This window comes from Nitrosospira sp. NpAV (assembly GCF_000832065.1).
Classification (GTDB): domain Bacteria; phylum Pseudomonadota; class Gammaproteobacteria; order Burkholderiales; family Nitrosomonadaceae; genus Nitrosospira.
The window spans coordinates 345,760-391,395 of the sequence record NZ_JXQM01000003.1 but is presented as its reverse complement, the minus strand read 5'-3'; the positions used below and the strand labels follow the sequence as shown (position 1 = coordinate 391,395).

At 52.7% G+C, this 45,636-nt stretch carries 36 protein-coding genes and 1 riboswitch (1 of these 37 only partly in view); of the genes, 23 read left to right on the top strand and 13 right to left on the bottom strand.

The window, feature by feature from the left end:
• Positions 1–363: 363 nt before the first annotated feature.
• From SQ11_RS04165 to SQ11_RS04155, 3 genes are all read left to right on the top strand, one after another.
• A complete protein-coding gene (locus SQ11_RS04165; RefSeq protein ID WP_041512842.1) occupies positions 364–816 on the top strand; it encodes a rhodanese-like domain-containing protein in 453 nt (150 codons plus the stop codon).
• A 358-nt stretch (positions 817–1,174) separates the two neighbouring features.
• The gene (locus SQ11_RS04160) at positions 1,175–2,005 is read left to right on the top strand and encodes a PEP-CTERM sorting domain-containing protein (RefSeq protein WP_041512841.1); all 831 of its coding nucleotides are present in this window, start codon (positions 1,175–1,177) and stop codon (positions 2,003–2,005) included.
• Positions 2,006–2,014: 9 nt separating this feature from the next.
• Positions 2,015–2,599 (top strand): hypothetical protein, encoded by a 585-nt coding sequence (locus SQ11_RS04155; protein ID WP_041512840.1) that lies wholly within the window; start codon positions 2,015–2,017, stop codon positions 2,597–2,599.
• 274 nt (positions 2,600–2,873) lie between these two features.
• Here SQ11_RS04155 and SQ11_RS04150 read toward each other — a convergent pair whose 3' ends face one another.
• Together SQ11_RS04150 and thiC are read right to left on the bottom strand one after the other, a co-directional pair.
• Positions 2,874–3,698: an undecaprenyl-diphosphate phosphatase gene (locus tag SQ11_RS04150; RefSeq protein WP_041512839.1), complete on the bottom strand. Its 825-nt coding sequence runs from the start codon at positions 3,696–3,698 to the stop codon at positions 2,874–2,876.
• Between the two features lie 408 nt (positions 3,699–4,106).
• Complete coding sequence (gene thiC, locus SQ11_RS04145) at positions 4,107–6,014, bottom strand: phosphomethylpyrimidine synthase ThiC (protein WP_041512838.1); 1,908 nt, start codon at positions 6,012–6,014, stop codon at positions 4,107–4,109.
• A gap of 40 nt (positions 6,015–6,054) precedes the next feature.
• A riboswitch (TPP riboswitch) is annotated at positions 6,055–6,161 on the bottom strand.
• Positions 6,162–6,224: 63 nt separating this feature from the next.
• Between thiC and SQ11_RS04140 the strand changes: the two genes are divergently transcribed.
• The 4 genes from SQ11_RS04140 to hpnA all read left to right on the top strand — a co-directional run bounded on the left by SQ11_RS04140 (position 6,225) and on the right by hpnA (position 11,629).
• Positions 6,225–6,890 carry a protein-L-isoaspartate O-methyltransferase gene (locus SQ11_RS04140; RefSeq protein ID WP_041512909.1) on the top strand — a complete coding sequence of 222 codons (666 nt, stop codon included), beginning with the start codon at positions 6,225–6,227 and terminating at the stop codon, positions 6,888–6,890.
• Between the two features lie 109 nt (positions 6,891–6,999).
• Positions 7,000–8,418, top strand: a complete 1,419-nt coding sequence (locus tag SQ11_RS04135; RefSeq protein WP_052493981.1) for a TolC family outer membrane protein — start codon at positions 7,000–7,002, stop codon at positions 8,416–8,418.
• A 350-nt stretch (positions 8,419–8,768) separates the two neighbouring features.
• The gene (locus SQ11_RS04130) at positions 8,769–10,415 is read left to right on the top strand and encodes a DNA mismatch repair protein MutS (protein WP_041512907.1); all 1,647 of its coding nucleotides are present in this window, start codon (positions 8,769–8,771) and stop codon (positions 10,413–10,415) included.
• A 215-nt stretch (positions 10,416–10,630) separates the two neighbouring features.
• Entirely contained in the window at positions 10,631–11,629 is a 999-nt protein-coding gene (gene hpnA, locus SQ11_RS04125) for a hopanoid-associated sugar epimerase (RefSeq protein WP_232297881.1), read from the top strand.
• A gap of 108 nt (positions 11,630–11,737) precedes the next feature.
• Here the strand turns inward: hpnA and lysS are convergent, their stop codons facing one another.
• The 4 genes from lysS to SQ11_RS04105 form a co-directional block, all read right to left on the bottom strand.
• Positions 11,738–13,216, bottom strand: a complete 1,479-nt coding sequence (lysS, locus tag SQ11_RS04120; protein WP_041512906.1) for a lysine--tRNA ligase — start codon at positions 13,214–13,216, stop codon at positions 11,738–11,740.
• 103 nt (positions 13,217–13,319) lie between these two features.
• Positions 13,320–14,424, bottom strand: a protein-coding gene (gene prfB, locus SQ11_RS04115) for a peptide chain release factor 2 (RefSeq protein WP_156972402.1) whose coding sequence is annotated in 2 segments (ribosomal slippage) — positions 13,320–14,342 and positions 14,344–14,424 — 1,104 coding nt in all. Because the reading frame shifts where the segments join, the coding sequence is not laid out codon by codon here.
• Between the two features lie 336 nt (positions 14,425–14,760).
• Positions 14,761–15,624 (bottom strand): S-formylglutathione hydrolase, encoded by an 864-nt coding sequence (fghA, locus tag SQ11_RS04110; protein ID WP_198140788.1) that lies wholly within the window; start codon positions 15,622–15,624, stop codon positions 14,761–14,763.
• 102 nt (positions 15,625–15,726) lie between these two features.
• Entirely contained in the window at positions 15,727–16,845 is a 1,119-nt protein-coding gene (locus SQ11_RS04105) for an S-(hydroxymethyl)glutathione dehydrogenase/class III alcohol dehydrogenase (protein WP_368730363.1), read from the bottom strand.
• Positions 16,846–17,089: 244 nt separating this feature from the next.
• Here SQ11_RS04105 and SQ11_RS04100 point away from each other — a divergent pair, with 244 nt between their 5' ends.
• Complete coding sequence (locus tag SQ11_RS04100; RefSeq protein ID WP_041512835.1) at positions 17,090–17,599, top strand: hypothetical protein; 510 nt, start codon at positions 17,090–17,092, stop codon at positions 17,597–17,599.
• Between the two features lie 8 nt (positions 17,600–17,607).
• Here the strand turns inward: SQ11_RS04100 and SQ11_RS04095 are convergent, their stop codons facing one another.
• Positions 17,608–17,868 carry a hypothetical protein gene (locus SQ11_RS04095; RefSeq protein ID WP_041512834.1) on the bottom strand — a complete coding sequence of 87 codons (261 nt, stop codon included), beginning with the start codon at positions 17,866–17,868 and terminating at the stop codon, positions 17,608–17,610.
• A 165-nt stretch (positions 17,869–18,033) separates the two neighbouring features.
• Between SQ11_RS04095 and SQ11_RS04090 the strand changes: the two genes are divergently transcribed.
• The 8 genes from SQ11_RS04090 to SQ11_RS04055 all read left to right on the top strand — a co-directional run bounded on the left by SQ11_RS04090 (position 18,034) and on the right by SQ11_RS04055 (position 27,214).
• Positions 18,034–18,450 carry a gamma-butyrobetaine hydroxylase-like domain-containing protein gene (locus tag SQ11_RS04090; RefSeq protein WP_041512833.1) on the top strand — a complete coding sequence of 139 codons (417 nt, stop codon included), beginning with the start codon at positions 18,034–18,036 and terminating at the stop codon, positions 18,448–18,450.
• A 47-nt stretch (positions 18,451–18,497) separates the two neighbouring features.
• Complete coding sequence (ubiE, locus tag SQ11_RS04085) at positions 18,498–19,232, top strand: bifunctional demethylmenaquinone methyltransferase/2-methoxy-6-polyprenyl-1,4-benzoquinol methylase UbiE (protein WP_041512832.1); 735 nt, start codon at positions 18,498–18,500, stop codon at positions 19,230–19,232.
• Positions 19,233–19,503: 271 nt separating this feature from the next.
• Positions 19,504–20,424, top strand: coding sequence for a carbohydrate kinase (locus SQ11_RS04080; RefSeq protein WP_041512831.1), 921 nt, complete (start codon positions 19,504–19,506; stop codon positions 20,422–20,424).
• A gap of 145 nt (positions 20,425–20,569) precedes the next feature.
• The gene (locus SQ11_RS04075) at positions 20,570–22,738 is read left to right on the top strand and encodes an HAD-IIB family hydrolase (protein ID WP_052493980.1); all 2,169 of its coding nucleotides are present in this window, start codon (positions 20,570–20,572) and stop codon (positions 22,736–22,738) included.
• Positions 22,722–25,112, top strand: a complete 2,391-nt coding sequence (locus SQ11_RS04070) for a sucrose synthase (protein WP_198140787.1) — start codon at positions 22,722–22,724, stop codon at positions 25,110–25,112. The genes SQ11_RS04075 and SQ11_RS04070 overlap by 17 nt, the downstream gene beginning before the upstream one ends.
• A gap of 733 nt (positions 25,113–25,845) precedes the next feature.
• Positions 25,846–26,295: a hypothetical protein gene (locus SQ11_RS04065; protein WP_041512829.1), complete on the top strand. Its 450-nt coding sequence runs from the start codon at positions 25,846–25,848 to the stop codon at positions 26,293–26,295.
• A 63-nt stretch (positions 26,296–26,358) separates the two neighbouring features.
• Positions 26,359–26,748 (top strand): RidA family protein, encoded by a 390-nt coding sequence (locus SQ11_RS04060; RefSeq protein WP_041512828.1) that lies wholly within the window; start codon positions 26,359–26,361, stop codon positions 26,746–26,748.
• 76 nt (positions 26,749–26,824) lie between these two features.
• On the top strand, positions 26,825–27,214 hold the full coding sequence (locus SQ11_RS04055; protein WP_041512827.1) for a TIR domain-containing protein: 390 nt from the start codon (positions 26,825–26,827) through the stop codon (positions 27,212–27,214).
• A 119-nt stretch (positions 27,215–27,333) separates the two neighbouring features.
• On the opposite strand, the gene SQ11_RS04050 is transcribed toward SQ11_RS04055, so the two are convergent.
• From SQ11_RS04050 to SQ11_RS04025, 6 genes are all read right to left on the bottom strand, one after another.
• A complete protein-coding gene (locus SQ11_RS04050) occupies positions 27,334–28,584 on the bottom strand; it encodes a hypothetical protein (RefSeq protein ID WP_041512826.1) in 1,251 nt (416 codons plus the stop codon).
• A 250-nt stretch (positions 28,585–28,834) separates the two neighbouring features.
• Positions 28,835–29,389 carry a Slp family lipoprotein gene (locus tag SQ11_RS04045; RefSeq protein WP_041512825.1) on the bottom strand — a complete coding sequence of 185 codons (555 nt, stop codon included), beginning with the start codon at positions 29,387–29,389 and terminating at the stop codon, positions 28,835–28,837.
• Between the two features lie 347 nt (positions 29,390–29,736).
• The gene (locus SQ11_RS04040; RefSeq protein ID WP_041512824.1) at positions 29,737–30,600 is read right to left on the bottom strand and encodes an alpha/beta fold hydrolase; all 864 of its coding nucleotides are present in this window, start codon (positions 30,598–30,600) and stop codon (positions 29,737–29,739) included.
• Positions 30,601–30,731: 131 nt separating this feature from the next.
• Positions 30,732–31,373 carry a DUF3047 domain-containing protein gene (locus tag SQ11_RS04035; RefSeq protein WP_041512823.1) on the bottom strand — a complete coding sequence of 214 codons (642 nt, stop codon included), beginning with the start codon at positions 31,371–31,373 and terminating at the stop codon, positions 30,732–30,734.
• A 14-nt stretch (positions 31,374–31,387) separates the two neighbouring features.
• Positions 31,388–32,923, bottom strand: coding sequence for a hypothetical protein (locus tag SQ11_RS16310; protein WP_052493966.1), 1,536 nt, complete (start codon positions 32,921–32,923; stop codon positions 31,388–31,390).
• Positions 32,924–33,139: 216 nt separating this feature from the next.
• Positions 33,140–33,322, bottom strand: coding sequence for a hypothetical protein (locus SQ11_RS04025; RefSeq protein WP_041512822.1), 183 nt, complete (start codon positions 33,320–33,322; stop codon positions 33,140–33,142).
• Between the two features lie 142 nt (positions 33,323–33,464).
• Here SQ11_RS04025 and ovoA point away from each other — a divergent pair, with 142 nt between their 5' ends.
• The 7 genes from ovoA to cphA (SQ11_RS03990) form a co-directional block, all read left to right on the top strand.
• Positions 33,465–35,585, top strand: a complete 2,121-nt coding sequence (gene ovoA / locus SQ11_RS04020) for a 5-histidylcysteine sulfoxide synthase (protein WP_052493965.1) — start codon at positions 33,465–33,467, stop codon at positions 35,583–35,585.
• The gene (locus tag SQ11_RS04015; RefSeq protein WP_041512820.1) at positions 35,582–36,808 is read left to right on the top strand and encodes a MalY/PatB family protein; all 1,227 of its coding nucleotides are present in this window, start codon (positions 35,582–35,584) and stop codon (positions 36,806–36,808) included. The genes ovoA and SQ11_RS04015 overlap by 4 nt, the downstream gene beginning before the upstream one ends.
• A gap of 186 nt (positions 36,809–36,994) precedes the next feature.
• Positions 36,995–37,885: a DMT family transporter gene (locus SQ11_RS04010; protein ID WP_041512819.1), complete on the top strand. Its 891-nt coding sequence runs from the start codon at positions 36,995–36,997 to the stop codon at positions 37,883–37,885.
• A 278-nt stretch (positions 37,886–38,163) separates the two neighbouring features.
• Positions 38,164–40,512, top strand: a complete 2,349-nt coding sequence (locus tag SQ11_RS04005; protein ID WP_052493963.1) for an ABC transporter ATP-binding protein — start codon at positions 38,164–38,166, stop codon at positions 40,510–40,512.
• The gene (locus SQ11_RS04000; RefSeq protein WP_041512818.1) at positions 40,502–40,975 is read left to right on the top strand and encodes a DUF1854 domain-containing protein; all 474 of its coding nucleotides are present in this window, start codon (positions 40,502–40,504) and stop codon (positions 40,973–40,975) included. The genes SQ11_RS04005 and SQ11_RS04000 overlap by 11 nt, the downstream gene beginning before the upstream one ends.
• A 983-nt stretch (positions 40,976–41,958) precedes the next feature.
• Entirely contained in the window at positions 41,959–44,238 is a 2,280-nt protein-coding gene (gene cphA, locus SQ11_RS03995) for a cyanophycin synthetase (protein WP_041512817.1), read from the top strand.
• Positions 44,239–44,254: 16 nt separating this feature from the next.
• On the top strand, positions 44,255–45,636 hold the 5' portion of the coding sequence (gene cphA, locus SQ11_RS03990; protein WP_041512816.1) for a cyanophycin synthetase. 1,189 nt of this gene lie beyond the right edge of the window; 1,382 of the gene's 2,571 nt are visible here — the first part of the coding sequence; the start codon lies at positions 44,255–44,257; the stop codon falls past the right edge of the window.

Sequence of the window (45,636 nt, the reverse complement as noted above, 5' to 3'; positions counted from 1 at the left end):
GGCATGGGCCGGAAGCGTCACGTGCTGTTCCTTGCCGCGGGTATCGGTAAAACGCAGATCAACGAATTTGACTTCGTTGTCCTGGATCATTTTAAGAACATCCACTACCGCCATTTTTCTCTCCAAACCTGGAATTCAGTTATATGATAAAAATAAGTCATTACAGCGCAATCAAAAAAACAGGAATTATATCAGTACGAACGCCATCATTACTTCAAACGAGGCAAACATTATGCCAAAGGGTATTTTCAAATTATTAATGCACGCTACATGGAGAGTTTGTTGCGAAGTAGGTTTTTATTAAACACCTGTCGCAAAAAGGAATAACATTACATTTTTCAATCATTGCTATCTGAAGCTCATATGGAAACCATCGCCGCGATACTTGAAAGGGCGCAGCAGCGCGCCAGGGAAATGAATTTGCCATACGAAGGCGCATTGCTGCCCGCTGAAGCATTGACGCTGTTACAGGAAGCTCCCGGTGCCAGATTAGTGGATGTCCGTTCCCGGGCCGAATGGGATTGGGTAGGGAGAATTCCGGGCGCGATTGAAATTGAATGGCAGTCCTATCCAGGCATGCGAACCAATCCGGATTTCCTCAATTATCTCTCAAGCCAGGTAGATAAGGAATCGCTGGCGATGTTTATCTGCCGTAGTGGGGGGCGCTCGCATCAGGCCGCAGCGACCGCCACCGGCGAGGGTTACGCAAATTGCTACAATATTCTTGAAGGCTTCGAAGGCGACAAGGATGCGACAGGGCATCGTGGCACCAAAGGTGGCTGGAAGGCCGCAGGGTTACCCTGGGTGCAGGGTTAAGCCGGGAGTCCGCAACGAATAAAATCGGTAACACTTCCGTCTTTTACATCCAGCAGTCTGCTGGACTTTTAAATCTCGTCTTCGAAATCACCCGGAACCATTCTGCCCGCTTCATGTTCCCCTTTCTTTTAGGGTGGCATAAAAGCGGACAGATCACTTGTGCGCCCCCTACCGATCATTGGGATGATAGCTTGCTTGCTATTTAAAATTCCATGTCCTATAAAAAAGCGGTGGCATACATCGTTTCCTCAGTACCCACATACACCTAATTAGGTATCTGCTCAATAGAGGGATGGTAGCCTCGTGAGAGGCATCGCGGCACCGCCCTTGGGCTGCAACCAGACAAAGAGGAGTTGCCATGCTTCAGAAAAATCGCTGCGGACCTTGCGTCCGTATTGTGACCGTTGCCATTCTCAGTGTTTCATCAGCAGGGTTAGCCTTTGCCGACATTACCATAGTGCCGCCGCGCGGGACGGCTTACGACCTGACTGATCCCTTGGGAAACCTCCCTCCTGGCGCCAGCGGAAATGTGACATTGAATCCAGCAAACGTCACGCATCTGGCGCCGCCAGCAATGGGATCCACGATCTTTACCCGGTTCGCCGCCGAAGCACCGGCCCAATTTCCTGGTTGGACGGCCGTAGCCGGGGCTGCCTTAAATGGAACCCTGACTATCAATGAGTACGACGCTCGGGATTATGTGGCTGAACCGCGCGTTGGTTTTGACACGCCGCGTGGAGGTGCCGATATGCGGGCGACCTTTGCCCGTGCGGCTGCCGACCCTGCGATTGCAAATCTACGATTCATTAATTTGTTTACTGACAACACGGGGGCTGGCGGTGCTCTCGTGAGCCATATCGATCCATTCCCAAATGATGATCCTGCCGGGGCCAGACTACCTTGGTATTACACCGAGCTTGAGCACGCCGCGCATAGTACGGCTGCCAACATGACGTTCGAGGATAGCCCGAGCAGCAGAGTGGTATCCATTCCATTCCACCGCACGGTCTCTTTCGAGACTTACCTGGCAACCTTCGACGCCGCGAGACAGACAGCCATGATCCGTGATGGCTGGAGTTGGGGTTACACCGTGACAGCGGTCCCTGAACCGTCCCCCGCTCTCCTATTCGCGGTTGGCCTAAGCACGTTATTTTTCTTGTCTCGCCGCCGGTTCATGTGGGCCAACTGAACATCCGCCATGACCACCCCTCGGCGTCTTGCGGGCGCCTCTGCCGCGATGAGCTTTTTCTTGAGCAACGTGAGCGGGTACGACGGATTCATCAAGGCAGTGGGTGAATATTCTTACTCCTCCTCTCATAATCGCGTGCATAGCGTGAATACCGAAAATACGCAAACCGCGGTCGGCTGGGGAAACGAGATCGAGGGGTTGAGCGCATCGCTCGTGAGCGACAAAGCCGAGTTCCGCTATGGGGAACCGATTCTTGTACGCTTTCATATCAGGAATACCGGAAAGCGAACGAAAATCGTGGCGCACTCAGGTTTCTGGCCGGACCATAAGTTGGTCGTCGAGAATGCGATGCGAGCTGCGCTACCCCTGACAGCTTTAGGTCAGGAGACGCGCGCAGCATTCGGTAGCGACATCGAACGCCGAAAGAATTTCGACGTTGCATTAGCTCCTGGGGAGATCGATATACCCTACGGACCATTCGATCTCCGAGATTATTTCCAGATCGGCAACGCCACCACGCTTTATGTGCGATGTCTTTATGCTCTCGGGTCGACCGAAGTTTGGAGCAATGAACTGATACTACGTATACGCTAAGCGAGCTCGATCCATCCTTCGCCTTGCGCTTTTTCAGCGAAAGTCCTCGCGGAACGCTCTTCCAACGTGACAGGGGCGCTCGGCATGAAATTCTTCTGGCCTATCCACATACCATTAGCATGGGATTGCGGGGTTTTTCAACATCCTGTAAAGGAGTCGCCTGCAAAGTATCTGGCCGTTCCATATTTTGCCGCTTCCCCGGCCAATGGAACCATGATTCAGAATCTATCCGCGCTCACTTTTTGGGCTTCGATTTTTCAAGTCCGCCAGGCCGCTAAGCTGCTGACCATTTGACTACTCCGGAATAAGCCGTGAGAAGCACAATGATCCCAAATCCAATGCGATACCATGCAAATACGGTGAAGTCATGATGGCTGATAAAACGTAACAATCCCCGTACCGCCAATAAGGCGCTAATGAACGAGGCCACAAACCCCACTACGAATACGCCGATATCGTCGAACTGCAGTATGTCGCGATGTTTGTAGACATCATAGAAAGTGGCTGCGAACATGATGGGTATCGCCAGAAAAAAGGAGAACTCGGTAGCCGCCTTGCGTGACAAGCCAAAAAAAAGACCGCCAATAATGGTTGCGCCGGAGCGTGACGTGCCGGGTATCAGCGCGAGGCACTGCATCAATCCCACCTTCAAGGCATGCTTCCAATCCATGTTTTCCACCCGATCGACCTCTATCACATGCTTTCTGCGTTCGGCCCACAGAATCAAAATTCCCCCGATGATAAATGCCATTGCCACCGGCACCGGATGAAACAGATATTGCTTGATCGTTTTGATGAACAAAAGACCCAGAATCGCCGCGGGTAGGAATGCGATGAAAAGATTCAACACGAAGCGATTCGCATCCTCGCTGGAGCCGATATTCATCACCACGCCGCCAATCTTGATGCGGTATTCCCAGCATACCGCCAATATCGCGCCTAGCTGAATCACAATCGCGAATACTTTGCCCTTCTCATCATTGAAGTCGAGCAGATCACTGACCAGAATCAGGTGGCCGGTGGAGGATATCGGTAGGAATTCGGTCAAGCCCTCGACGACGCCGAGGATCAAAGCCTTGAAGAGCAGAAGCCAATCCATGCGGTGATTATCCGGGGAAAAGCATTTGACGCCGGATAATCACGCGTAAGCATAAGCAAGTCAGAGTGCTGCTAGACAATGGAAGTATCCGATGGAGTCTATCTATCACGATTTTTCTTTTCAAAGCTATCTCTCTTAAAAATCAAATATATGCACTGTGAGAAATTATCCTAAATCCAACAGTTGAACGGGAGTGGGGCGCATGGTTTCGGGGAGCAAAGGGCAAGGCGCAGCGACGCGGAATGATCATTCCATTCCAAGGAACTGCGAAGCAGCCCTGTGCCCGCAGAAACCATGCACTCCGTCTCGTGCCGACCCTACCAAAAGGATGAAGACCACCCGGCGCAGACCGCTTTTCATGGATCATAGCCTTAAACTGAAATGAGCGGTCAATTGCCGGATTTAGAATTATATCTTGTTATAGATTTCCGCCCCTTTTGTTACAAATTCGATGGCCTTCTCTTCCATGCCTTTTTCGAGCGCCTGGTTTTCACTGACTCCCTGAGTGGCCGCGTAATCCCGCACATCCTGGGTTATTTTCATCGAGCAGAAATGGGGTCCGCACATCGAACAGAAATGCGCAAGTTTGGCACCTTCCTGCGGCAGGGTTTCGTCGTGAAATTGTTTTGCTTTGTCAGGATCGAGGCCAAGATTGAATTGATCATTCCAACGAAACTCGAAACGAGCTTTGGACAATGCATTATCGCGAATCTGCGCACCGGGGTGTCCTTTTGCCAAGTCTGCCGCGTGAGCGGCAATTTTGTAAGTAATGATGCCGTCCTTGACATCGTCCTTGTCCGGCAGGCCAAGGTGTTCCTTGGGTGTGACGTAACATAGCATCGCCGTGCCATACCAGCCGATCATGGCGGCGCCGATCGCGGATGTAATGTGATCATAGCCTGGCGCGATGTCTGTGGTGAGCGGGCCCAATGTATAGAAAGGCGCCTCGGCACAATGCTTCAATTGCAAATCCATGTTTTCCTTGATGAGATGCATCGGTACGTGGCCAGGTCCCTCGATCATTACCTGCACGTCATGCTTCCACGCAACCTGGGTTAATTCACCGAGGGTTTCCAGTTCCGCAAACTGGGCCTCATCATTGGCATCGTAGATAGAACCTGGACGCAGACCATCCCCCAGAGAGAAACTGACGTCATAAGCCTTCATGATTTCGCAGATTTCCTCGAAGCGGGTATACAGAAAACTTTCCCGGTGATGTGCGAGACACCACTTTGCCATGATCGAGCCACCTCGTGAAACAATGCCGGTCAAGCGTTTTGCCGTCATTGGAACATAGGCAAGCCGCACACCCGCGTGGATGGTGAAGTAGTCTACGCCCTGTTCCGCCTGTTCGATCAAGGTGTCACGAAAAATTTCCCATGTAAGATCTTCCGCCTTGCCATTCACTTTTTCCAATGCCTGATAAATCGGGACTGTGCCAATGGGGACTGGGCTGTTACGGATGATCCATTCACGCGTTTCGTGGATATTCTTTCCGGTGGAAAGATCCATAACCGTGTCACCGCCCCAGCGAATAGCCCAGGTCATTTTCTCGACTTCCTCCTGGATGCTCGAGCCCAGCGCGGAGTTGCCGATATTCGCATTAATCTTCACCAGAAAATTGCGCCCGATGATCATCGGTTCGGATTCAGGATGGTTAATGTTGACAGGGATGATGGCGCGGCCCCGGGCCACTTCGTCACGTACGAATTCCGGTGTGATATGCTGGGGCAGGAGTGCGCCAAAATCATGTCCCGGATGCTGGCGTGTAAGCAGTTCCCGGCGCTGAGCAACAAGATGTTCGCAACGCTGATTTTCTCGTATGGCGACGTATTCCATTTCCGGCGTGATAATGCCGCGACGGGCATAGTGCATTTGTGTTACGTTCGCTCCTGTCCTGCCGCAACGCGGCTGGCGCTTCAGATCGAAGCGCATTTCCGCCAGCTGGGGATCGGCCAGACGTTGCCTGCCATAGGCGGAAGCGGGGCCGGAGAGAACTTCCGTGTCGTTACGTGCGTCTATCCATTTCTCGCGTAACGGCGGCAAGCCGGAACGGATATCTATTTTTGCCGCCGGATCGGTGTAGGGGCCGGAGGTATCATAGACATAAATCGGGGGATTCTCCTCCGTGCCCATATTGGCGGGCGTATCGGATTGACTGATTTCTCGCATCGGTACCTGAATATCCGGGCGGGACCCTTGCACATAAACTTTGCGGGATTGAGGCAAAGGCTTGACCGCTCCTTCATCGACATGGGCGGTCTTGCTTGAAAACGGAGAAGGGAATTGGGCGGGGTTTAAAACTGTTGCATTCATAGTACGCTCCTTTAAGTCTTCAGGTGCCATAAACGAGCGGGACGGCTAATCCCAGCTTCCCTACGGCGGCATTACCCGTATCAGGTGTTAAGGGACTCTCTCACCGGTTTACCGGATGATTCCGGAACCGGACCCCTAGCTGCTGCTGTGAAGCTAATGGAAATGTGGAATAATTGCAAGTCTGTGATGACAATTTATATAAGGTTGGACATGGATCTCGAACAAATCCGGTTTAATATGGTGGAACAGCAAATTCGTCCCTGGGATGTGCTGGATCAGGAAGTTCTTAAATTATTGTTTGAGTTGCGGCGTGAGGAATTTGTCCCCGCGGCATACCGTTCCCTTGCGTTTGTCGATATGGAGATCCCGCTGGGATACGGCGAAGTGATGCTTGCTCCCAAGCTCGAGGCGCGCATCTTGCAGGAGCTCCAGGTAAAAAAAACGGACAGGATTCTGGAAGTCGGCAGCGGCAGCGGCTACCTTTCCGCCCTGCTGGCAAAGAAAGGAGAATACGTCTACAGCGTGGAAATTGTGCCGGAACTGAAAGCCATGGCGGAGAAAAATCTTCAAGCCCATGAGATTGGCAACGTGACGGTGGAATTGGGTGATGCTGCCTGTGGCTGGTCCGAGCATGGGCCTTATGATGTCATCGTACTGACCGGCTCCACTCCGGTTTTACCGGAGGCATTTCAGCAAAGCCTCAAAACTGGCGGGCGGTTATTCGCAGTGGTAGGGGATGCACCGGTGATGCAGGCACTGCTCGTCACTTGTGTGGCGCAAGGAGAGAAAACAGGCGCGTACAACACGGTGGGTCTGTTCGAAACTTGCATTGCTCCGCTAAAAAACGCAAAGCAGCCGGCGAGATTCACATTTTGATCTTCCAGATCAACCCCGCGAATTGCGTGCTCGCCTGACAGACCTATTAGCCAGGTTCAATCGGATGATGCTTTTCTTCTCCCGGCAGAATAAGGCACTCTGGATCAAAGTGAAAATTTCGCAATATATTTATGCGTTATTGATTGCCGGCGCGGTTTTTCATACTCCGCTCCACGCCAGTGACCTGATGGAAATTTATCGTGAGGCGCTGGAGCAGGATGCGCAATATAGCGCCGCGCGTGCCGCGCACCTTGCAGCCCAGGAGAAATTGCCGCAGGGACGGGCAGGATTGCTCCCGACCATCACGCTCGCGGGTGTGCGCCGGAGGCAATATATCGATATCCAGAGTGTCGGCGGGGCGACTGTCCCCGGAGTCGTTAGGCCGTCCGAAGTTATCATCGACAATACCAGTGTAACGATCACGGCGACCCAGCCGCTTTATCGCAAGGAAAATTTTGTAATCTATGAACAATCCAAGATTCAGGTCGCGCAAGCGGATTCCCAGTTCATCATTGCAGCCCAGGATCTGATCCTGCGCGTGGCTCAGGCTTATTTCGACATTCAACTGGCGCTGATAAATGTGGAGGTGGCGGTAGCCCAGAAGAAAGCCATTGGAGAGCAGCTCGCACAGGCCAAGCGCAACTTCCAAGTCGGAACAGCGACCATCGTCGATACCCACGAAGCCCAGGCGCGGTTTGATTTGGCTCTCTCGCAGGAGATTGCCATGCTGAGCGATCTGGAATTTCGAAAACGCGCACTGCAACAGATTATCGGCCGCTTGCCTGACAATCTCGTACGTCCAACTGAGAATTCTTCCGATTTGCTCAACCTGAAGTATGGAAGCATGCAGGATTGGATCAATGTGGCCGAACAGAACAATCTTGCACTGAAAGTTCAGCAATCGGTGTATGAAATCGCAAAACAGGATGTGGAACGAGCCAAGGCGGGACACTATCCGACCCTTGACCTGGTCGCGCTATACAGTGACCAAAAAGGTGTTGGCGGAACAGTTACCGGCCGGCCAATTGACCTGACTTCAAAAGAAATCGGGGTTCAGCTCAGTTTCCCGATATTCCAGGGTTTTGCGGTGCAATCGCGTGTGCGCGAGGCTCTGGCTACTCAGGAAAAGGTATTCCAGGATCTGAACAACACCCGGCGCAACAGCGTACTTCAAGTGAGCCAGCAGTACCTTAATGTTACCAACGGCATTGCGCAGGTGAAAGCGTTACGCCAGGCGGTAACCTCCAGCCAAAGCCAGGTGGATTCCACCAAACTCGGGCAGGAAGTGGGTGTCAGAACAGAAGTGGATGTATTGAATGCGCAGCAATTGCACTATTCTGCGCTGCGAGATCTCGCCCAGGCGCGTTACAATTTTCTTATGTCCAAGTTGAGATTGGAGGCGGAAGCAGGTGAACTGGATGAGGAAGATTTGAGACAGATAAATGAGTCGTTGTCGATAAGAAGAAGTGCTATCGGTGTTTCCTCTTCCCACCAGCAAGATCCAAGTTCCGTGTCTCGTGTTCAATAATCCCCAATTCGGGGTTGACCGCTCATTTAATAGATTAGTATTATGATTAATAACAATATTCCGTATTATTTGACTTTCATCTTTTAGATGGGAATCAAATGGCGGGGATATTATTTACTAAGCATAATCTTATACTGATAAATGAGCAGACAGGCTGCCGGATTCAGGATAATTCCCCATTGCAATCCAAGTGTTGGATTTGGATGAACCCAGAGCAAAGAGTGCGGGATAAGGAGGGCAGTCCGAAGAATCCCATCCTCAATAGTGGATGACGCTGCGACCTTGTGGGAAGTTACTTGATCAATCTGATTTTGTCTACCAGATTTATTCAGAGATTCCTAAGACCTACCATGAACGATCCTGCCACCTCTGATCCCTGTTGGAATCAGTCGCCCATCCTTGCCAGCGGCGAGCGGCTGGCGGGCGTGCGGGACACGCGTCCAACAGATGCTGATAAAGGTGTTCTGGATGCAAAGACGTTTGACGCGATCGAAATCAATCAGTTATTCGATTCTTGCAATCACGCGGTTACGCATGTCGGGCAATCGGTACTTTACCGGTCGCTGGCGCGGCCGGCGACCGACTCTGTCCTGGCTCAAAAAAAGCAGGAAGCGTTGCGTGAGCTTGAGTCAAATTCCAGTTTGCGGGAAACGCTTCAGCAGTTCTTGAAAGGAGTAGCGCCGGGAGAGCGCTCGCTTTATCAATTACTCTACGGTACCTTTATGGGTGGTCTCGCTATCGATAATTCCAGAGGCGGCAAAGATGAGATGGAATTCAGCGGTTACGGTTACCATCAGTTTGTCGATGGTACCGGCTTTGTGGTCGATCTGGTTGAGGCGATGAATACGTTGCCACAGCCGCAGAGCCCATACCTGCGAGATTTGTTTACTGTCATTCGCGACTTCGGAGCCTCTCGTGTTTACTCCCTGATGCGTGGGCCGATTTATCCCAGGGAGGGAAAATTCATGACGCGGGAGGAGAAGCCGCGTTATTTACCCGTTCCCCGCTTTACCCCATCGATTATAAAGCTGCTGCCGATGCTGGTAATATTAGCAGTCCTTGGCGCAGCGCTTTATTTCTTCCAGGGTATGCTCGCCAGTTTCGGCATTGCTTATCTGGGATATGGAATTCTCGTGCTGGCAGTGCCGGTTCTGCCTATCCTCCTGATTGCCATTGCGGCATCCGATCGCGATTCCGTCATCTATCCATTGCGCAAGCTATTCAGGCAGAGTTCCGAATTGGCGCGCGCGCTGGATGCATTGGGTATGATTGACGAGATCTTATCCTTTTATCATTACTCGTTGGTTTTTGGCGGCAAGATGGTACTGCCGGAGATACTGGAATGCGACCGGCATTCTCTCAACGTTACGGAAGCGAGAAATCCGCTGCTTGCCGGAGCTAATCCAGATTATGTGCCGAACGATATACTGCTTGATGATACAGGACGGCTATTGGTTATCACGGGACCCAATAGCGGAGGTAAGACAGCCTATTGTAAAACCATCGTCCAGATTCAGCTATTGGGCCAGATCGGCTGTTACATCCCAGCGGCTACCGCACAGCTGGTACTCGTAGAGCATATTTTCTACCAGGTACCGGATCCGGGCCGATTGGATGAGGGGATGGGCCGCTTCGGCCATGAATTGAAGCGTACACGCGAGATATTCTTCAGTTCCACAGCGCGCAGTCTCGTCGTACTGGATGAGCTTTCGGAAGGAACAACGTTCGAGGAAAAGACGGAGCTTTCCGAATATGTCCTTGCAGGCTTTCATAAGCTTGGAGCAAGCACATTACTTGTTACCCACAATCACGAGCTATGCGAACGTTTGCAGAACAAAGGAATTGGCCGTTATCTGCAGGGTGAATTTTTGCCTCAAGGCCCGACTTATCGGTTGGTTTCAGGTGTGTCTCGGGTAAGCCATGCCGATCGTGTGGCTGCCGCGTTGGGTTTTAGCAGAGAAGATGTGGAGAAGCACCTTGCAACGCGCCACACTTGACCGGCGAGCAACGGTACCTATTCCGGGCCCAATCGTTCATATGCGCCGATTGTTCCGGTTTACCCTGTGTCATAACGTTGAGTGTTCGATACACGCCCTTATTAGCCAATTATAAAGCCGAATCAAGTGTGAGCAGTATGGAGGATCACAACAATACGAGTTCGAATCGCTTATAAGCGCTTTGTATCAACACAGGGCCTGAAGAAAGGTTGAGCATGATGAAATCATTGGTTACAGGCGCAAATGGATTTGTTGGTTCGGCGGTCGCGCGTTGTTTACTGGACGCTGGTCATGAAGTGCGGTGCCTGGTCAGACCAGGAAGTGACCGGAGAAATCTTCATAAATTGCCCGTTGAAATTTCCGAAGGTGATTTACGTTCCGCCCCATCATTGAAGCGCGCGGTCACTGGTTGCGATAGTTTGTTTCATGTTGCCGCAGATTACCGCCTATGGGTGCCGAATCCCGAAACCATGTATGACATCAATGTAAAAGGGACGGAGGCGCTGATACTCGCGGCAGCGGAAGCCGGTATCAAACGCATGATATACACCAGCAGCGTGGCAACGCTGGGAGTGCATCAGGATGGCACCTCCGCCACCGAAGACACGCCCTCCAGTCTTGGGTCGATGACCGGGCACTACAAGCGGTCAAAATTCATGGCGGAACAGGTTGTTCAACGGATTACCGATGAATATAAGCTGCCGCTGGTTATTGTCAATCCATCAACGCCGATAGGGCCGCGTGACATCAAACCCACGCCGACAGGACGTATCGTGGTTGACACCTTATGTGGGCGGATGCCGGCGTATGTAAATACCGGTTTGAACGTCGCTCATGCCGATGACATCGCATATGGCCATCTGCTGGCTCACGCGCATGGAAAACCCGGGGAGCGTTATATCCTGGGTGGTGAAAATATGACTTTACTGCAAATACTACAGGCAATCGATGAGATTGGAGGCAAGCAGACAAAACGATTCAATATTCCTGTCAAGTTGATTCTACCTGCTGCCTGGCTGATGGAAAAAATGGCAATGGTGACAAATGTTGAGCCGCGTGCGACGGTGGACAGTTTGCGCATGGCAAAAAAAATGATGTTTTACTCCAGCGAAAAGGCAGAACGGGTGTTGGGGTATCGTCATCGGCCCGCGGTGGAGGCGCTTGAAGATGCGATGAACTGGTTTCAGGATAATGGTTATTGCGACGAACCTTGAGAGCCTCCGACTCCGCTCCCCAGTTCCGCACCCCGCTTGACGGCCGGAGTGCCTTTATGCCGCTATGGTCCGAACCTCAGCGGGGTATGAAAGAATTTTGCTACGTTTTCAATCTTCCCGACGTAGTTGCGGGAACATAATCACATCTCGAATGCTCGGGCTATCGGTGAAAAGCATTACCAGACGGTCTATGCCGATGCCTTCACCTGCGGTGGGTGGCAGACCGTATTCCAACGCGCGGATATAATCGGCGTCGTAGTGCATGGCCTCGGAGTTGCCTGCTTCCTTGGCGCTCGCCTGTTCCCGGAAACGTGCCGCCTGGTCTTCCGGGTCGTTCAGTTCGGAAAAGCCGTTGGCTATTTCGCGTCCCGCGATATAAAGCTCGAATCGGTCGGTTATCGTGGGGTTGAGATCGTTGCGCCGGGCGAGGGGTGAGACCTCCGCCGGGTAATCAATGATAAAAATCGGCTCGAACAATAAATGCTCGGTGGTTTCGTCGAATAACGATAGCTGCAAGCCACCGATTCCGTCTTCCGGTTTGGGAGTGATGCCAAGTGTCTGCAACTTGTCGATCAGGAACGCCCGGTCATTGAGTTGACCATCGGTATATTCCGGTTGGAATTTCCGGATAGCCTGAACGATGCTGAGCCGCTCAAATGGCTGTGCAAGATCGATTTCCCGTTCCTGATAGGTTACCTTGGTAGTACCCAAGACTTTCGACGCGACCTCCCGCAGCATGGTTTCGGTGAAATTCATCAAGTAAGTGTGATCCTGGTACGCTTCATAGAATTCCAGCATAGTGAATTCCGGATTATGACGGGTAGATATTCCTTCGTTACGGAAATTGCGATTTATCTCAAATACTTTTTCCATTCCACCCACGACCAGGCGCTTCAAATACAGTTCGGGCGCGATGCGGAGATACAATTGCATATCCAGCGTATTGTGATAAGTGACAAATGGACGTGCTGTCGCGCCACCGGGGATGGGGTGCATCATCGGTGTCTCCACTTCCAGATAGCCATCCGCGACAAAGAATTCGCGAATGGCCTGGATGATCCTGGAGCGCGTAATAAACACCTTGCGAGTATTTTCGTTGGTAATCAGGTCGAGATAACGCTGGCGGTATTTCTGTTCCTGGTCGGTCAGTCCATGGAATTTCTCCGGCAGGGGGCGCAAGGACTTGGTCAGCAAGCGCAGATGGGTGACGCGCACCGAAAGTTCGCCAGTCCGGGTTTTGAAGAGCGTGCCCTGAGCACCCAGTATATCGCCGAGGTCGTAGTGTTTGAACGCTTCGTGTGCCTCCGCCCCGGTAACATCATTGGTGATGTAGAGCTGGATGCGTCCGCTCATGTCCTGGATAGTGGCGAAGCTTGCCTTGCCCATCACTCGCTTTAATACCATGCGCCCCGCAATGCTTACGAGTCTCGGTGCCGTTTCCAGCATCTCGTTGGAATGTTCGCCATATTGTTGATGAAGATCCGATGACAAATCACCGCGGCGAAAATCGTTGGGGAATGGATTTCCCGCCTTACGTAACGCAGTCAGCTTGGCATGTCGTTCTTCAGTGATCGACCCAGTGTCCATCAACACCGGCTCTGCCTCTTCACCCCTACTTTGATCATTTATTTGATCAAGTTCACCCAGTTTTTTTAGGTGGTCGGGTTCATTCTTATTTTTGCCCATATTCTTAAATTCCCTGTTTCAAACTGGCCTCGATGAAATCATCCAGGCCGCCGTCGAGTATTACCTGTGTATTGCCGCTTTCAACGCCGGTACGCAAATCCTTGATACGTGATTGATCCAGTACGTAGGACCGGATCTGGTGTCCCCAGCCGATATCGGTTTTGCTGTCTTCTATTGCCTGTTTCTCGTCATTGCGTTTGCGCAATTCCGCTTCGTACAGGCGGGACTTCAACATTGCCATCGCATCCGCGCGATTGCGGTGCTGGGAACGGCCGCTCTGGCATTGCACGACGATACCTGTGGGATTGTGGGTGATGCGAATAGCCGAGTCCGTTTTGTTGATGTGCTGGCCTCCCGCGCCGGATGCGCGAAAGGTATCGACGCGCAAGTCCGCCGGGTTGATTTCAATCTCGATGGTTTCATCCACTTCGGGATAGACAAATACACTGGCAAAAGACGTATGGCGCCGGTTGCCGGAATCGAACGGGGACTTCCGCACCAAGCGGTGTACGCCGGTCTCGGTGCGGAGATAGCCATAGGCATAATCACCTGATATTTTGATACTTGCGCTCTTGATGCCTGCAACCTCGCCAGGCGATTCTTCCATCACTTCCACGCTATACCCGCGGCGTTCGCAATAGCGCAGATACATGCGTTCCAACATTGCCGCCCAATCCTGTGCTTCAGTGCCGCCAGATCCGGCCTGGATATCCACGAAGCAGTTATTGGGGTCCATCGGATTGGAAAACATGCGGCGGAATTCCATTTCCGCCACCACCTTTTCCAACTGCACGACATCGGTGCCGATGCTCTGCAGCGTGGCATCGTCATCCTCCTCTCTCGCCATCTGGAACAAGTCCCGGGCATCATGCAGCTGCCGCCCGGCTGTCTCCAGGGTGATGACAATATCTTCCAGCATTTTTTTTTCGCGGCCTAATTCCTGGGCGCGTTTATTGTCATCCCAGATGGAAGGATCTTCCGTCAGCCGGGTGAGTTCATTCAGGCGTGTTTGCTTGGTATCGAAGTCAAAGATACCTCCGCAATTCTGCCGTCCGGTTGTCGAGATCGGCGAGTTGATAGAACATGGCATTCAGTTGTTCCGCTTCCATAGGAGAGAGCCGTTTTCAAAAGGATCAATTATACAGGAAGCGGGGAACTCATTTGCCGCCAAGCTTGAGTTGTAAAAGAGAGCGGCAGGTACCTGAAAGATTGAGAGGGCAAGTGTAACTGTCGGGTAGGCGTCTGGATATCGATGAAATTCTTCAATCAGCAGCTCACTGAATTTTTATAAGGAGCATTGGGACCAAACCCGAATATTTCATCATGTGTCGTTGTTCGTCTTTTATTTCATGTGGGAACTTTATTCAGTCTGGCGTATGAATAACCAGGCTTCCTTTCACAAAATTCCCTTGCAAAATAAAAATCTGTCCAATCATCACGCCAATTTATAAAACATCCGGCATAAGGGCTGCTGCATGAAAACGTAGGTGATTTTCAATGAATGTGCTGATAAAAAAATAACTGTGATCGTAACCTGCACGCATGGTGATTTGCGCAGGATAGTTGACTGATTTGCAGGCAGCGATAAGACGCTCTGTTTTCAGCTGCTCGGTCAGGAATTCATCCGCGTCTCCCTGGTCGACCATCATTGGGAGGTGTTCCGAGGCGCGAGAAGCTTCAATCAGCAATGATGCGTCATAATCCCGCCAGTTCTTTATGTCATGGCCCAGGTAGTGGCCGAAGGCTTTTTTGCCCCAAGGACTGGTGGTCGGATGAGCGATAGGCGAGAAGGCGGATATGGATTGATAGCGCCGGGGGTTACGTAGGGCAATGACCAGCGCGCCATGACCGCCCATGGAATGGCCGCAAATCGATCGCCGGTCATTTACGGGAAAATGTTGTTCAATCAGGAGCGGGAGTTCATCGACGACATAATCATACATCCGGTAATGGCGACTCCAGGGAGCCTGGGTGGCGTTCACATAGAAACCGGCCCCTAATCCCAGATCGTAGGCAGCATCTGGCGCGCTTGCAACGAAGTCTCCTCGCGGACTCGTGTCCGGAATAATCAGCGCCACGCCAAGTTCTGCCGCAATGCGTTGAGCACCGGCTTTGATGGTGAAATTTTCATCGGTACACGTCAATCCCGATAGCCAATAAATCGCTGGTACCTTTTCAATACTGCTTATTTCGGGCGGGAGAAAAATGGAAAAATTCATTTCACAGTTCAGCGATTCTGAACGGTGCCTGTAACGCCGCTGCGATCCATCGAATAAACGGTGGGATGAGAGAAGCCTCAATTCCGGCATATTCTGAATCCTCAATAGTTCAGCGGAAACTCCGGACAAGTCTCCCATTTTGTAACTGGGCGCGACGTGGCCGCAGGGTGAGCCAAGCGCTGGGCTGATGGCCTAGTTGTTGAAATGAATAACTGTCCGAATGGATTTTCCCTCGTGCATCAGATCAAACGCTTTATTGATATCGTCGAGCCCCATGGTGTGAGTAATGAAAGTGTCGAGCTCAAATTCTCCATCAAGATAGCGCTGCACATAGCCTGGGAGTTCAGTCCGGCCCTTCACGCCGCCAAATGCCGAGCCACGCCACACGCGTCCCGTTACCAGCTGAAATGGACGGGTACAGATTTCCTCGCCCGCACCGGCAACGCCGATTATCACCGATTCGCCCCAACCCTTATGGCAGCATTCCAGTGCGGAGCGCATGACTTTGACGTTACCGATACATTCGAAGGAGAAATCCACGCCGCCGCCAGTCATTTCGATAATTACCTCTTGAATTGGTTTGCCGTAATCCTTGGGATTCACCACATCGGTGGCGCCCAGTTGACGCGCTATCTCAAATTTTCCGGGATTGACGTCGATCGCGATAATGCGCCCGGCTTTAGCCATTGCCGCTCCTATTACTACGGCCAGACCAATACCGCCGAGCCCAAAAACCGCTATGGTATCCCCTTCCTTCACCTTCGCAGTCTTGGCAACGGCACCGAGGCCTGTCGTTACACCGCATCCGAGCAGGCAGACCTTTTCCAGGGGTGCTTTCTTGTTGATTTTTGCCAGCGAGATTTCAGGTATCACCGTGTATTCGGAGAAGGTTGACGTGCCCATGTAGTGATAAATGGGTTTTCCGTTCTTAAAAAAACGTGTGGTACCGTCGGGCATGAGTCCTTGGCCCTGGGTAGTACGTATCGCCTGACACAGATTAGTTTTGCCCGATCTGCAGAATTTGCATTCGCCGCATTCGGGGGTATAGAGTGGAATAACATGGTCACCTACTGCAACGCTGGTTACGCTTTCACCCAAAGCCTCAACGATGCCTCCACCCTCATGGCCGAGGATAGTGGGGAACTTGCCCTCCGGATCGTTCCCCGACAGGGTGAATGCGTCCGTATGACATACGCCGCTGGCCACGATACGTACCAGGACTTCGCCTTTTTGTGGCGGCATCAGATCTACTTCTTCTATACTTAACGGTTGTCCCGGACCCCAGGCGACTGCTGCACGTGTTTTGATCATTTCCACCATCTAATCGTTTCCCCGTCTCTTTTCCGACAATTATTATGACATCGCTGCATGAAATGAAGATCGAACATTCAACAATCGCATTGGTATGGATGGTTCATGCCACTATTTTATAGCACGTTGCGGTTCGCATGAACATTGCTTTTTCAGGTAAGCCGTCCTATGATGAAATCGAGGTTGGTTTGAATTTCCGCCCTCCCTGAGCGAATGATTATCTGACAACTTTTAGGAGATCATGATGCGACGAATCTATTTTCTTGTTCCCGATATCGCCATTACCAAACGTATCGTCGACGAGTTGCTGCTGGCACGAATCGACGAGCGGCATATTCATGTGGTCGCAAAGCGCGGCACAGAGCTTGAGGATCTGCCGGAAGCAAATCTCCTTCAGAGAACCGATTTCATTCCCGCCGTGGAGCGCGGACTCGCGCTCGGCGGGTCGGCTGGCGCACTCGCCGGCTTGGTCGCGCTAGCGCTTCCTCCCGCCTCTACAGTAATCGCAGGGGGCGTTCTGCTGGCGAGCGCCCTCGCGGGAGCAGGAGTGGGCGCATGGGCAGGCGGCTTGATAGGTGTAAGCACCGCCAGTTCGAGGATCAAGCAGTTCGAAGCAGCGATTGAGGCAGGTCAACTATTGGTGCTGGCTGACGTGCCAAAGAGCAGAGTCGAAGAGATTGAGGCCCGTATAAAAGCACATTTGCCCACGGTGGAGATCGAGGGAACAGAACCGATAATACCGGCGTTCCCCTGATCAGCAGATCAAGGTTGGATGGGCAGCTCTTGAAACTGCAGTATAAAGCGGCGATCGATCCAGTTTTCCCATCGTGCTGCCGCCAGGCAGCCGTAAGAAGCGATGGCATGTCCGTATGCGATGCCATTGAGATTAAGGCTGTGGGCATTGCGGCTGTTAGTCCTCGAGCATACGGCCTGACAGATAGGCGTGGGTTGCAACCCAGCGTCTTTGCCATGCGTATGGCAAAGACGCCCGACTTCGGCAATGTTTGATTCCATTTTCGCCATTTCGCAGCGCCTCATAGGCCGCTATGGATTTCTACTTCTCTCAACTCGCCTTGCCCTCACCTCGTGTCCTGATGAATCGGGTTCAAACAGTTTCTTTCTCGCATCGAGGTTTAAGTTTTGCCGGTGCTGGTTTATCATGCAAGGTTCGACTGGAGGAATACCACGATGGCGGGACTAAGCAAAGATACCCCTAATCCCACTGAAATAAAATTGCATCGAAAGTCCAGGTTACTGGAAATTTCTTTTGAAAGCGGTAAAACTTTCCAGATTCCCTGTGAATTTCTCCGGGTTTATTCGCCTTCCGCGGAAGTGCGCGGACATGGTCCCGGCCAGGAAGTCCTGCAGATAGGCAAGAAGAATGTAAATATCAATCATATCGAGCCGGTAGGCAATTACGCAATCCAGCTCACTTTTTCCGATGGTCACAATACCGGTCTTTATTCGTGGGATTTACTCTACGATTATGGTTTGCATCAGGATAGAATGTGGCAGAGGTATCTCGATCGGATGGAAGAGGCCGGTATGAGCCGCGAGCCGGTTGCGGGTTCACGAGCATCAAATCAGCCATCCGGGTCGAAATAACTTCATTTCCGCGATAAAACATCACGTACTTATAGAAACTGGACATCATGGCAAAAACTACCCATTTCGGCTTTACCGCCGTTCCTGAAACAGAGAAGGCCCGCAAGGTGGCGGGCGTATTTGATTCCGTGGCGGAGCGCTATAATCTGATGAACGATCTCATGTCGGCAGGCATGCACCGGTTGTGGAAACGTTTTGCGGTGGAAACAAGCGGTGTCAAGAAGGGTGACCGTGTACTCGACATTGCGGGCGGCACCGCTGACTTGAGTGCATTGTTTGTGGAACAGGTTGGCGGAGGGGGCGAGGTCTGGCTTACCGATATCAACAATGCCATGCTCACGATAGGCCGGGACCGGTTGCTGGATGAGGGCGCGGCTGTATCGGTGACGCAGTGCGATGCGGAGAAATTACCATTTCCAAACGACTATTTCGATTGCGTGAGCGTTGCTTTCGGTCTCAGAAACATGACTCATAAAGACGTCGCATTGAAGGAAATGCTGCGTGTATTACGCCCTGGCGGATGTGTCATTGTGCTTGAGTTTTCCAAGATATGGAAACCATTGCAACCGCTTTACGATATCTACTCATTCAAGGTGCTGCCGGCGATGGGAAAACTGGTTGCCAAAGACCAGGATAGCTATCGCTACCTCGCCGAATCTATCCGTGTACACCCCTCTCAGGAAGAATTGAAGCAATTGATGCGATACGCCGGTTTCGAGCGTGTTGAGTATTTCAATCTGGCTGCCAGTGCGGTTGCGCTCCACCGGGGCTATAAATTTTAGTCCGGTGTCAAGATACAAAATCTTCTGCTGAGCATTGATTTGACAACGCCCAGTAAGACTGCTTTTTCCCTCTTTATTTTTATCTGACGCTGTTCCCGCATTAGCGGAAAACCGAGTATCAGATTTTTCAATGCCTTTCCCCGGGGGGTTATGTGTGTCATCGCACATACGAGTCTGCTCGGAATATTTACTATCAATCACTCACCGGCTGCCTGACCTTAGGACCTGTGGCAGCTTTGTCAATTCCATTCCTTTTCGGGGGCTTCCACGGATGACTGCCGCCCGCCACGCTGTACTCTTGTTTGGCGAAATTTTGATAGACCGGTTTCCCGACCAGGAAGCCTTGGGTGGTGCGCCGTTCAATGTTGCCCGACATCTGCATGCTTTCGGCTGTATGTCGGTCCTGGTCACGCGGATAGGACAGGATGAGGCGGGCGCGCGCTTATTGCAGGCCATGGAAGCGGAGGGGCTGCCCATACATGGGGTGCAGCTCGATTCCAAGTATCCCACAGGTGTAGTCGAGGTAACGCTTACCGCTGACGGCCATCGGTTTGATATTCTTCCCGATCGTGCCTATGATCATATTCATCCCCGCTTGTCCCGGATGACCGCCTTGGCGGCAAACCCCGAACTGGTTTATTTCGGGACAATGGCCCAGCGTGCCGGTTCGCATCGAGCCTTGCGTCACATGTTGCGCGCGGCGGGTGGCCAACATTTTTTTGATGTTAATTTGCGTGATCCATGGATATCGACAGAGCGACTCGACTGGTCATTGCAGCATGCGGATTTTGTTAAAACCAATGACACTGAGCTTGAACGCGTAATCCAACTGCTCGACCTGGAGGCGGTATCCGCCGAAGCTCAGGCCAAAGTACTGATACAGCGATATCAGTTGCGCGGCTTGCTCGTAACATGCGGGGCGTCGGGTGCCTGGTGGCTGGATGATTCCGCCCAATTGACAAAGATGGCGACTGAACCCGTAGCGGATATTCTTGACACGGTGGGCGCCGGGGACGCCTTCTCCGCGGTCTTCATGCTTGGCCTGCTGCATCACTGGGCGGTGCCGGTTACCTTGCAAAGAGCAAATCATTTTGCCGGAGCTATATGCCGCATACGTGGCCCGATCCCGGAACAGAACGATTTTTATCAACCATTCCTCAATGAATGGTTTGAACCTCAATCCGGCAGCTAACCGTTTTTTGAGTTAATAATATGATTTACAAAGATTCTCTATGATATTTTGCATTCCGCTTTTGGGTTTGTCATTGTGCTTTGCTCCTGTACTCCAGAACCGCGCACTTCACCTCGTCCAATTACCGGATTTAGGTTGAATGCAGATGAATGAATTATATGTTTTGATGCTAAGCCTGCATGGACTGATTCGGGGGAATGATCTGGAACTGGGGTCCGATGCGGATACCGGTGGTCAAACGTTGTATGTAGTGGAGTTGGCGCGCTCGCTCGCGCGTCAACGACAGGTCGGCAAGGTGGATTTGTTAACCCGCCTGGTGGAAGATTCCACCGTGTCAGCGGATTACGCACATCCAGAAGAAGTGCTTGGCAAGAACGCACGGATTATTAGGCTTCGTTGCGGTCCCCGTCGCTATTTGCGCAAGGAAAGCCTTTGGCCCTATCTCGATCAACTGGTGGACCGGGCACTGCTTTTTCTGCGCGCACAGAGGCGCTTACCCGATGTTATCCATAGTCACTATGCGGATGCGGGATATGTCGGGATGCAACTTTCGCAGTTGTTGGGCATCCCACAGATTCATACTGGTCACTCGCTCGGGCGCAGCAAACAACAACGTCTGCTCGCGCAGGGCCGTAAACCCCATGCGCTGGAACGTCAGTTTAATTTTCAGAGGCGCATCGCCACCGAGGAAGCTATATTGCAGCACGCCAGTCTGATCATAACCAGCACACCTCAGGAAAGTGTCGAACAGTATGGCTTGTATACCAATTATCAAGCTGAGCGAGCAGTCGTGATTCCGCCCGGAACCGATATATCGCGGTTTGCACCGCCCGGTCGCCGGATACCGCCAGAACCGGAGGTTGCCGGACTTATGGACCGGTTCCTGGTACAGCCGCGCAAACCCCTGATATTGACGATTTGCCGTCCTGAAATGAGAAAAAATCTCGGTTTTCTGGTGGCTGCATTTGGCGGCTCATCCACATTGCGTGAACAGGCCAATCTGGCGATCGTGGCTGGCAACCGCGAAGACATCCGCGCGCTGGAGGCTGCTCAGACTGAGGTGATGACCAATTTATTGCTCGACATCGATCGATACGACCTGTGGGGAAAGGTGGCCTTGCCCAAGCAGCATAAGGCAACCGACATTCCCGGATTCTATCGGCTAGCGGCGCAGCGCCGCGGTGTGTTCGTCAATCCGGCACTCACCGAGCCATTCGGCCTTACCTTGATTGAAGCGGCCGCCAGCGGTCTTCCAATCGTCGTGACCGAAGATGGCGGACCGCGCGATATAGTGGCCCACTGCGAAAACGGGGTGTTGGTTAATCCATTGGATGTAAAAGCCATATCGAATGCCATTGAATACGTCTTGGCTGAGCCGCGCCGCTGGCGCCGCTGGGCGCGCAACGGTATTACAGGCGTAAAAAAACACTATACCTGGGATGCGCATGTCAAGAAATATCTGCATGTTTTGTCTCGCTTGTTGCACCATGAGCGCAAGCAAATCCGGCGCAACATGGCGATATACCGGAGATCGCAACGTCATCCGCTTCCGTTTATTTCGCAGATGTTAATCAGCGACATAGACAATACCCTGCTTGGGGACCGTGCCGCCTTGCGCCGTTTTCTTGCCATGTTGCGAGCCACGCCACCAAACCTGGGCTTTGGTATTGCCACCGGGCGTACACTGGAAAGCACATTGAGAATATTAAACGACTGGGGCGTGCCCTTGCCCGATGTGTTGATTACAGCGGTGGGCAGCGAGATCAACTATGGTCCTGAGCTTCGGCCCGATATCGGATGGCAAAATCTTATCAAATACTCGTGGCGGCGCGGGGCGGTGGAAGAAGCATTGCGCGAGGTGCCTGGACTCACCCTGCAATCATCGGAGAATCAGCGCGAATTCAAGCTTAGCTACAATGTCGATCCCGATACGCTGCCGGCAATTTCCAAAATTCGCGAATTGCTGCGTGCCCGGAATCTATCCGCGAATTTGATTTACTCCCGGCAGGCATATCTCGACATCTTGCCGCTGCGTGCTTCCAAAGGAAGAGCAATACGCTATCTTGCCTATAAATGGGGGTTGCCATTGCGCGCCTTTCTGGTAGCGGGGGATTCCGGCAATGACCATGAAATGCTGATCGGCGACACGCTCGGCGTGGTCGTTGCGAACCACAGTCCCGAGCTTGCGAGTTTGAAAGGGAATGAACAGATTTATTTCGCCCGCAGCCGATACGCGGATGGCATCGCTGAGGGTATGGCGCACTACGCATTTGGTATTCCTAATCTGGAGACTGCGAATGATACAAAAACTTGATACCTGGGCTACAGACCATCGCGATGAGTTACACGCACTTTTGCGTAAATGGTTCGAGCTGGAGCGTCCGCTTCTTTTGCGCTCTGATTTGCTGGAGGCTTTTGACCTGGTGCGAGATTCTCATCCCCAGCCTCTTGTCAATACCCCTCTGCATGAACTGGTCAAGTCGCTGCAGGAAGCGGTTTGCCGGCCTCCCTTGGCCTATCTGGCGCTGCGCGAGGATGCGGGGCGCTGGTCTTACCTGCGAATTCACCAGCAACAACTGATACCGGAGGATATCAGTGTTTCCGATTATCTCGCTTTCAAGGAGTTGCTGGTGCGTCCGGACAGCGCACATGAACCGGTATTGGAGTTGGACTTTACTCCTTTTAACCGCAATTTTCCGAGACTTAAGGAAATCCGGTCGATTGGGCAGGGCGTAATGTTTCTCAACAGGCAATTGGCTGGCACCCTGTTTACTCAATCCGGCATAGGAACAGCCGAATTGCTGCATTTCTTGACGATGCACTCCATGGATGGCCAGCAACTGATGCTCCATGGCAATTTTGCCGACGTGGCCGCATTGCGCACTGGTTTACGTCGCGCGCTTGGCCTGCTCGATAGCTACACTGAGGATGCTCCCTGGCAGGCGATTGCGGAACCACTGAGTGGATTGGGTTTTGCTCCCGGATGGGGTAATTGTGTCATGCGGGTAAGCGAGACGATGAGCTTGTTGGTGGACATTCTTGAAGCAGCCTCCCCGCAGATACTTGAGAATTTTCTGGCGCGCATTCCCATGATCTCAAGATTATTGATTCTGTCACCGCATGGCTATTTCGGGCAGGACAACGTATTGGGATTGCCTGACACTGGCGGTCAGGTGGTGTATATCCTTGATCAGGTACGTGCGCTGGAACGAGAAATGAGCGAGCGCCTTATCCTGCAAGGAATAGAGGCACAACCAAAAATCCTGATATGCACACGCCTGATTCCCGAAGCGGGAGAGACATTGTGTAACCAGCCTTTGGAAAAAGTTCACGGTACCCGTGATTCCTGGATCGTGCGCGTACCTTTTCGAAAAACAAATGGCGAAATTGTCCGTCACTGGATATCGCGTTTTGAAATTTGGCCATACCTCGAGAATTTTGCCCATGACGTTGAACGGGAAGCGCTGGCACAGTTAAGCGGACGCCCCGATCTGGTGATAGGCAATTACTCGGATGGCAATCTGGTAGCGTCGCTGATTTCCAAACGAACCGGCGTAACGCAATGCAATATTGCGCATGCGCTGGAACAGAGCAAATACCTTCATTCTGCTTTGCACTGGCGCGAGAATGAAGACCAGTACCATTTCAATTGCCAGTACACGGCGGATCTCATCGCGATGAATAGCGCTGACTTCATCATTACCAGCACCTATCAGGAAATCGCCGGCACCCCGCACACGGTTGGCCAATATGAGACCTACCAGAATTACACCATGCCTGACTTATATCGGGTCATAAACGGAATAGATCTTTTCGATCCGAAGTTCAATATTGTTTCACCGGGGGCCGATGCCGAGGTGTACTTCTCGTATCTTGACCGTGAGCGCCGGCTGCAATCCCTGTTGCCTGACATTGAACGGCTTTTGTACGAGCTTGATCCCGGCGTACCGTGGCGCGGCCATTTCAATGACCCAGCCAAACCTTTGATATTCACGATGGCGCGGCTTGATCTGGTCAAGAATCTGACGTCGCTTGCAGCATGGTTTGCGCAATGCCCACGGCTATCCGATGCCGCTAATCTATTGATAATTGGTGGACATATTGATCCGGCCGCTTCCGCTGATAGCGAAGAACGTGCAGAAATCGAACATATGCATGCCCTCATGAACGAATATAAGCTGGAAGGACGGATGCGCTGGCTCGGTACCCGCCTGGAAAAGAATCTCGCTGGCGAACTGTATCGTCATGTGGCCGACATGCGTGGTATTTTTGTACAGCCAGCCCGATTTGAGGCATTTGGTTTGACCATTATCGAGGCGATGGCCTCTGGTCTTCCGGTATTTGCCACTTGCTATGGCGGGCCGCGAGAGATCATTCAGCACGGCGTTTCAGGCTACCATTTTGATCCCAATGATGGTTTAGCGGCGGCTACCGCCATGGCGGATTTCTTTGCACGCTCTGCGGGCGATCCAGATTACTGGAATAAGGTTTCAGAAATGGCTCTAAAACGGGTCGAATCACGTTATACATGGCGTCTTTATGCAGAGCGTATGATGACTTTGTCACGTATTTACGGCTTCTGGAAGTTTGTCAGCAACTTGGAGCGTGAAGAAACCGTGCGCTATCTCAATATGTTCTACCATTTGCAATTTCGTCCCATGGCACAGGCGCTGCTGCCTGATCAATGAGGAATCGATTTGCCAGCGGCACCTTCCAGGAAATCCCACTCTGAAGTGTGGGCTTGGCGGCGAGTCTACGGTTAACCAGCATTCTGTGGAGCGTGCTGGTCGATTCATCGATTTCCCCCGCAGAGAAGACATGCCCTGAATCCTTTTTCTGCTCTGCGTTCAATCTCGTTAGCTGCCGATAAACCGCTTTTATAGCGTTCCAACGTTCAAGCCGGTTACCCCTCCGAGGCGTCGCCGGAATGAAACATCTGGTTTCAATGCTGGATACTACATCCTCCGGTCCAGCGGTTCATTTGGGTGCGGCTAAGCTTTTCAATACCAAGCCTTCTGAGAATCCCGCCATGGGAAGCTTGCCGAGCGCCATAACAGATAAACTTCGATACGCTCAGGTTGGTTACTCAACATTGCCAAGGTCGGATAGTTAGACTGTTTACGATTTGCTCGTACCGATTCTTTATTGATAGAATGAAAACTTTATGTCTCACAGTTACGTCTACCCGGCGCTCTGTATTTGGGGATGATATGAGCAATTCAGATGGAGGAAAATAAACCGTCAGATTGTTTAGTGGGCGCGTCTCCGGGTATTTTCTTGGCACTCGGCTGACATTTTACGAATTTGTTTTGTGAGGGACATCATCTTTCTTTTTACCCAATCCCGCCATATCCATAGCGGATATTGCCGATCGACGCTCTCGATTCGGTGACTGGAAAAAGATCAGTTAAGGAGTATTTGTTGAGCACGAGAATTATAAGTGTTGCAGTAGCCGCGTTCGTTTTCTCGTGGCCGGTTTTTGCCGCCTCGCAGCAGCTAAAGCCACAGCCACCGTCGCAGCAACCATCGGAATCACAACTGGATCTGCATGGCGATGGCTGGCAGCTTGTTCGTTCGCTTGAACTTGGAAGTTCAGGGAATTATATTCATTTCGTCCTGATCGATAGCAAACGGGATATGGATAAAGCGGTGTATGGCGCCGCACTTAGCAAGATATGCCGGTCTGCGACTGATTTCTGCAGAGTGAGATTCTGGAATGAGAAACGCCTTATTCCCGATGCGGTATCTTTTACCCCTGAACAATTTAAAGGGTTGAGGGCGGAATACGTATTCAACCGGGCAGGAGGTGTGCAGGAGATGCGATATGCCTGCACTGTTGTATCGGATAAAAACCAGTGTTTTTCTCATTGATCTTTTGCCGACTATCGCGTAGTTATTCGGTGTGAGTGGGATTCTAGTCAAAGGGGAAGTTTTATGCCGCGCCAGTTAATAAGTTCAGGTTCCACGTTTGAACAGGAAATTGGCTATTCAAGGGCTGTGGTGGATGGCGATTGGATTTTCGTCTCCGGTACGACCGGGTTCGATTATACCAAGATGACAATTTCAGATGATCTGGTGGAGCAAGCCGAGCAATGTTTTAAAAATATTCAGGCAGCCTTGAACGAAGCGGGATCCGATTTGCGAGATATTGTCCGGGTGACCTATGTATTGCCTGATGCGGCGGACTTCCCCAAGTGCTGGCCAACCATGCGCAAATATCTCGAAAAAGTTAGACCTGCGGCAATGATGATTTCAGCCGGTTTATCAGATCCTCGAATGCGTATCGAGATTCAGGTGACGGCCCGCCGGGGTTCCGGTGCTTGACGCAGCAGATTGATGAATAGTTGATAGTGATGTATTTTTTGATGTTGCTAATAAATTGATTTTGAGGGAGGAATGAATGGCTACAAAAACAAATAAAGTATTTGTCAGCTTCGCACTCAGGGATATCAAACTGCGCGATCAGCTTCTTGAGCAACTGAACAAAGAGGAAACAGGCTTCTCGTTCGTGGACATGCCTGTCAAGCAGTCGTGGGAGCCCGCCTGGAAAGAAGAGTGCCGGGACAAAGTTACCGGTTGTGATGGCGTGATCGCCCTTATCACGAAAAATGTAGTCAGGGCCGATGGTCAACTGTGGGAAATACGTTGTGCTTACGAAGGTAGAATGCCTGTGCTATTACTTCATGGTGATGCCGAGAAGCTGCCTTCCAAATTACCTGATCCCGTGGGGGACCGCGAGATCGATGCATGGAGCTGGCCTACCATTTCGGCCTTTCTCAATAGACTATAGCGCGACCCGGAAAAGAATATACCGCCGGGTCGATCATGAATTTCCAGACCGTTATAAGTGCGACTGGAAATTCGGGAACAAACCGTTGCGATAGACATCCTCATTGCGAGCAACAGGTGTCAGTGCAATACAAGCAGAGCTGCGACCCTCTGTTCGATCTTTCGCATCATTTCGCGGTAGGCCGGCGCATCGATCCCGCCGAACCGTCGCTTGAATTCGGCTTCGGCCATGAATTCAGGCAGATCAGACCAGACTGGCATCAAATCAGAGTCTTTCAGTCCTGACGCTACGCGACGTTGAAGTTGCTGTGCCGAGGATTCGCTCGCCACGGCTTTTTCACCAAATTTTGTGCCTGCCCGGTCAGCAGCAATGTCATTGAATGAAAACCCGCTCCCGGAGCGGGAGTCCTCGACCTCCTTGTATAAACCAACTACATCGGCTAATGCAGTATCGGCATAGGCGGCGATAGTGGCCGATACCATGAAATGCTTTGCGAAGTCGTCACGTTTATCGATCGTAACCGTGTGCCGCAGTGGGCGAGGCCAGCCAGCAGCTTCTGGAAGGATCTGTTCCAAAGAAATGCCGAGCACGTAAAACGTTGTAACTAAAATTAACGCGCGGTTTTCCGCCAAAGCATCTCCACTTACCGAACGTTCGCTGGCAAGACGCACCAGCGGCGGTAAAACTTCCGATAAGGATACTACCGGGCCGTATTGCTTGCTGTTTGCGGCCAGCAGCGATTGATAACGAAGCAGCCGCTCTCGCTCGTTGTTGTCGACGACCGCAGCCCGGACTTCATGAGGGAAATCTCCCTCCCAACGATAAATGATGTTCAATTCGTTGGGTGACATTTTAACCAACCGGAGCGTATCGAATCCGGCCCGATATTCCGGGCTGTACCGCAGCCAGCGCACAAGCTGTGGCATGAGCATGTCCGTAAGCGCGTCGGGTAGTGAGAGTTTCCCAATATTCACCGACTGGAGCTGTGGGAGCTCCGCTGTTTCAACCAGTGTTGCTTCAAGATTCAGATAGCCGTCAAGTGGATATCCGTTCAACGGAAGACTCAGACGGATAACGGCATTGCGGTCGGCAAGCGCTACCTGCGCACTGCCTTTTCCAAAACGGTTGGCTAGATAGTTCGCGGCGAGATCAGCATCCGCGGGGATCACTCTGGCCGATGCCAGCATTCCGGGTCGGACCCAATAACGATGCGCATCGATGATTTGTTTCGCACGCTCCACGTGTTCTGGGGTGAGAATAACCCGGCGGTCGACGAGGGGGTGGTCTTCAATGGCCAGAAACAATAGGGCCACCAGCGCGAGGGGAAGACCCAATGCCAAGGTAATTATAAAAAGCGCGAGTTTGCGCATGACTGTCTACCGTGATGTTCTTCGGGGCCGCGAGTGGCACAGATGACCCAAAATTGCCATGCCGGAGGCCGGACACAGTCGCTTACTTCAACTTTAGTTTCCAACCTGGGTCCGGTAGTGGGGCGGGGTGAAATGCGCGGTTCTTGCAGTATAGGGTAACGCACAACAATGCCGGAGGTTGCTCCATTCCAAGGAACCGCAACGCACCACTCGGAAAATAGTCGACCTGCAGGAGGTGGAACTCAATCTCTTACCAATACGGCCTATAGTACCCTCCCCAATATGGGCCGCCATAAAATCCGTATCCAAAATATGGATTAAAGCCATATCCCCCATACCCATATCCCGGATAACCATATCCATAGGATGGATAATTCTGGTAGACAGGCCACAAATAAATGGCCTTAGACACCAGTAACGGTAGCCGGACGGTTTTCTTGCCTATGGTACGTTCGATATCACCTTGCAACGTTCCCGCAACCGTTACTTCCTTGTCTTTCGCATAAACTGCGGGATCAAGAAACTCGGCACTTTTAATGACAAAGCGTCCCTCGCTGGGTTTGTTTAATTGCGGGCGGCCGTAATAATTGAGAGGATAGGACAATACTTGTATGAGGGTAAAATTCTGCTCATTTTCCACGTCGATAATGACTCCGCCCCACCGGACAGATGTATCTTTATAACTATTCAGGTTTTGGTTGGCTTGGCTATATGAGACGTCCCTTACGGGAACATCCTTGACTGCTGACGGTAGCCCGGCGCAAGCGCTCAGTAACAAACAGATTAATAATGAATACCGTCTCATGCTTTTCTCCTCAATGATGACAAGTGCCGAGCGCACATGCACCCGGGTTTAGTATCCTAACGAGCATGACCTGGAAGCAAAAATATTAACGAATGCATGCTTCATAAGACAGTTATAGCAGAAGATGATTCCGGCATCGGATAATAAAGCAGGGTATCAGTATGGTTATTTCAACCCTGATAATCCATTAGGGTGCGAAATAAAGGCGAAACAGGTTGCGAGATCGCTTTGCCGGTTGGAAGAAATCCGCAAGCTTGGTCCATGGAGCCCGGACAAGCGGTGAAATCGCAACTGACCGCCACCACTTGCGTGGGCTTGAAAAGCTGCCTTGATAAGATTATCCGGGTTCAACTTAGAAAACTTGCAAGTGCCTTGTTGACTTCCTCAGGGGCCTCGTTTTGGACCCAATGGCTCGAATCCCGAATTCTATGAACACGCAAGCGGGACGCTACCTGCTCGAGTCCTTCGAGCAGTTGGATTCCAAGCGCTGGATCAAGCTCTCCCCAGATCACCAGCGTTTCAGCATTGATGGGTGCCGAGCGCGCGATCTTGCGCATATTGGCTATCGTCAGATTTGCGCGGTAGTAATTGAGTGCCGCGGTGAGTGCACCCGGCTGTGAAAGCGCTTCGATATACGTCTCAATGTCCTTGTCGCTGAAAGACTCCTTTCGGGCCGGACGCAGCCTGAACATATCGCGTACTGCCTTGAAATTATTCGAGGAGAGTGCAAGTTCGGGTAGACGGGGTAACAAGAAAAAGAGCATGTACCAGCTCTTGATCATCTGACGCGGGTGCCGAACCTCTTGAAAATACAACTTGAGGTGTGGAGCATTGAGGATGACGAGCCTGTCCACAAGTTGAGGGTGTTTATCCGCGAACGTCCATGCGATGATACCGCCCCAGTCGTGTCCCACAATATGTGCGCGGGGATATCCGGTTGCACGGACGAGTGCGGCAACATCCGCTACTAAATGATCCAATTGGTAAGCATTTTGCTCGGGAGGTCTGTCCGACAGGTTGTATCCGCGCATGTCCGGCGCCAATACGGAGAAGCCAGCTGCTGCCAGCATGGGAATCTGCCGACGCCAGGAGCGCCAATTTTCCGGAAAACCATGGAGCAGGATGACCGGCGGTCCCACACCGGCCGTCACCACATGCAGGTCTATGCCATCTCCGGTGATGCGCTGATGACGAAGCTCTATTTCCTCCATATACCTCCTAGCACATTGCAATTCCCATCCAAGGCTGGAGAAAGATTATCCAAACCTTCCAATAGCCGCATGCAACCGGGGACGAAACAGAAGTAGATAAATCGGTTCCGTGATATCGATAATAGCATCTGTCATTTTGCGCTGAACCAGATATCACCATACCAAGCCGTTGCCTTGTTGCGGGTGTTGTCGGTGTCGGTCATGATCGCCACGGCATCGACGCGGCCGGGCTTTTCGCCAAAGAGGCGCTGGTAATCGGCCTGGACGTCGCGTTTCTCGCTAATCCATTGATTGAGCCGGGCAGGACCAGATTCTATTGCGATCATACGCGCATTTCCGGTAAAAGCATTAAGCCAGCGGCTGCCGATGGGCTGGCTGTTCGACCATACGTAGTTGATGGCGCGCGTGCGCCAAAATATCAGGCCACCCGAAAATACGACGTAGATGCGCGCCGGGTAATCGTCGCCAGCGCGGCTGCGCTCATCGGCTCCTGCCAATATGTTACCGGCTTGCCACATCCAGTTGAGGATAGGCGTCTTATCGAGATCGATACTTACCTCGCGATACAATCCCGAAGCGGCGGCTTCGCTGTCAGCGCGCAAGGCGGTTCGTCCGTCCTTATTCTGCAAGGTATAGCGGGTTTCGCCAGTAAATACTTTTGGTTGCCAGCCATTCAGGTCTCCGCGTGAAAAGCGGGCGATGTCAATACGGTCATCGGCTGCCCATGAAAGCGCCGGGAAACAAACCATCGCCCAACACAGCCACTTGTTCATGCATTTTCCCATGCTTATGGTGCCTTCTCGAAAAGCAACTCGATGAGGAAGGCATCATCGAAGTGCCGGCGTCCGACGAAAGCGGTGGAATGGTGTCCCCACTGACGCATCGCACCTGGCGACCGGATGCCCATCGGCCACAGGAGAAAGCGCTCGCTACGTTCTGTTCCGGCGATCAAACCATGAGTGCCGAACAGGCTGCGGTAGCCCTCATCGGTAGGCAGAGAACGCAGCACATCATATTCTTCCCATGCCAGCGGCTGCGCGCCTGGCAATAATGCGGAGGGTGATTTATCGAGATAAAGTCTCTGGATGAAGTGAGTATGGTGAGCGATGCGTAACACCACGGGCTGCCGTTCACGTGCTGCCGGGGCTACTTGCGGCAACATGGGAGGTTCGAAATAAAAATCGGGAAGATCGCTGCGCAGGCGTAGCTTATGGCTCGGAAAAAACTTATGGTAGCAGCCGCAATTATGAATGGCATCGTAAAGCCATGGCTCTCCATCCGGGCCCAAGGTCACCCGCCAATTGATACCGTCAAGTTTTCCCGCATAGATATCATTGCCCGGCCGGGCCGGAAACCAGACGATGTAATTAAGCTGCAGCAGTATCTGGCCGCCAAAACGGGTATACGAAACCTTGCGGTATAGTGTTGGACGGGTGACATCAACCACCGGTCCGTTTTTCCATTGCAACAACCCGATATGATCATTCTCATCAACCACATCCACTTCCCATAACGGAGCAAATGTGGCGAAAAGCCGGTCAAGATCAGGACCCGTTGGCAGAGGGATACCGAGCGGATCAAGTGAGCGGCGCAGAATTTCGCCCACTTGCCGAGCGTTGAGCGGATCGGGGGACGATATGGTGGATATAGGTAGCCAGCGCACCAATTTGCCGGCCACCGGCAGGGACGCCAACTCTGTAGAAAAGGTACCATGCGTTTCGTTGTGCCAGGCTGAGATGCCGATGGACACAAAAGGCGCGGTAAATGGGTAGAGGCCGAGCACCCGCCACCAGGTTACGTAGTCATCCTGAACGCGAACAACATTGCGTAACCGGGCGCGGCGCTGCGGCTGCGTGAGATCGGCGGTCACCAGACGTTCGCGGCAACTGTCGAGGTCGTGGAGCAAGGCATCCTTGCGATAGCCCGCTAATGGATCCGGTAGATTGCGGAATTCCAGCGTACGTGCCTTGGCGTCGAGTTCGGCCATATGCCCGATCCATGCCGGCCAGTGTCCGGATTCGATGAGCTCGTCACGCAACGAGACAAGCAGGCGGGTCGTGCGCAAATAAGGGAAACCTGGAACCGGGGATGAGTCATGGTCACGTATCTCCTTATTATCAATGATGTCATCCACTTCTTGATAAAGTGCCTCACAGGCAGCCAGGGATCCGGTGCCCGGTGCAACCGGTGGGGTTCTTACCGTGGCGCAACCGGCAAGAAGCAGCGTGAGCAATAGCAGGACAAATTCCGCCTTTGGCGTAATGCTGCCTTCATTAGGACGGCCGGCACCGCTGAAATTATCTACAGTTTTCTTTCTTTGCATATGACTGCTTACCTAATGGCGTATCGTTCACCCCATTGAGTCAAATACAGGGAATGGATGTTAATATCGATCAAATCCGGGTCGTCCTATCAGGCGGGTCTCCGGAACTTATCCGAACCCTAGTGGATCATCTGAATTAATTGTACTATCTGGTACGTTTTCCGTTTTGCTCTTCTTCGAACCTCGTTGTGCGCGCTCGACATGGATAAAACGGCCTTAGGTGATGATGATGGGAAGCGACAGCAAGAAATTATGGAACTCGCTCCCTTTATCACAATCGAACCTGACAAGTAACGCCGGCTCAATCACCACAATCTGGTCTAATACCCGCGTCAACCCGGGTTCCCGATGGCTATAATCCTCATCAGTCTGGTTGCCGATAATTTTGAGACAGCCCATTTTTGATCACCCAGGCGGGCGCGCGCTTTGGTTGCTTTGTTATCAGGGAAACCCCGGATCCGGGGTTGAGTATGGATTTGAATGCGCGAGAAGTTATAATGTGCCTCTAACGACCTTTCAAAAACTTGTAAATTAGTCCTCTATGCGTTCTATGCCAAAATTGATTTTCCAAAGAAGTCCCACGCTATCCGGTGAGGATGTTGCTGCAAAGCGTGAGGAAATACGGGCCTATTTTCATGCCACACTGGACCGCTACGAGCAGCTTTTCGAAACGCTGCATGGCGATGAAGCCTATTTCAAAAAACCGATATCGTTGCGGCACCCGCTAATTTTCTACCTGGGTCATACCGCAACCTTCTTCGCCAACAAATTGCTGCTTGCGGGATTGATTACGGAACGAATCAATCCCAAGCTGGAATCCATGTTCGCGGTCGGCGTCGACGAGATGAGCTGGGACGACCTGAATACCACTCATTACGACTGGCCGTCCGTTGAAGAGGTGCGAACCTACCGCAACGCCATTCGCAGCATGGTCGACCGGCTCATCAGCGAAACGCCGCTGACGCTGCCGATTGGTTGGGACAATCCCTGGTGGACTATTCTAATGGGTATCGAGCACGAGCGTATCCATCTGGAAACGTCTTCGGTACTCATCCGGCAGCATGCGCTTGAACACGTCAGACCCCACCCTGCATGGGAGCCTTGCCGCAAATCCGGCCGGGCGCCACAAAATCAATTAATCGACGTGCCGGCGGGCGTGGTTTCCCTGGGAAAAAGCAAGGCCGATCCCGTCTACGGGTGGGACAATGAATATGGCCGTCATAGTGCGGAAGTCGCGGCATTCCAGGCTGGCAAATACCTGGTGAGCAACCAGGAATTTCTGGCTTTTGTCGAGGCTAATGGTTATGGCATGGAGAGTTGTTGGGAAGAGGAGGGCCGTGCATGGCAACGTCATACCCAGGCGGGCTACCCCACTTTCTGGAGCAAACATGGTAGCGAGTGGCGGCTGCGCCTGATGACCGAAGAAATACCGATGCCATGGGATTGGCCGGTGGAAGTGAACTATCATGAGGCTAAAGCCTTCTGTAACTGGAAAGCTGCGACAACCGGCCAACCGTTCAGATTGCCGACAGAGGATGAGTGGTACCGGCTCTATGACGTAGCCGGGTTGTCGGAGATTCCACACGCCGAACCAGCGGCCGCCAATATTCATCTTGACCACTCCGCTTCCAGCCATCCCGTCAATGAGTTTCCTCAAGGGGAATTCTACGATGTGGCCGGTAACGTCTGGCAATGGACCGAAACGCCGATTTATCCGTTCGAGGGCTTCGATATCCATCCACATTACGACGATTTCACTACACCAACATTCGATGGACGGCATAATCTCATGAAGGGGGGCTCGTGGATTTCATGTGGCAACGAGTCGCTCAAGAGTGCCCGTTATGCTTTTCGCCGTCATTTTTTTCAGCATACCGGGTTTCGCTATGTGGTGGCCGACACTGCTGCTGTTCAGCATGATTCGCATTACGAAACGGATAAGCTGCTCTCGGAGTACGCCGAGTTTCATTATGGGGATGAATATTTTGAGGTTCCCAACTTCCCGAAGGCTCTGGCTGAACTCGCTATCGCAGCCATGGGCGATAAACCGGCGCATAAAGCGCTTGATCTTGGCTGTGCTTCGGGACGCGCCACTTTCGAACTGGCGCGGCATTTCGACGATGTCACCGGTATCGATTTCTCTGCCCGCTTTATCGGTCAGGGTGTCCAGCTTGCAGGCCAGGGCGTGCTGCGCTATACGCTGACGGATGAAGGTGATCTGGTTTTTTATAAGGAACGTACCCTGACGGGTCTTGGCCTGGATGCCGTCAAGCATAAAGTAAGGTTTTACCAGGGCGATGCCTGTAATCTCAAAAGCCTTTTCAGCGGTTATGACTTAATCCTCGCGGCTAATCTGATCGATCGTCTATACGATCCGGCCAAACTCCTCTCGACCATTCATACGCGGCTTAACCTGGGGGGGGTGTTGATGATCGCCTCGCCTTATACGTGGCTGGAGGAGCATACGAAAAAGGAAGCATGGATTGGTGGATTCAAGCGCGATGGAGAAAGCTTTGGTACCCTGGATGGCCTGAAAGAGATCCTGGGCAGCCATTTCAAGCTGATTAAAGGCCCGCAGGAAGTTCCATTTGTAATCCGTGAAACCCGGCGGAAATTTCAGCACACGCTTTCAGAAATGACTATGTGGGAGAGAATTGCTTGAGTGGCAATGATGCTCCCAGTCATGATTTCAACCGCGATATCAACCGCATCGGTACCGCCAGCCTCAAATATGATGGGCGGCAGAGTACGTTCGGCACAGCAGAAGTTATTCCGCTATGGGTAGCGGACATGGATTTTGCCGCACCTCCGGCGGTGACCCAGGCGCTTGCGAAACGCGCCGCGCATCCGGTATATGGCTATACCCTCTACCCGGACAGTCTGTATGACTCGCTGATCGACTGGTTGAAGCGCCGCCATGGCTGGGAGGTCAGGCGCGAATGGATCGTAATGTGTCCCGGTGTGGTTCCATCGCTGCATGCCGCTGTTATGGCTTTCGCTGAGCCAGGCGAGTCGGTCATTGTACAGCCCCCCGTGTATTTTCCTTTTTTCTCAGCCGTTACCGGCACCGGTAGACAACTGGCATATAATCCACTGCGTCTGGGAAACAACCGTTACACCATAGATCTAGCTCATCTGGAGCAGTGTGCGGCGGGAGCCCGCCTGCTATTGCTGTGTTCACCGCATAACCCGGTCGGCAGGGTGTGGAGTAAGCAGGAGCTGGAGGAAATTCTGCGAATAGCGAAGAAACACGATCTGGTGATATTCTCGGATGAGATCCACGCCGATCTGATCTACCCTGGAAATAGGCATCATGTACTTTCCGTGCTGGCGGAAGCATCGGCGGACAGCGTTAATATTGTAACCGCCGTCGCACCCAGCAAGACGTTCAATATTCCCGGGCTGAATCTTTCTGCGCTGATCGTGCCTGATCCGGAGTGTCGCAAAGCACTTATCCAGACATTCGACGCCATGCATGTCAGCGCATCCAATCCATTCAGTATTGTTGCGTTCGAGGCAGCCTACCGAGATGGCGAGGCATGGCTGGATGAATTGCTGATTTATCTCCGGCAAACGCGGGACTACGTAGCGGAGTATCTGGCTACCCATCTCCCGGACATTCAGCTTATTGAATCGGAGGGTACCTACCTGCTATGGCTTGATTGCCGTGCGCTCACTGCTCGATTGAGGATAAATGATGCACAACTCAGGCACTTCTTCGTGCATGAAGCCGGCGTGGGCATGAGTCCCGGCACACTGTTCGGGGAGGCAGGCAGCGGCTTTATGCGCATGAATATCGGCGCACCGCGCCATGTCATTCAAATGGCCCTCGAAAACATCAGGGAAGCGGAACATGGAACCAGGCAAGGGATGAGCCAAGCTTAAAAGTCATTCCTGCAAGCATATATTTATTGGCAGCCTGCCGCGACCGCTTTTATCTTATTCAAAAATGTTTCTTATTTATCATGTCAAAGGCATGTTGCGCCGGCATTTTATCGATCAGGATTCAGGTTCAATCTTGAAATCCCATTCCGGTCATGGTGTTTAAGTTTCCGATCCGTGCTGCCATACATGAATATAGCGATACGTTCCCATCAAGGTTGGGTTGCGGTTTTCGTTACCATATGTATCTGGACCGGCTTCATTCTGGTCACGCGTCATGGCGGCACGGGCACGCTGACCAGTTGGGATATCACGTTGCTGCGTTTTGGGGTGGGTGCGTTGATCGCGGTCTTTTTCCTGCCGCGAACGACACTGCCACCGCTCAAGGTGACCATGCTGTTCACCTTGTTTGGCGGCATTGGGTATGCGGTGGTCGTCTATGCCGCATTTCGCATGACCCCCGCTGCTCATGCCTCGGTATTGCTGCCCGGTGCATTGCCTTTCGAGACAGCTATCATTGCGTGGCTATGGCTTGGGCAGAAACCATTGGGGCGGCAACGCGCCGCGCTTGCCATCGTCTTCGCCGGCATCGTACTGACCGCCGCCGATTCATTCTCACGTGGCCCACAACTCACCGGTCCGCAAATTTTTGGCGATCTGCTTTTTCTTTGCGGCTCATCCTCGTGGGCGATATTTACTCTGCTGCTGAGCCGCTATCCAGTGCATCCTCTTGCCGCAACGGTAGCTACGACATTGGGCAGTGCCCTGATTTATCTGCCAGTCTGGTGGTTGTTTCTACCTAGTACGCTTGTCCTAGCGCCTCTCAGCGAGATTGCAACCCAAGCGATATATCAGGGTGTGCTGGTGGTTTTCGTTGCGATGCTGCTCTACACTTTCGCGGTGCGTCGTCTCGGTTCACAGACTGTGGCCCTGCTGATGGCTTTTGTGCCTGTCATATCGGCACTTGCCGCCGTGCCGCTTCTGGGCGAACCACTGTCCGTCCTCACACTGGCGGGGCTGGGTGCGGTAACAGCTGGCGCCGTGCTGGGAGCACGAACATCCCCATCAAGTAAGTACTGAGAACGTGAATGCAAAGTCACTGACATGCTCAGACAAGGCATAATCCTAATCCGTAGCGGCCTCACCCGGAAGGTGAGTCAAATAATACGAAATATGGTTATTAATCATAATACCGATCCACTAAATAAGCGATCGACTACCGGATTTAGGATAATGTGTCCGGTATCCAGTCGCATGAACGCAAGCTTCAGGGACTTGAGTCTCGGCCTTAATGCTGGCAGTGCAGCTGTTTATCGGTTTGCAAGCATGACTCTTGAGACGAGCAGTCCATTTAAATAATGACCAGCCCTTCGCCTTCCACTATTGATCCCGCCGTTTTGCCAAGCGTCTCACCGCTAAACCTGCCTTCCGTCTGGGTCGCGCAAGTCGAGCCGCAGCTTTCTGCCGAGGAAAAAATACTGGCCTGGCTGGAAACTGATCTTGATGCGCACTTGCATTTTGCTTCGGGCCTGGTGATCGTGACCACTCGGCGCCTATTGGCCAGTCCAGGGACGGATCAGAAGGGCGCTGCTTGGCGGAAGTGGACTTACCAGCCAGGATTGATGCTGATTCGTCACGATTATTCCGGCGTTGGCAGCCTTGAGCTCCTTGACGCGGATTCGCAACTTGCTCGTTGGCGTTATACCTTCGGCGCAGACATCGCGGCCGGGCGCCTGACCGAACATTTTGCAGAGCAACTGGCTTACCGGCTTAACGGAGAGCTGCCGCAGCCGTCCGTGCATGTTGTATGTCCCAAGTGCCAGAGGACGCTCGATGCGCCCTTATTGCCGGGGGAGGAAGCGTGTGCGGCGTGCAGGACAGAACTACTTAAGCCATCTTCGACCTGGACACTTTTTCGTCTGTGGCGTTTTGCCAGACCCTACAAGTGGCAATTGCTTTCGGGTTTTCTGCTGACGCTAGGCAGTACGGCAGCGGCGCTGGTACCACCCTACATGACCATGCCGCTGATGGATAATGTGCTGATTCCCTATCAGAATGGGAAACCGATCGATACGAGCCTTGTCACCTTTTATCTCACCGGTCTGCTCGGTGCCGCCATTCTGGCGTGGGGACTGGGCTGGGCGCGAACCTACATGCTGGCAAGGGTTTCCGAACGTATCGGCGCCGATCTGCGTACGGCCACCTACCAACACCTCCTCAAACTCTCGCATGCCTATTTCGGCGGAAAGCGCACTGGCGATCTGATGGCGCGCATCGGCTCGGAAACCGATCGCCTCAACGTTTTTCTGTCTTTGCACTTGCTGGATTTCGCTACCGATGTACTGATGATAGCCATGACGATCATCATCCTGATTTCGATCGATCCCTGGCTCGCGCTGGTCACCCTGCTGCCGCTGCCGATCATCGCCTGGCTGATCCATCTGGTACGCGATAGATTGCGCACCGGCTTCGAAAAGGTCGATCGCGTCTGGGCTGAGGTCACCAGCGTGCTTGCCGATACCATTCCCGGCATACGCGTGGTCAAGGCATTTGCCCAGGAGAAGCGCGAGGCAGGACGTTTCCGGGCTGCAAACGACCGGAATCTGGAGGTAAACGACCGGGTCAACAAGATCTGGTCATTGTTCACGCCCACCGTGACGCTGCTGACTGAAGTCGGGTTGCTTGTGGTATGGGTTTTCGGCATCTGGCAGGTATCGAAAGACCAAATTACGGTTGGCGTGCTCACCGCCTTTCTTGCCTATATCAGCCGCTTCTATCTGCGGTTGGACTCGATGAGCCGTATTGTCTCGTTTACGCAAAAAGCGGCGGCTGGTACCAAACGTATTTTTGAAATCCTCGATCATGTCTCCAGCGTTCCTGAGCCCGTACATCCCGTTCATCTGCCTGTCGTCAAAGGCCGTATCGAGTTATGCGGCGTCGGATTTCGTTATGGCACGCGCAGTGTGACACACGATATAAACATGACCATCGAGCCAGGTGAAATGATCGGCCTTGTGGGGCATAGCGGTTCGGGCAAGAGTACGCTTGTCAATCTGATCTGCCGATTCTACGATGTCACCGAAGGAGCGATTTTGCTGGATGGGGTAGACATTCGCTCGCTACCGGTCGTCGAATACCGCAAGCATATTGGCTTGGTGCTTCAGGAGCCCTTCCTGTTTTTTGGAACGATCGCCGAGAACATTGCTTACGGTAAACCGGATGCAAAGCGGGAGGAAGTTATTGCCGCGGCCCGTGCCGCCCATGCCCACGAGTTCATCTTGCGCCTGCCACACGGCTACGACTCTCTGGTCGGTGAGCGCGGACAGGCTCTCTCGGGAGGTGAACGGCAGCGCATATCCATTGCTCGCGCACTGCTTATCGATCCCCGCATTCTGATCCTCGACGAAGCGACTTCCTCTGTCGATACAACGACCGAAAAAGAAATTCAGAGAGCACTCGAGAATCTCGTGCGTGGACGAACGACTATCGCCATCGCCCACCGTCTTTCCACCTTGCGCGACGCCAACCGGCTGATTGTGCTCGACCGCGGCAGCGTCATCGAGACGGGCAATCATGCTCAACTGATGGCGCAGGAAGGCCATTATTACGGTCTCTATCAGGCGCAGGCACGCAACGTCGATACTGAGGACGATTTGCGCAGACCGGATGTTGATCGCAAAGCCGGGGATGGACGCGATGACCGATAAACCGAATTATCGGCTAAGCCGAAATACCTTCGGGCGGCTGGTATTTACCGGGATGGATGGCGAGGCGCATGAAGGGGTCGTTCCCGTGCGCGCGTTCCCGATCACTGCCCCGGATTATGGTATTGCGCTGATCGGCCAGCATGGTCATGAGCTGGCGTGGATTGATCAATTGAGCGATTTGCCCGATGGATTGCGTACGCTGGTCGAAGCCGATCTGGCCAGCCGCGAGTTCATTCCCGAAATCAGACGAATTCACGATGTTTCGAGTTTTGTCACGCCAAGTACTTGGCACGTGGAAACGGATCGCGGCAAAACATCCTTTGTCCTCAAAGGCGAGGAAGATATTCGCCGCCTCACTCCACCGGCCCTGCTGATTGCGGACAGTCATGGCATTCAGTTCCTGATCCGTGATCGGCTTGCGCTTGATTCTCATAGCCGCAAGATTCTGGACCGGTTTCTCTAGGGCCTGTTAACACTTATTTCGCACCCGCGTTTTTTGCGCACAACCCAAAGGGACGGGACGGATTTCATCCAGCCCTTCGTTACTCGCCGCTTACGGAGGCCTGCTCCGCCGCGCGGCTCCTGCCTCGTGCTGGATGAAATTCGTCACCGTCGCGGGTGCGAAATAAGTGTTAACAGGCCCTAGCCCGGATACTTCGCCGGATCGCGGAAGATGCCGCCACGCGCCCGCCGGCGCTCTCGACGGCTGGCGTACAAATCAGTTACTGTTCACCCATGGCATTATTCATGCCGCTTATGACAATTTTCTGCCGAGTCTGGTGAGATATCCGGGCTAGAACGGCCGCCTTCCCATTTCATTTTCATAACTGGCGATAATCGATGATAGTCAAATCGCCTGAAACGCCGCGGCGTGGTTCTTTTCCTCATGCCTGTTTGAGCAATTATCGCCCCTGTCGCCATCTGGAGACAGGCAATATTGGTTATGCTTCAACTGGTTGATAATAAGCTGAGCACTCATTGTCGATGAGTGACGACACTCTTAATCCGATCTGATAAAGCTATCTTAATTAATCTATTGTTCTATAAGATAAAAATGATCTGGCATGACATATGCTTATGTTGTTGTCGATTCCCAGCCTGATATCGAATACAAGCAATCCTTCCGCCTTTAAAATTATAAAAAATTACATCATCAGGAATATTCCCAATTTTTCGAGAGCGTTTGCACGGTAAATAGCGAAGCTTTGTTCGTGCATGATGAGCGGCAGAGCCGCATTAGCCAAAACAATAAAAATTCAGATGGGCACACCGGACAGGTTGAATATCAGCCCGCTCTAGCGTGGATGGGGGAATTCAATATGAATGACTATCCAAAACCTCTACAGGAATCCGTCCACATACTTCCAGAATTAATTTGATAAATCTGTAAACCATTTCATGCAAACCGCGTTTAACTCAGTTTCAATCCATTTCTTGCATAATTTTATGCCGGTCTGCCCGAATTCGAACACTGACTATGTCGGCAAAAAGGACATCAAATTTCTTGAGATAAGGCATCTTAACGGACCCAACATCTGGACCTGCCGTCCGGTACTCGAGGCAGTCGTCGACATTGGTGAACTCGAAGATTTTCCCTCCGATACCATTCCGGGATTTTATGAGCGCCTTTCTTCCTGGCTTCCTTCGCTGATCGAACACCGTTGTAGTTATGGAGAGCGGGGCGGTTTTCTGCGCCGGCTCAAGGAAGGTACCTGGCCAGGCCACATTCTCGAACACGTTACACTTGAACTGCAGAACCTAGCCGGCATGTCTGGCGGCTTCGGCAGAGCTCGTGAAACTTCTCAGCGCGGCGTCTACAAGGTAACCGTCAGTGCCTGGCATGAGGATATTGCGCGCAACGCCTTATTTGCGGCCCGTGAGCTGGTGCTGGCGGCGATGGAAACCCAGCCACCCCGCAACGAGCCTTACGATGTCAATGGTGTCATCGAGCGCCTGCGCGACATGGTCGATTCGCTGTGGCTGGGACCATCAACCGCGTGTATCGTCGAGGCCGCCACCCATCGCAACATTCCTTATATCCGCCTTCTTGCCAAGGGAAATCTGGTGCAACTCGGCTACGGGGCGCGCAGCCAGCGCATCTGGACAGCCGAAACCGATCGGACTCCGGCGATTGCGGAAAGCATCTCGCGTGACAAGGATCTGACGAAGTCATTACTCCGGTCCTGCGGAGTCCATGTTCCCGAAGGCCGCATTGTCAATAGTGCCGAAGATGCGTGGGAGGCTGCGCAGGATATCGGTGTGCCGGTCGTCATCAAACCCTGCGACGGGAATCATGGGCGCGGTGTTTTCATTGAGTTGACTACCCGTGAAGAGATCGTGCCGGCTTATCATGCGGCATTGGCACAAGGCAGTGGCGTTTTGGTTGAACGCTTTATTCCGGGCACCGAGCATCGTTTGCTGGTCGTTGGCGGCCGGCTCGTTGCTGCGAACCGGGGCGACTCGGTGTCGGTTACCGGTGACGGCAAATCTACCATCAGCGACTTGATCGGCCATCAGATCAATTCCGATCCGCGCCGCGGAGCAACTGAAGATCATCCGCTCAACCTGATCGGCATAGATGGCGTAACCATCATGGAGATTGCCCGCCAGGGTTTTACCATCAACTCGATACCCCCTGCCGGACTCGAAGTCCTCATTCAGCGGAATGGCAATCATGCTTTCGATGTCACTGACGAGGTGCATTCGAGCATTGCCGCTGCCGCTTCCCTCGCAGCTCGTATCGTCGGACTGGATATTGCCGGCATCGATCTCGTCGCCCAGGATATCTCGCGGCCACTTGCCGAACAGGGTGGCGCAATCGTCGAAGTCAATGCCGGCCCCAGCCTGCTGATGCACATTAAACCTGCTGTGGGCACTCCCCGCCCCGTGGGCAAAGCCATTGTCGATCATCTCTTTCCGGACAATAACCACGGCCGTATTCCGGTCGTGGGAGTGACCGGCAGCCATGGTAAAACCACCGTGGCACATCTTGTCGCGCGGTTGCTTGCCCTTACCGGCCAGCATACGGGGCTCGCTTGCGGCGACGGATTTTATCTCGGCCCAAGGCAGGTTTATAAGGGCAATCACGCCAATTGGAAGTCAGCCAACAATATTCTGATGAATCGCTCGATCGAAGCGGCGGTTTTTGAGAACAGCGGCGACAATATTCTGGTCGAGGGACTTGCTTACGATTGGTGTCAGGTCGGCGTCGTTACCAACGTTGACACAAGCCGGCATTATGGTCGCCACGATATCGAGACGCCGAAACAGGTCTTCGATGTTCTGCGTACCCAGGTGGATGTCGTGCTGCCGGCAGGCGCAGCGGTACTCAACGCCAGGGAGCCGATGCTCGTCGACATGGCCACGCTGTGTAATGGCGAGATTATTTACTTCAGTGTTGATCCTGAGCTGCCGGTCATCAATGCGCATCGCACGAGTGGTACCCAGAATGTGGAGGGCATACGGAGCAACCGGGCCGTGACCGTTCGTGAGGGAAACATTCTGCTTGTTACCGGCCCTAGTGAAATAACGCTGGCCAAACTCGCTGACGTGCCAGTCACGCGAGGAGGGCTTGCGACGCTGGAGGTCGAGAATGTTCTGGCGGCGGTGGGCGCTGCTTGGGCGCTCGGTATAGCGCCTGCTCTCATACGTAACGGAATTGAAAATTTCTCGGGTATTCAAGACAGAAAAAACCTTGCCCCAGAATCCATGCTTCCGAATGAATAAAACAGGAGAACGGTTAATGAAAGTATCGCGTATCCGCGCATTGCGCGGTCCCAATTTGTGGAGCCGCCATACGGCCATAGAAGCTATTGTTTCATGTAGCGATGCCGAGTGCCATCCTGTCGGAATACCGGATTTTCTGGACCGGCTGCGGGAACGGTTTCCACAAGTCGATCTGCTCCGGCCTGCCTATCATCATGGCGCTCTGACCATGGCGCACGCTTTTGAGCGCGTTATATTGGGCCTGCAAGTACAAGCCGGGTGTCTGGTAACCTTCGGTCACACCATGCAGACGCTGGAAACCGGGATTTATCAGGTCGTTGTTGAGTACAGCGAAGAAGCGGTGGGCAGACTTGCCACCGAGCTCTCAAAAACCTTGTGCCACGCTGCGGCCGAGGATACCGCCTTCGATCTGGCCGATGCGGTGCGCCGTCTGCGCGCCTTGAACGAAGAAATACGCCTTGGGCCGAGCACGGGTGCGATTGTCAGCGCTGCTGTCGCACGAGATATCCCTTTCCGCCGTCTGACTGATGGGAGCATGGTGCAATTTGGCTGGGGCAGTAAGCAGCGGCGTATACAGGCCGCTGAAACCGGCCTGACCGGGGCGGTGGCTGAATCGATCGCACAGGATAAGGAATTGACCCGAACGCTGCTGAGTGCCGCTGGCATTCCCGTGCCATCAGGCCGGCCGGTAGCGAATGCGGAGGACGCCTGGACTGCCGCTTGTGAGATCGGCGGGCCGGTGGTCGTCAAGCCCCAGGATGGTAATCAGGGGAAGGGTGTAGCCGTGAATCTCACCAGCCGGGAGCAGGTGGAAGCGGCTTATGCGATGGCGGTGGAGATCAGCGGTGAGGTGCTGGTGGAACGTTATATTCCAGGTCACGACTACCGTATGCTGGTCGTCGGCAATAAACTGATTGCGGCTGCGTGGCGCAACCCGCCCGAGGTTATCGGCGATGGCATGCGCAGCGTCAGAGAATTGGTGGAGCAGGTCAATAATGACCCGCGACGTGGCGAGGGCCACGCGAACTCGCTGACAAAAATTCATTTCGATGAAATTGCGCTGAGTCATCTGGCAACGCAGGGTTTGACCGCTGAATCCATCCCGCTTAAAGGGGCAAGTATTTTTCTCCGCAATAACGCCAATCTTTCCACTGGCGGAACGGCTACCGATGTGACCGATGATGTGCACCCCGCTCTTGCCGCGCGTGTGGAAGCTGCGTCGCAAATGATTGGTCTCGACATTTGCGGCATCGATGTTATCTGCGACAGTGTGTCGAACCCCCTGGAGGAACATGGCGCCATCATAGAAATTAATGCTGCTCCAGGTCTCCGCATGCATTTGCAGCCTTCATTCGGCAAGGGACGCGCGGTGGGGGAAGCAGTCATCGCCAATATGTT

What these genes read in the sequence shown, in the direction of transcription:
- SQ11_RS04000 (WP_041512818.1), top strand. Translation starts at nt 40,502, where the DNA reads ATGACCGATAAACCGAATTATCGGCTAAGCCGAAATACCTTCGGGCGG.
- SQ11_RS04070 (WP_198140787.1), top strand. Translation starts at nt 22,722, where the DNA reads ATGATACAAAAACTTGATACCTGGGCTACAGACCATCGCGATGAGTTA.
- SQ11_RS04045 (WP_041512825.1), bottom strand. Translation starts at nt 29,389, where the DNA reads ATGAGACGGTATTCATTATTAATCTGTTTGTTACTGAGCGCTTGCGCC.
- SQ11_RS04050 (WP_041512826.1), bottom strand. Translation starts at nt 28,584, where the DNA reads ATGCGCAAACTCGCGCTTTTTATAATTACCTTGGCATTGGGTCTTCCC.
- SQ11_RS04080 (WP_041512831.1), top strand. Translation starts at nt 19,504, where the DNA reads ATGACTGCCGCCCGCCACGCTGTACTCTTGTTTGGCGAAATTTTGATA.
- SQ11_RS04040 (WP_041512824.1), bottom strand. Translation starts at nt 30,600, where the DNA reads ATGGAGGAAATAGAGCTTCGTCATCAGCGCATCACCGGAGATGGCATA.
- SQ11_RS04025 (WP_041512822.1), bottom strand. Translation starts at nt 33,322, where the DNA reads ATGGGCTGTCTCAAAATTATCGGCAACCAGACTGATGAGGATTATAGC.
- SQ11_RS04010 (WP_041512819.1), top strand. Translation starts at nt 36,995, where the DNA reads ATGAATATAGCGATACGTTCCCATCAAGGTTGGGTTGCGGTTTTCGTT.
- ovoA (WP_052493965.1), top strand. Translation starts at nt 33,465, where the DNA reads ATGCGTTCTATGCCAAAATTGATTTTCCAAAGAAGTCCCACGCTATCC.
- ubiE (WP_041512832.1), top strand. Translation starts at nt 18,498, where the DNA reads ATGGCAAAAACTACCCATTTCGGCTTTACCGCCGTTCCTGAAACAGAG.
- SQ11_RS04165 (WP_041512842.1), top strand. Translation starts at nt 364, where the DNA reads ATGGAAACCATCGCCGCGATACTTGAAAGGGCGCAGCAGCGCGCCAGG.
- SQ11_RS04140 (WP_041512909.1), top strand. Translation starts at nt 6,225, where the DNA reads ATGGATCTCGAACAAATCCGGTTTAATATGGTGGAACAGCAAATTCGT.
- fghA (WP_198140788.1), bottom strand. Translation starts at nt 15,624, where the DNA reads ATGCCGGAATTGAGGCTTCTCTCATCCCACCGTTTATTCGATGGATCG.
- SQ11_RS04095 (WP_041512834.1), bottom strand. Translation starts at nt 17,868, where the DNA reads ATGGCGAAAATGGAATCAAACATTGCCGAAGTCGGGCGTCTTTGCCAT.
- SQ11_RS04150 (WP_041512839.1), bottom strand. Translation starts at nt 3,698, where the DNA reads ATGGATTGGCTTCTGCTCTTCAAGGCTTTGATCCTCGGCGTCGTCGAG.
- hpnA (WP_232297881.1), top strand. Translation starts at nt 10,631, where the DNA reads ATGATGAAATCATTGGTTACAGGCGCAAATGGATTTGTTGGTTCGGCG.
- SQ11_RS04060 (WP_041512828.1), top strand. Translation starts at nt 26,359, where the DNA reads ATGCCGCGCCAGTTAATAAGTTCAGGTTCCACGTTTGAACAGGAAATT.
- SQ11_RS04055 (WP_041512827.1), top strand. Translation starts at nt 26,825, where the DNA reads ATGGCTACAAAAACAAATAAAGTATTTGTCAGCTTCGCACTCAGGGAT.
- SQ11_RS04160 (WP_041512841.1), top strand. Translation starts at nt 1,175, where the DNA reads ATGCTTCAGAAAAATCGCTGCGGACCTTGCGTCCGTATTGTGACCGTT.
- thiC (WP_041512838.1), bottom strand. Translation starts at nt 6,014, where the DNA reads ATGAATGCAACAGTTTTAAACCCCGCCCAATTCCCTTCTCCGTTTTCA.
- SQ11_RS04005 (WP_052493963.1), top strand. Translation starts at nt 38,164, where the DNA reads ATGACCAGCCCTTCGCCTTCCACTATTGATCCCGCCGTTTTGCCAAGC.
- SQ11_RS04105 (WP_368730363.1), bottom strand. Translation starts at nt 16,845, where the DNA reads ATGATCAAAACACGTGCAGCAGTCGCCTGGGGTCCGGGACAACCGTTA.
- SQ11_RS04090 (WP_041512833.1), top strand. Translation starts at nt 18,034, where the DNA reads ATGGCGGGACTAAGCAAAGATACCCCTAATCCCACTGAAATAAAATTG.
- SQ11_RS04155 (WP_041512840.1), top strand. Translation starts at nt 2,015, where the DNA reads ATGACCACCCCTCGGCGTCTTGCGGGCGCCTCTGCCGCGATGAGCTTT.
- SQ11_RS04075 (WP_052493980.1), top strand. Translation starts at nt 20,570, where the DNA reads ATGAATGAATTATATGTTTTGATGCTAAGCCTGCATGGACTGATTCGG.
- lysS (WP_041512906.1), bottom strand. Translation starts at nt 13,216, where the DNA reads ATGGACACTGGGTCGATCACTGAAGAACGACATGCCAAGCTGACTGCG.
- SQ11_RS16310 (WP_052493966.1), bottom strand. Translation starts at nt 32,923, where the DNA reads ATGCAAAGAAAGAAAACTGTAGATAATTTCAGCGGTGCCGGCCGTCCT.
- SQ11_RS04035 (WP_041512823.1), bottom strand. Translation starts at nt 31,373, where the DNA reads ATGAACAAGTGGCTGTGTTGGGCGATGGTTTGTTTCCCGGCGCTTTCA.
- SQ11_RS04130 (WP_041512907.1), top strand. Translation starts at nt 8,769, where the DNA reads ATGAACGATCCTGCCACCTCTGATCCCTGTTGGAATCAGTCGCCCATC.
- cphA (WP_041512817.1), top strand. Translation starts at nt 41,959, where the DNA reads ATGCCGGTCTGCCCGAATTCGAACACTGACTATGTCGGCAAAAAGGAC.
- SQ11_RS04100 (WP_041512835.1), top strand. Translation starts at nt 17,090, where the DNA reads ATGCGACGAATCTATTTTCTTGTTCCCGATATCGCCATTACCAAACGT.